This is a genomic window from Nostoc linckia z4 (assembly GCF_002608075.1).
Lineage (GTDB): Bacteria > Cyanobacteriota > Cyanobacteriia > Cyanobacteriales > Nostocaceae > Nostoc > Nostoc linckia.
This window is the reverse complement of sequence record NZ_LAHA01000068.1, coordinates 1-43,311: the sequence shown is the minus strand read 5'-3', so window position 1 is coordinate 43,311 and position 43,311 is coordinate 1. Positions and strand designations below refer to the sequence as shown.

Below are 43,311 nucleotides of genomic sequence, written 5' to 3'. Positions count from 1 at the left end.
GTCTACCAGACCTAACCCCTAGCTCTGGTAGACCTAACCGTACATCATTTGTATCATTAACATCCTCTATAACTTCTTCATCGCGGATAGGTCTGTCTGAGCTACCCGTACTATCTGGCGTGTTTGGTGGTATAGGGTTAGACCAATTACGACGGGGTGCAACACGGTAAAGGCAGGTTGTACCTGGTCGCTTTTCCTTGATAATCAAGCCGTATTCGGTGAGAACTTTTAGCGAACGCTTGACTTGTGCCTCTGACATTCGGCAGCCTTCCGCCATGTGTTTGTTGCTCTCGAATGACTCACCCCTGCCAGCGCGTCTAACAATGCGGCTGTAAATGCGGAATGAGTAGGGGTCTAACCCAAAGTCGTCTAAATCTTTGTGAATAAAGATAATGTTGAAATCATCTCTGTCATCTTGCGCTGTATATCCTGCGCTCTTGTCGGCGACATCTGCCCGCCCATTCGTTGCTCTGGTTGTCATTGTAGTGTCTCAGAAATTTTTTGTAATTTCTGGACAACTCCACTTGTTGAACCGCCGTCATATAGGATAAGATTTCTATTAGCGAAAGCGGAACAACTTAAGTCGGTGAAACTTATGGAGTTGTCCGTGTCTCAAATGAAAAGCGCCTAGTTTTCCAGACCGGGGCGCTTTTCTGTTTTTAACATTTACGCCCTACAGCTGGTGGCAAAGGCTCTCCATTGCTCCGATGCATTGCGCTGCGGTTCATCCGGTTTATTGACATACCCTCGTTACTCGTAACACTCATCTTTTGCATACTATATACTTATTATTTTTTGTATCAAATTAATCTAATATTATAGGAATAAAACACAGTGTTTTATCCTGCTGCTTCACTTACCGTAACGTTACGGTGACTTAAGCCACTGTTTTTATGCTGTTAATACCGTGGCTCATCCACTGCGCCAACAACCACTGGCTAGCAGGCTTGTCTAGTGCTGGTAGGACGCGAAAGTTAAAAACTTGCTCCCAAACTTCTTCCCCATGTTGAGAAACAAAAGCTTGCTCTAGCTCTTGAAAGTAAGCGTAGTCTTTGTTACCAATAGCTGCAAACATACTTAGTATGTCATTTACGGGTATCTGAGTAGCTGTTAATTGTGCTTCTGTCATTGTTTTTTGTCCCTAAATATACAAATATATCTCAGTAAGCCCCGCTTAGTGTCGATGATTTCGATTAAATCCTTGTCCTTCATCCTAGCGAGAGAAAAGCAAGCAAGCTCTGACGCTGCGGCTGACCAATCCCTAGTTTCTTTTTGCCAGTCCCAATCCTCCCCCGATCGTCTTTCAGGTTCGTTATCTTCGGTCATTACTCGTCTTTCCTCTAATTTTCGTACCACTCCAATAACTCACAGGGTTGGACTTTATAACAGTCACAGATTTTGTTAAGCGCTATCCCATTGGGTATTTGCTCAGGATTGTCGCACAGCGCGTACACTGTGGTTTTTGATAGTCCCGTCTCTTTCATAAATTGATAACGTGTGATTTTGAGCTTTTCTTCAATAAACCTCCTCACAGTGTTACGAACTGGCATGGCAACCTGTCTGGTATTATCAGACTTTTATTTAACACTATGCCAGTTAAGCTTGCAATTGTCGGCTAGCTTTCTATGGTCAGCTACCTTGACATTATAAGATGTCCTGTACTAATATCATAGTGCCTGGGTTATCGATGCGTCAATAACTCAGGCAAACACGATTATTTAGCTACGAACACAGGTTATCTGCATTGCGTCGGCTCTATATCTGCGGTCGCGGTAATTCTGCGTGGGAGCATCACGAGCGAGGATTCATGCATATCAATTTACAGAATTTAGAAGCGATTAACGAACTACCAAACAAGGGAGCAACAATGCTGACATCTAATCAGATTAGGCGTTTACAAGTTACAGATCGCTGGCTTAGAGAAATTCGAGCTTCGGAGGAATTTAGGCAACTGGAATACTCTCCAGACGTGACACTCGGCGATGCAATACAAGCAGTAGGCGAACTACTTGACGAACATGATCATTGTGATTACAAGCCCTCAAATTTTACTAATGACCAGTGGTATTCATATCTAGAACAAAAGCCAGTAATGCACATTCCCCGTGTGGTGACTCTGCGTGAAAAGATTAACTCATTCATACTTGATGCAGCGTCAGAAATAGCAATTCTAAGCTTGTTAACAACAGGTTTTATGGTTGTTGGTACTATCTTTTGTCACGGCATTGACCGGCTTGAAGAAAGCAGAGGCGACCAATATCAGCCCACATGGATTTACAACGCCAAAATTTTTGAAGGAAGCGCCATCGCATCTATTGCGGTCTTCCTGGGTGCAAGCTTGACAGGCGCGTGTGCGGCTGGAGACAAGAATGATGATTGATAAAGAACTTGTTGGATGCGTCACGCTGTTGACCCAGAGCAAAACTTATTGGATCGATGGAACGCTGTACAGATATTTAACAAGCAGCGATAGTATCAAACACACACAGTATTATTTCCGTCCTTTACCCCGTTAATCTAAAACTGCCGACTTAAAACTCAATCGGGACAAAGTATTACGCAAAGTCTAGGAGATTCCAAGTTTGTACAACCAGCACGGGGCAACGATGACAACCACAGCGATACAACTGGAGTTTTTTTAAGGCTTGGTAACATCTACTACGGGAGCAAAGCGCCCAAAACCAGATCGGTGAGCGTGTCAGCTAGCCTAAAAGGGCGTGTATATGCGGGATAACAGAAAAGTGTCAGTATGTCGTCAAAGCTGACAAGCCTTGTTATTACGTGGTTATAGCCTCTGCAAACGAGCCTTTGACATTTGTCTAAAGTCCAAGATCCAAGGTTATTGATAGTGCCTAGCTAATTTGGCGTATCAGGATAACTGTTTCTAGCTAATAAGGCAAGTCAAATAACCTCAAATTAAGGATAGTCAGTCAATTCTATACACACTTAAGTAATAAAACAGAGTGAATGTGGCAACAAAAAAATATGTAGCTAAGTATCGCTTCCTCAAAGAGACTTACGAACGCATCACAGGAAAAGGCATTTCAGATATCACTTGGTATCGCATAGTTGCGTCCTTAAAACAGTATTTTTCGCTCTCTATTGAATCAGCAAATGCTCAAAGCGTTGTTGAAACCTATGCAGGTATGAAGTGCAAGTGTCCAGCCTTTTCTTTTAGAACTTCTGATTTTAACGAGCGCTGGCAAGCCTTTAAACACTTCTATGATGCCCAAGAAGTTCAATACACAGGTCAACAATTCCTAGTAGCGCTGGCAGAGTATCTAAGAATCAACCTTGACGACGTACCACGCAGCACTCGGTACTACTGGTTTAGTCAAGCTGAACTATCTTTCAGTGCCCTAGATGTCTACCACAGCAAAGATTTAGCCCTTGTTGCGTTTGTTGCTGCTAAATGGGCAATTAACAAGCGATCGCAACCGATAAAATCCGCAACTATCGAAGTCCTAGCACTAGCCAAATAAGGAATAAGCATCATGCCTGACAAGTTTACTAACAATGTCCGCGCTCGTTTGTACAAACAGGGTTATCAAGGATTTACCAAGGACGATTACAAATCAGCGGCGCTAGCTGTCGAGTGCGATGACCTTGACAATCCCACCAAAGAACAATTGAGCCAAGCCGTTGACTATCTCAAAGCCAAAGTGACAAGCCAATTATCTGTAGCTGATGAACCCGTTGAAGAAAAATTTCTCACCCAAGTAGAGGCCGAAACTGAACTTGAAACAGGGAAGCTCGCGGTGGCCCCTCAAGATGTAGGCGAGATGATCGTGAATAAAGCTGCTGTTTTAGGTGTAATCCTGTCAGAGCAACAAATCAATGACATAGCCGATAGCGTTGACACCTCAGCCAGCACTTTTGACGAAATTCTAGAACAAGTAGAAACAGCACTACTCGCTTATGCTGACTTAAGAGCTAATCAAGTTGACGCAAAGATTGACCGGACGTTGAGCAGGGTACAAGAGCGAGTAGTTAATCGTCATGAGCAAAGCAGAGACAAGCTATCCCTTGGGTTAACGGGCATTAGTGCGGCTTTAGAGTCTAGCCGTAATCAAACTAAAAGCCAACTTTCAGGCATCAAGGCAAGGCTCAACGCGGCTCAATAGTGATGAATTGACACTGCTTGAGTGCTTGCTGATTCGCTCTTGTAGGATGAATTACTTCTCAAGAATTGCTGTTAGTTTGGGTGCGCTTGCTGCTGTTATTTTACCCTTGCACTACTGGGTATATCTGCCACTCGTGGAGCATTTAAGCTATCAGCAATATCTCAAACGTAAGTCAGCTATTGAGCAATATGTGAGGCGAATGGAGTATCACTGCACTCAAATTTTTACCCCATCAAAGGAATATCGCTGTGAAAAGTTCAATCAAGCTAAAGAATCTGGTAACTTCCAAATCACGCCACCTAGAGCGCCAATTAAAAAATAAATTCAATGCATCTACTAACTTAGTAGTCAGAGCGTTAACAGGTGATAAAACAGCCCTAAAGCTGATAGGACAAATGGGTAATGACGGGGCGAAAATTAGTGAATTTGCCCCACAGGTTAGAGAGCAAATGTTAGCTGCTATCAAGGGGACTGAGGACTTAAATATAGTCCTAAGCGACATCTACAAACAAGCTGGTGTAAGCGGCGAGAAGATTGAAAGAGCAGTGCAGTCAGCAATTTTAGCTGACACTCATCTAGCGAATATCTTAGAAGAAATGAAGCTTGATTTCGCTTCATCCCAGGATAAAGAAACGCTACGCCATCAACAAGCGACAGACCATATCAAGCTGAAATCATGGGTAGAGAAGCACATGATGCAAGTTGATGGCGAATATAAGATGTTGCAGACAGAATTGCAGACAGACATTAGACAACAAACAATTGACCTACAACATGATAAAGAACTGGGCAAGTATTACTTAGAAATGGGTGATAACGCTCGTGATGATTTCAAACCGAAAAAACAATATGCTGGGCGTTCGATTGTCCAAAAAATCAAAGATGCCCTAATAGGTTTCTGACAGTTTAAGCCCGACAGCCACCGCATAAAGTTACTGTCGGGCTAGTAAATATCTTGGTGTTAACATGACATACGATATTGAGTCCGACCAAGAAGAATCAGTAAGCGAAATCGCTCCTGATACCCCGTTACCAAAAGACTTGATAGAACACTTAGAGTCACGCAAGCAGCACCGTAAAGATGTTATCAATACAACTGATAAATTGACGAGATTCTTTGTTGGTTGGTCGTTAAATTCTACAGGATTCTTTATAGCTAAATATTTATTAATAACTGGCGGTGGCGTTAATCTCTGTTTAGCAATCTCGCTCTCATTTTCTATATGCAGTGTTGGCTCTTTGGCTGGGTTAACGGGCTTGAGAGTTAATTACAACAGCGATGGACTAGAGGTAGATAATATGCAAAATCTTTTTAAAACTGCTGGTGGTTTGGTGTTTGCAGGTATCACAACTTGGTTAGCAGTCAAAGACTATCAATATTTTGAGAATTTGACTAAAGAAACAGTCAGCCAAATTAACCAAGACATCCAAACTATTGAAAAACAGAATCCACAATCAGACCCTTGGTTAAGTATTGCAGTCGCGTTGGCTTTATTTATTGGTTCCATTGCAATTATTTTTAGGGGACGAGAATGAAACAAGGTGTTTTCGAGTTAACGCTGGCTGGTGTGTGTGGTGTGGCCGCAATCATCGGGCTGGCAACATCGCAAACACGACAGCCATACAACCTGACACAGATTCAATTCTGCCCAAGGTCAATTAATGGTGTAGAAAGTCAAGTAGCACTGGATAAACGTTTTTGTAATCAACCGCGTTTTGTCCTAACTGAAGAATGGCTTCGCTACGGGCTGTATGGCAGCATCATTCCCTACAAAGGAGATGCAATTCAATGGGTGCGTGATTTGCCCACAGACAACCCTAATCAGTTGCTTGGATATGGGGTTGCAGTTATGGGGCTATGGGGTATTGTGGGTTGCTTGCTCGTGCGTTGCTCCCGCCTCAAACGCACGGATTATGAATTGGGCGAACTGGAAAAGACTGGCGACTATGCAATTTGGCAGCATAATAAGCACAAACGAGAAGTTAAGCAGCATTCGACCCAGCTTTACACTGAACGCCTGAAAGATGGGCTGTCAGGACTGGATACAGAAGAACGCAAAGCACTGGGACTGACTGATGAGGAGAACGAACGCGCTAAGGCTCGAATTCAGCTAGAGGACTTTATGAAAGCCCGTGCTGTTAATCATTCCGTCATGGATAAAACCATTGCTGAGAATCTTCGAGACAAAGCCAAAGCAGATCAGGAACGCGGCAAGATTGAGGGTAAAACCAAAAGCGCGATCGCAAATGACAATCATCCTTTGACTGACCAGCGCCTCATCAGTGATTTAATCGAAGCACTCAAGAATCATGAGGATGGCTGGCTGTGGAAGGTCATCGACAATCAAAAACCCGTTTGGGTATTAGGAGAAGCTGGAAGCGGTAAATCAACTTTAGCAGCTTCGATTGTCATGCTCAGACAATATCTGTTTGATATGCCCTTGTATCAGCTAATAGACGCACACGCCGGGGAGAACCTTAGAAACGCATGGAAATATTTAAGCCCTCAGTTGATAGCTAAAACAGAATCAGAGATAGGACAAGCTTTTGATGATGCGCGTGAGCGTTGGCTAGACAGAATTAATAATCAACCTGATAAGCAACCGCAACAGTTATTAGTTGACGAATTTACTAACTATTCTGAGTCAGATATCACCAAAGAGCCTGCCAAAAAGTTTGTTAAAGCATCTCTTAGCGACCCTAGAAAGGCTGAAGAAAGATTAGTTTGTATAGCCCATTTCTTTACTAATACTGCTGTTGGTGGCAGTGATGGAACAGCCAAAGGTAGAGCTAGAGGTACTATTCAAATTGACCGCAAAACAGCTGATGGTAAAACACCTTTGAAAGTTGCAATAGTTAACGGTTTAAACAATTCTGATGGCGATGCAGAAGTAGATAAAAAGGTAAGAATTCCCCTTTGGTTGACTCCTCTTAGTATTCACAAGCATTTCAACGGCCAGCCAATTGATTTTGATAATTAATTGTTAGAGAATTATTTTTTTTAGCTGTCGAGAACTGGGAGTAGAGCGGGTGGCGCAGCGGAGTGTGGGGGGCGGGCTGCTGAGTTTTGACCACTCCACGAGTAAATTGTTGCCCGTCCCCCACACCACCCGCTCTAAGCGAAGCGTCTCCCAGTTCGTCGGCGCATCAGGAGATGATGAGGTTGAACTAATTTTGATATCACAGTTGGTATCAAAGACAGCAATCAGATAAAAAGTAACAAACGCAAGTGATGTCAAAGTTCAAAGTGCTTTATTGCAAGCGTTTTAAGTGCCAGTGTTGCTCACTCCTGTTGCCCAGTCGTGGCTATTTCAATAAAAAAGCACAATATTAGCAGTAGCTTTAACATCCTGCTGAAGTGTTGACCAATCCTGTAAAACTCGTATGTTCCAAGAAACAACTATAGTTTAGGGCAAACGCGTTCGTGTACTAGTCACAGGTATCACCCAGCACACTGTCACCCAATGCTAGCAGAAGTGGATATCGTTTTTCTGAGTAGTTAAACGCAGTTATGCGGTAAAATGTCGGCACTAGAGGTATTAAACCCTACACTGGGGTTAAACAAATAGTTAAGCTGCTTTAGCTCTGAGTGAGGGTGGTACTTCCAGGTTATCTGCTAAGTGTCTAATGTTGGTTTTTCGTTTGTGTACGCTCACACCTGTTAGAAAGAAAGTACCCTTGAAGGTACTGTCAAAACCCAACTGAGTTGCTTAGGGTTCATAGATATATTCCCAATCAATAGTCTTCGTATTTAAGGTTTGATTTTTGCGTAGATGATATAAAGCTATACACAGGTTTAGCTTTGCCATAGTTACGTCCAGTTTCTGCAAATTATGGAGTCTTAAAAACTTATGCCTCTTAAGACAGTGACCTACGGTGAGGACTTCCTTGACAAACTCAAATCCTTGCGGAACCAAGAGGTTTCGGCAAGCCAGGAAGCTCCTCTGTCCAATATAGAAAGGCGTGACCGCACAACAGACCCTCTAACGGTTTTGGCTAGGCGAGTTGAAAACATTGCAGCGAGTGGTTCTGGAGTGTCCTCCTTCGATCTGGAGCGTGTTCTTGGGCGTAACGATCTGCTGCCGATTAACTTCCTGCAAAGGGGGACGCTGGCTGCCCGCGCAGTTTGCCGGATTTGGGTCGGAGATATATTTGGCTCAAATGGAAGTTGGGGAACTGGCTTGCTCGTATCTCCCCGACTGCTAATCACAAATCATCATGTCATTGAATCTGTTGATGCGGCAATGCGAGCATCAGCCCAGTTTGGCTATGAGATGGACATTAGCGGTAGAATTCGAGAAGGAAAAGCTTTTGAGCTGACTCCTACTGAAGCATTCATCACGGACTCTGAGCTTGATTTTACCCTAGTTGCCGTTGCTGAAAAGTCGGACGACGGAGAAGCTAGCCTTGCAGATTATGGGTTTTTGCGTCTCGATCCTACCCTTCACAAGGTAGAACCATTAGAATTTGTTACCATTATCCAACACCCAGATGGTCAACCCAAGCAAATTGCTATTCGAGAAAACAAGGTTCTCAAGATTGGTGATAACCAGGATGCCCTTACAGACAATTTTCTCTGGTATGCCAGCGACACGGCTCCTGGGTCTTCCGGGTCTCCGGCTTTGAATGATAACTGGCAGGTAGTTGCCATTCATCACAAGAGTGTAGTAGAAACTCGCATCCATGAGGGAGTTGAAGAAATTCAACTGACCAACGGCGAGTGGGTATCCAAGTCAGAAGCAGAAAAGCTTAGTGAAAATCAAATTAAATGGATCGCCAATGAGGGTATACGGACAAGTAAAATTATCGCTCAAGTAAACAAAATTCAAGCTCAACAGGATGGTTCCGCCTCCCAGTTGATTCAAGCTTTCCTTGAAGATGCCAAGGGCATCCGAATATTTCCAGGTACGACTCCTCGCGAAAGCATAGTCACCTCGACAATAAGTACTCCTGAGCTATCGGGGGATCGGCTCAACTTTGAGAAGAAGACAAAGCCCTCTAAGCCTAGCACTAAACCAAGGCGCGGAAGTATTCGTCCACTGAGTTATTATGATGGTCGCAAAGGTTATGACCCTGATTTTCTTGGGGTTACAATTTCCCTACCAGAATTAACATCGACGGCCCTTGCCTTTGGTTCAGTCGCACAAGTAGAGGGGACGCAAGACAATATCCTCCGCTACACACATTTCTCAATCGTCATGTGTGAAACCCGTCGCTTAGCCTTCTACACTGCTGTCAATATTAACGGGAAGCAGTGGGTTGGACTGGAACGAAAGAACGACGAATGGTTTTTTGATCCCCGCATTCGGGAGAATCTGCAAGTAGGAAACGATTTTTACGGCAATGAACCAGGAGGGAACTTTTTTGACCGAGGTCATTTGGTTCGCAGACAAGACCCAATTTGGGGAGAAGAAAGCACAGCAAGGATAGCCAACAGCGACACGTTCCATTTCACAAATTGCTCTCCTCAGTACTTTGAGTTCAACCAATCTGAGCAGCTGTGGCAAGGGCTGGAAAACTTCATCCTCACCAACACAGATCAAGATGATCTTCTTGCAAGTGTTTTCACTGGCCCCATCTTCCAACAAACTGATGTAGTTCACCGAGGCATTCAAGTTCCCCAATTTTTTTGGAAGGTTATTTTGGTAACGGACGGAGTGGGCAAACTCTATTCCAGCGCCTACGTTGTTAGTCAGGAGAAATTTGTCAATAATATTCCCTTTGAGCGTCGGCCTGTTGGTGAATTCAATAACTTCCAGGTGTCTATCGCTAACCTAGAGACCAGAATCGGCTTAAAGTTCTCTGATGAAGTCCGTAGGGCTGATGTCTACACCGATTCTTCTAAAGCAAGGGGATTGCGCGGCTTTGCTGACATTCAACACCCTCGCCGCAAAAAGTTACCAAACTAGCATAAGTCTCGGTAGGTGGATGCCTAAGTCAGAGGGATGACTTCCTGGCTTAGGCATCTAGTATTTCTCTTCAAATTGGGGATAGATATAACTCCCGCTGACACCCTAAACAAACTAAACAGCTTAGTTATTTTCATCAGTGGCATCAAGCCCCGCCGTAATCCTTGATAGCAGCAACTGGGATATAGAACCCAGTATAGACAGTTAGGCAAGCCGCTCATCACTATATATAAGCCAAAATTATCAATCGCCTTCTGTAGAGAATTTTTCGGTGCTGGAAAGATAAGTAATACTTAACTGAGGTCAGTTATAGGGTGCTGCTTCACGAAGTGGTGGGGATTTGGGAGAATGTGTAGTGTCCAGAAAATGACGCGTAAAGAGGACAGTACACCCAAACAAATGACAACCACCCCGCCAGGACGTAAACCTAACAAGCATTACAGGTCTAGAGAATACCTTACACCAAGTGAAGTGCGATCGCTGCTCGATGCTGCACTAAATCGCCCTGCCCGTTATGCTCACCGTGACTATACACTGATGCTAATGATGTTTCGCCACGGTCTGAGGGTGGGGGAAGCTGTAGGGGCTAAGTGCGGCTTAAGGTGGGATGCAGTTATGTGGGGCGAACGTCAGATTTTCATCACCAGGGAAAAGGGTAGTGACTCTGGGGTGCATCCCTTGAGAGATGATGAATTGGTTTTGCTCAAAGAACTTAGAGAGATGTTGCCCCAGGGCAAATACATTTTCGTTTCCGAGCGCGGTGAGGTGATGTCCACTGATGCGGTACGAAAGCTGATGGGGCGGCTGGCAGTTATTGCGGGGCTTGATATCAAAGTTCACTGTCACATGATGCGCCATGCCTGCGGTTATTATCTGGTGAATCAGGGTTACAGCACTAGAGAGATTCAGGACTTTTTAGGGCATCGTGATATCAAACACACGGAGAAATACACCAAGCTGAATGCTCGACGCTTCCTTAATTTTGATTGGGGTGATTTGTGATCATAATCCAAAGTACTATCAATTAAATCAATCTGAGTAGTGTGCTTACGGATTTGTTTTAATTTTAATGTCTAATAGTACTTAAAATTAACTTATTTGCACTTTTAATACTATCGCACCTCAGTTAAGTGAGTAGTCTGGTAGTAGGGAGAGCCGTAAAAAACAGTTATTGAACGGGCTATGTTAGGCTGCTCCCTACTACTAGTAAACTTCTAATCTTGACGAACAGAAGGCTTTATTGGCGTTGTCGATGAACTCATTGGTGAAGTGGTTTTAGAGTCTTGTCCAGCACTGCAATTAGCAATCTGTGTTTGATTTTGTGTTTGAATTTGAGATTGTTTTTGTTTATTAGCAATCTCAAAGCCACACCAGAAAGATAAACCAATACTAACCATTACTGCAAATTGTTTCAATGTCTTCGAGGAAACACCAATCTTTACTTTTAACGATATGCTTTCGTCATCTGAATTGAGATTATTAGCTAATCCGGTTGAAGAGTTTGGCATTTTTTTATCCTTTTTTTCTTGTCTTTACAACCAGATTAGATTTTTCAATAAGTAAAAGCGATCCCAGTAAATGGAAGATAATTAGGTAACTAACAAGTTACCTTTTTTGCCCTTTTTGTCTCACTTGATGTGGTTAAGTTCCCTTTTCTGTCCTTTTAGGAGACAATAGAGGGTGATATTACTGACGTTTAAAGCTACATTGCATCTCATACCATGATCCGAGAGCGCAAGCCACGTGGTGTTCGTCCTACAGCACGTGGATATGAACTACTACAAAACGCTAGAGCCAATAAGCTGGATAGTAACGGTAAGCGTTTCACCTACAAACGCATTGCAGAAGAAGCTACTGTAGATGTAAAAACAGTTCAGCGATTTTTCAACAGTCAAGCTGTTGATATAGCTTCCGCAACTGCAATTATGAGCGTTTTTGATTTGAAAATATTTGATATAATTCCACCTCATGAATCTATTATTGAAAATTCGATACAAGATTCTGAAGAATCAAAACAAATTTTTTTAGATCAAATTAAAGCTAAAGAAGAAGAAATCAAATGGCTTCGAGAAAAAGGAACTTTATATGAATTGGATATAAAAAGGCTTGAAGCTGAAAAATCAGAATTAGAAATATGTGTACAACGCTTAGATGAATCCCTCAAAATATTTAAAGGAATTACCATAGAGTTTGAGGAACGTATAAAAGCCAGCCGCGAAGGAGCTACTTGGCTAAATGAGCGCCGCCAAAAAGCTTTAGCACGAGAAGCCGTTGAATACCTACTTTTGGAATATTCTGAGATAAAGCAATATGGCGAAGATTTAAATTCATCTTCTCAGCTTCAGCAGTTTGTTAAAGATATTAGAAAGTATTTATACTTAATTCATCATTGCTTATACATGGGTAGTTACAATTTACTGCACAAAGCAATGATTGAATCAAGAATACCTTTTACTCTACAACCTAGAGCTTACATAACAGCATTCCAGTTTATTAAAAATCAGAAAATTTCTTCAGAAATGCCAAGCATAGTACTCAAGGAACTAAATTTCTACCTGGACTATTTAATTAAATTAATCGAACCACTATGTTAAAAATCAATATTTTAAGTATGATGAATCATCATCTTCATCATCTAAATTGTCTAAGTTATCTAAAACAAATTGATCGTAAATGTTGTTTGTCTGTTCTAAATAAGCAATTACTGGTAGTAAAGTACGTCCAAGAAGAATTGGATCTTTTTCTACTAGGCTTTTCAATTCCTGCATTAAATGATTGTAAGGAGGGATGTGCATTAGTGTTCCTCTAAGGTTGTAATTTTTTACGTTTTCTGAAAGATGCAGCCCTGATAACAACAAGACACTAACCTGATGCGTTATGAGGTGTGATGTATTAATACCAGCTAATTACTTTTGGTTTTTTCTGTGTCTCTATCACTACCGTATCGTTCAGTAAAAAGCCTAGATTACGGTTTGCCAACTACTGATGAGTACGGTTATCCTCATCCGTCAAAAGAGACACTATGGTAATCATTTCTAGAAAGAGGTGGTTAGTTTAACCTAGCATTCTGTAGACAGGTTATAAAACAAGTATTTTTAGTCATTCCTGACGATGGGAATGAGTTGGGATGACTGGCTTTGAATAAGAGAACAACCAGCACCTTTTGGTGCGATACCATCCAACCTCAAGCCGCCCAGTCTCTACACAAAAATTCTGCTTGTTGCAGCAGCCTCACGGCCGCCTTCTCCAGCTTGTCAGCTGGATAACGCCTTGTTTGCATACTTATCACCAGTGATCGCTCTTGGGCGGGAAGCCAGAATATCATGGCATCCCTGTGATGAAGGATGAACTCATGAGAGGGCTACCCGTTCCAAGCTGCTCTATGCAGTAAGATTGCAAGCAGGACGGTATCTTTGTGTAAGGTCACTCTCTACTAACAAACGTTGAGCCTTAGTAGATCCGGGCAGATGACATACACCTACATAAACGTTTAATGAATTTCCTGCTTGGTTAATCCAGCATTGAGAGGCATGATGGTTCCAAGGGAAACCTCGCTCAGCAAAGTTCTCAGTTTCACCAAAGTAAATGATTTGATACTTATTTAATTGAGTCAGAGGATAAGGCTTGCACATTATGGCATATATGCCTGCAAGTCTAGGCGGGTTCCAAGTATTTAAACTCCACGGGCCCTCAAATTCGTAGTTACCCCAAATGATGGTCATAATAGTCTTGAATTTCTAATGACAGGGCAATCGTGTACTGCCCTTTTTTTTTATATCACTATAATGCATGATTAGCAAGCGTTATAATGCTATAAAAATAGGAAGAGAGACGCAAAACCAGGAAAAATGGGAATTTTATGACATTTCACTTAGCGTTGGTAGCTACTAAGATGTGAGCTAAAATACTCAGGATATAGCACCATAATGCTAGTAAAATTAATTAATAGGTTGAACCAATCACAAATTACAGCACCCAAATGCTGTAACTCATAGGAAGCAGCAAATGGATCAAGAATTTCTGGAGAAGCGCCTGAAGAAGCTGAACTGGACACCATACAGGCTAGCCAAGGAAATTTGTGTTTTAAGATCTGAGGGTGGTAAGGTTCCTCCCGTAACTCAATACCAAAGCGCTGTTAACAAAGCTGTGGCAGAGCCGAGAAAGTCAAAGTTGGAAACTATAGAAGAATTGGTTCAAGCTCTTGGTGGAACTTTGACAATCTCATGGGATGACGAACCAGAGGTTACAAAAATAAAGTTGCAAAGTGATATTGCACTAGCACTTCAAGAACAAGCCCGTGCTAAGAACATAACATTAGAAGAATTAGTAAACCATTTACTACAGCAGAATTCATTTGGTTTTAAGAAAGAAGAACCTTATATACCTGCAAGCAGTCTCAAGGGGTTACTTCGGTCATTAATTCCAGAATTACTCAAAGAGGCAGCAAACTCGACACTTGGAGGCCAATTAAATGATTTAAATACATCAATTCAGCAGCTTACTCAGTATTTAAATCAATTAGAAGTATCGCCAAATAAGAGACAGAAAGCTGAATGCTCATCTTCAGGAAAGGTTCACTTATCTAGTTCATTTCCTAGCTATGACTTCAAAAATTCAGCGGTCAATATTATAGAACAGCTTGAAAAAAGTCTATCAATAGATACTAAAGAACATCCTTATCTTCCAGAGATGATTTTGCAAGGAAAAGAATATGGAAATATAGGAATAGATTTAGATAACACGTTAGAAAGCATTGAAAATTCTTTCGTCGCGGCTAGTTTTAATCATCAAAAAGCTCAAGAATTAATGAAATTAGGGCTAGATTTTATAAAAACAAAAGAGTTTAAAAAAGGTATTAAAAATCTTTATGAAGCTATTAAAATTTATCCTGAATTTGCACAAGCTTATGGAACTATTGGATTAGTTAATTTATATTATTTAAAGGATTTTCAGGTAGCAATAGATAATTTTTCTCAAACTATAAAACTTGGTTATAAACAGGGGAAAGCTCATTTTTTTCGTGGTATTGCTTACTTAAATGTTGAACTTTTTCAAGAAGCAATCAAGGATTTTACTGAAGCTATACGTTTTAAATATGATGAAGAATTATGTTATTTGGAACGAGGTAAGTGTTATCTCAGAATTGAGGAATTTCAAAAAGCAATTAATGATTTTTCTAACTTTATTATTCTTAATCCAGACGAAGCCATCGGTTATTATTTCAAAGGATATACTTACTTTCTAATTGAAGAATTTTCTAAAGCTATCGAACTTTATTCTGAAGCCATTAATCAAGATGACACGGATAGTTCATTTTATACTTCTAGAGCAGCAGCATATTTTAAATTAAAAAACTTTCAAAAAGTAATTGAAGATTCTTCTAAAGCTATATCAATCGATTCAAAATCAGACATAGCTTTTAGTCTTAGAGGAATTGCGTATACCGAAACTGGAGACTTGCAGAAAGCAATCGAAGATTTTTCTCAAAATATCACTTTAGTTCCAGATTACTATGGTGCATACTTGTATCGGGGTAGAGCTTACTTAAAAAATTTTCAAATTCAAAAAGCTATCAAGGACTTTTCTGAAGCTATTAAACTTAAATCAGATAGTGAAAAGCTTTACATGATGCGAGGAGAAGCTTTTTTTGAACAAGAGAAATATCAAGAAGCTATTGAAGATTTTGATAAGGTCATTAATCTTAACCCAGAATGGAATCTTGCTTATGTAGTCTATAATTTTTTAGGGATTGCCCATGCCGAGCTTGGAAATTTTCAGCAAGCTGTTAAACACTTCTCTCAGGTTATTGATATCGACCCTGAGACTCCTGGTATTTATTACAACAGAGGATTAGTATTCTTGAATACTGAGGATTTTCGGAAGGCTGTCGAAGATTTCTCTAAAGCTATTGATTTAGATCCCAAAAATATAGAGTTTTTGCACAACCGTGGTCTTGCTTACCTTAACTTAAAAAATTTTAAAAAAGCTATTAAAGATTTCTCCAAAGCTATTAATTTTAGTCCAAAACCAAAACACCAACTATACGTTTATCGGGCTTTTGCTTATATAGAACTTGGTAATTTTCAAGAAGCTATCGAAGATTTTTCAGCGGCGCTCCAGACTAATCCAGAAGATGATACAGTACACTTCGGTAGGGGATTGGCTTTTTATTATTTAGAAAATTACATAGAGGCTATTGCAAATTTTACCCAAGCTATTGAGTTCAATCCTGATTCTGCTCAAGCTTACCATTATAGAAGTCTCTCTTACAAAAAATTAGGCAACATGATACAAGCATTTGATGATATGGAGAAAGCTTCTTCCATTAACTTAATTTCAGAAAAATTAGAATTTCAATAGTGGCAAGCTGATTCAGCTTTTTCAAACGGATGCTAAGTCAATGTGGCGTAGTTTTTTATAATGAAAAAATCATATTCCCGTAAATAGGTATTGAGCCGAGATGCGACCAAAAACCTGCAAGATGACCTGAAAAGGCTTGATTTTACGTTGTAAATAACGGCTTTTTTGACTCGAAAGTAACAAGTTATCAAAACCAGACAGAGCAAGGGTTTCCAGACCATCTTGCAGAAAATTACTCAAATCTCGGCTCCATACCGGTTTGAGCATTTATAATTGCAGGTCACAACAAGTACAAGTATTACGTAAGCTCAAATCTTTAATCTGTCATTGAGGCTTTTATTTGTAATACCTATGTTTATAGGTTGTAACACTGTCGCCAACAGTGTCCAGTCGGTGTGTAACGGGATTGTTAAATTTTATCAACTATTACTACCAAAAATCTTAATGTAGAGTTCTTTTAAACGATTCTCCCGCATTTCTGCAGATATCGATTCTTCAGGCGACCTACTCAAGGATGGATCGACACTGAAACGAGCCGCCAGCAGACGCTCATATTCGTCGATGTCTTCAGGTGCTGCTTGAGGGTTATTGCACAATGCTGCCTCTTTCTGCTCAGGTTTCAAAGGCTCCATTTGTTTGCTCCTAACGAGATATTTTAGCGAATAGGCGATCAAGCAAGAATTGTTTAGTTATGCTGTCGTGAAGACAAGTCTCCGACCCGCCTGAGGCGAGATAGTAGTTGTCCATCACAGCAGGGGCGTACAAATTAAGCAACTCACAATGATAGGACTGCCATCCTGCAGGATAACCTAGGCCTCCTCTGGATGTATCTGAAATTATGCCAGTGCCGCTGTATGTCGCAAAAAATTCAGGTATTGGGCGTCCTCTTTTGTTGTTAAATGCTTGCTCGCTGTCAACATATAGGTCGACAAGCGCACCGTTCGTATAACTTGAGAGTGCGTGCCCGAATTCATGTAACGGCGTAAGCGACCTAGCACTCGTGTGCATCGCCACCGTACCAGGTATAAGATTGTAAAATCTGTGCGATTGTGTTACCCCATCAATCGTAAAGTTGAATCCAGGTCCAGCATCATTGTCCGAAGTAAACCAAGTTGAGGCTCGGTTGTGAGAAGTGGATTGTGATATAGCGTAGACGACATCCGCCTGGAGTCCGAGATTGGAGATAAACGGAATGAAGATTTGACGGCGGGCAACAAGAAGGTTGCTCACGGAGTCCTGAGCGACCAGAGCGTTCTTATCTTCCGCATTCAGTCCAACCTGAAATACAGAAAGTATCCGAATCTTTGGACCAATCGTTGGATGATCTAGCAGATTCTCCTTTTGCGACGGCAAGCTTCCAAACAGCGAATCGCATGCGTAGCTAACACAAGTGTCGAATGCTACTTGGTCAGATGTAACGGGGTCAACCTCGAATGTGCCGGAATTCCATGGGGTTTCCAAAGCTGGATTTGCAAGGAAGAGGATAGTAAAAGGGTCGGCTTTGGTCGTGTCTCCCTCACGGATTATCCGAGTCACAGGGCTAGGTGAATCTCTATATGGTTTATCCCTAGTTGCTTCATTGTACTCAGGTGTGTTTTCAGCTGAAACCCAGCGAGAGCGTCGTTCTTCAGACCTATGTGTGGTTTCCACTTTGACACCTCCATTAAACAGGACTTTTACAATCTGCGGGAGCCGGGCATAAGCCGCCACTGCATAGCATTCCGGCGGCGGCTTAACCGAAGATACTGTTGGCAAATGTAATACATATTTGTATTTTAAAGTATTACGTAAGCTCAAACCTTCAATCTGTCGTTGCGGCTTTTAGTTGTAACACTTTTGTTTATGTGTTTGTAACACTTTCGTCAACAGTATCTTCGCTATATCTACGCCTAATTGTCTAAACTGACAACCTCGAGCATAAGGCCGTCCTGTGAGGGGATTAGCTCGGGTGCTAGTTTGTTACTGGCTACCCGATCCTCCGCACTGACTGTCTTCTTCATCGGAATATCGGGAATCGGGGCTTGAACGGGCTGGCTAGGGATAGGAGTTCTACGGGAACCCCCATTATCTGTTCGGGCGCTTATGAATTCGCCCTGTTCCTGTTCAGAGAGACTTGCACGCGTCGTGTAGGGTAAGGCATAGGGGTTTCGTCGCTGCGGAACGGCAAACCTTGTCGCTGGAGGTTGTGCGGGCGGACCGCCTGTTGGCGGGCAGAAGGGGACGATGGTGCTTAACCAAGCAACTATCTGTATTCCGGGGACAATGATCGTCGTACCGTCAAACGACGAATTGAATGTCCGCGTTGAAGAACTGTTGCTGTAGCTACCTGAGAGCGAAAAGGGACCCCAGCCGACGCTCGCACTGGCTGATGTGGACTGCGAGGCATTGTGAATATCAGTACTGCCCCATGTTGCGCTAATTTGAATATCCCTTGCAACAATAAAGCTGGTAGGTAGAAGTGAGAAGACGCCGGGGTTGTTGCTGTCATTCCCGTTTGAATAGCTGCCTGGGGAACGGCCGGCCGTGCTCCATCCACGTAGTGACAAAAGCGAGGCATCAAGCCAACGACGTCGGATCTCAACCCGACCGAAGCGGAAGGATGCCTTCAAACCTGTCGTATCCTCGCTCAAATCGTATTGCTGGGATTGATGGGAGCCGCCCCCTCCAACGCGCCAGAGACCGAAGTTTACGCCACCAGAAGCACCGTAGCTTTCAAAGCGCGAATTCTCCGTAATACGTACCCTCTGGGAATCGATGGTTACTTGGGTAAAGTTATCTGCGGCTGAAGGAGCGAACCAGTTAGCCGGAAAAGGCTCGCAGAGATGCCAAAAGATATTGGGATCAGCGAGGCTCCCCTTCCTGGTCGTCTCATAAGTTTGCCGGGCCCGCGTAAAGATAGCTGCTAAGCTCGATTGCTGATACTGACCAAGAGTCGCTACTGCATTCTCAATAACACCAGGTCGAGCTGTCTGAAGATCATTGTAAGCTTCGTCAACAGGACCTCTTAAAGTTGGAGCAAGAATCGCCCACCTCCTGGCATCATTAGGGTTTGATAAGTCATATTGGAGGTAGTTTGTTAGGTAGCTGACAAGAACATCCGTATAGCGCTTATACTTGTTTCGATAGTTGATATAGAACGGTGACGGTCCTTTGACTGTGACCGGCCGTCCCTGCTCGTCAAAGTCGGACACGTCCGCATAGAGAAGATTGAAAGCCCTTTCGTATGCTGCTTGGCCTTCTGGGTCCGGCGGCGGGGGTGCAACATTGGCGCGTACTATCTCGCCGTACAGATTGTCGATGCTGGCACCGCTGGCGAAATAAGCAGGGCTCAAAACAGGTACACTATCTACCAGAGTTGAGAAGTTCTCCGTGGGCCAGACAGAGCCTTGTGGGTTAGTTGGGGACCACGCATTAGCAAATTGCGTTTCGTCTATAGGGTTGCCTGGTATGGATAGTGACATGTAGGTATTCGCCCTCGGTAAGGCCGGCCTACCACCGCCGACCCCCGCAGGGGTCGTCGTCAATGCGTCGAACATCGCGTCATAAACTGCTTGCATCATTGTTTTTTGGTCAATAGCCATAGCTTTATCCGCCTTATTTATCTTTTTTACATAAGTTGCGATAAGTGCGGTGGTCCATCTGACAAACTACCACCCCTTCGGAATACGACACGCGGGCAATAATAACAGCCGTCATTGCGGTTCAGCCGGGATAGCTGCAAAATGGGACACGTTGTAAAATTTTGTAACGGAGATCAATCAAAACCCCTGATATACAGTTGTTTCAATACCAAACTTTACTTGACTCTTCCAGTCGAAACATTCCCAAAAATGATTGTTTATGGGCAAGCTTGAGGCACTCAAAGGGGTGAAGAGTTGATTTTATCGTGCAAAATTTTGATTGCTCCATCATCATTTATGGGCAAGTTAGTAAATCGATAAAACACGCTCTGCAATATTAATTTACAACGTGTCCTATTTTGCGGGTATCCGATACTGTTGGACAAAGTGTTACAAACACATAAACAAAAGTGTTACAACTAAAAGCCGCAACGACAGATTGAAGGTTTGAGCTTACGTAATACTTTAAAATACAAATATGTATTACATTTGCCAACAGTATCGGATACCCGGCTGAACCCCTTTTTGGTTTTGAATCTATCGTGAATACAATTACTTAAATATTCACTTTTAACTATTTACTTTAGAGAAACTTTCTGCGCTTACATCTTACTTTAGACAGGTAGCAATATTTCTCAGGTATGAACCAATACGGTTCAGTCAAGGCTAAAACTCTTTGTCAAAGTCAAATTTTTTAACGAACCGCTAAGAACGCCAAGGACGCAGAGAGAAGAAAGAGAAGGAAGAAATGCTTAACTGAACTGTAGCCTCCCTTCATGGGAGGTTCAATTTACTCACTCAGGTATCAAGCTTTTCTCAAGCGACTACGCCAAGCTCGGGAAGAAGCTAATTTGACACAGGTAGAAGTGGCTAAAAAGCTGAACCAGCCGCAATCTTTCATTTCGCGTTGTGAATCGGGCGAAAGACGAGTAGATATAGTTGAACTTACAGATTTTGCCGTGATTTACAAAAAACCTCTCGATTTTTTTGTTGATTTTCACTTTGATACTGAAAACTCCTCTGAAACTCCGTAACAAAAGTCCTGAATTCTAAGGGGCCCTTGCTCCCGTTGTCTTGGCAGATTTTTTCTAGTGTGGCAAAACTTACTAGAGAAGACGACTCTCTAGATTAGCTAAGTAAGCCTTGGGGTCTCGGCGAAATCGATACTGTTCAATTCTGGCAATGCGTGGTGTTTTTGCAATTGAGAGCGTAATTCAAGCCAAGTATGAATATCAACTTGAGCTAAATCAGATGCGGTAAAAGAATGAAGTTTAGTAGCGATGCCTTCGGCAACGGCAAAGCCGAACGCACAAGCAAGTTTGACAGAACCACGAATAACGAGGGATAAGGGGGCAACCTTACGACCAGTACAACGACGTTGATGATGACGTAGCATACCAAAAGCGTGTTCTAAGTCATTATTAGTTCTGGGAAAATCTTCAATTTGGCATTGAGCCGAGATATGACCAAAAACCTGCAAGATGACCTGAAAAGGCTTGGTTTTACGTTGTAAATAACGGCTTTTTTGACTCGAAAGTAACAAATTATCAAAACTAGACAGGACAAGGGTTTCCAGACCATCTTGCAGAAAATTACTCAAATCTCGGCTCAATACCGACTTCGCCTCACTTTATCCGCAACGCGGTCAGCCAGCACATTCATGACCGTAGGATCAACTTTTCAGCCTTGTCAGTCTGATATTTTATAAGTTACCTTAGCCTAATACACATGTTCTAGATTTAGTTGCTCTCGATATGCCTCCAGAGAAACTGCCAACTGTCTTCATGTATATGCCTGAACAATGGGACTATGTTGATCGATTTGTTAAGTGGCACGGGCCACCTTTCCCAGCAAAGCCAATGTTATCAAATGGTTTGCAAGCTATTAGTGGGCATCGTAATAAGCTTGAGACTGTTGCTAGGAGAGCTACTCAACTGTTTCCTGAACTCATAGAGGAGCGTAGCCAGCTTGACAAACAAGGTTACTCAAACATGGCTAAAGCTCATGAGTTTACGGCACTACTAGAGACTTTGGTATGTGAACTTTATGCTTGCCTTGATGGTTTACGTAGCACTATCTACGGAATTTATGAAGGTATACAAGGTATACAGAGGAAATCTCCCGAGCGACTTTTCAAGTGTGCAGCGGAGGGCAAGTACGGCAATGGTTTCCCGCCTGAAATTTGTACTCTATTAAAACTTGCTTACGAAGATTGGTTTTTAAATCTTCGGCGTATACGCACTGAGTTAACGCATGGCAGGGTAGGTACTTGCTCAGTAGAAAAAGATGGAAAAATTTCGTACATGCACGTTGGGCTTGGTACGGGAACAAAGGCATTTATTATTGATGACATTATCGAATGGATAAATACTCACATAGAACATGTCAATAGTTTGCTAAATGCAATTTGCAAGTTTTGGCTTGAGCAACTTGAGCCACGAGAAGTTGTGGAGATGTGTGGAATCCATAGAGGAAGATTTATGGGCAGAGCTATCATAGTCACTGAACCTGTAACTCAGGATTCAGGACTTTGCATCTTCCGTCATATGTACGAAGAAGAACCTGAATTAGCCTGCCCTCTACGATTCACTTGTGCAGCTTATGAAAGGGTAAGTAATAGATCTCGTGAAATTTGCGAACGCTTAACTTCAAACTCAGTAAAAACTGCCTAAAAATTTGGGTAGAGCGAACGGAGTAAAGCCGAAAACATGGATGCAGAAATTATTTACAGCAGATTAAAAAGATGAGATTCAACAGAATATGGATGCTTTGGAGGGGTTGCTCTTATGAAGACAGAAGGTAAAGAGTATGATTGACCACGATCGCCTCTTTAAAGAATTACTATCTACTTTTTTTGTTGAGTTTCTCGATTTATTTCTGCCTCAAGTAGCCAGCCAAATAGACCGCGATTCTATTCAATCTTAAGAAAATTAATGCTTTGATTGTCCGATTTTTACCTTAATTGAATTTATTAATTATTGATAACAACTATCTAATTGGGAGTAAGCAAGCGATAATTTAACTCATTTAGGTTATGCTGGCAATCAAACTAGATGCAGAGTACCAGTAATTAAATGAGTCGGGTCATCGCATTCTTCAATCAAGCAGGAGGGGTTGGTAAAACGACCCTGACCATGAACCTGGGCTATCAAGTACTTTTACGGGGTCACAAAGTTCTTCTCATTGACCTCGACCCCCAGGCTTCCCTAACTTCTTTTATGGGTCTTGACCCAGAAAAATTAGACAAAACTCCTTTTGATGCGCTTATAAATGAAGAACCACTATTCATCCAGTCAAAACAGCATGGTATGGATATAGCTCCTACTAATATCAACCTCAGCGTCGCTGAAATTCAACTTGTTAACATGGATTTTCGTGAAGTCCGGTTGAAAGAGGCTATTGAGCCAATTCGCAATGACTATGATTTTATCCTCATCGACTGCCCACCCAGTTTAGGGCTGTTAAGTTATAGCAGCCTTGTCGCTGCCAGTCACCTGCTCATTCCTATTGAAACCCACTACAAAGCTTTTCAGGGAACAAATCTACTGTTGCAAACTATAGCCCAAGTTAAAAAAAGAGGAAACCGCAACTTAAAAATAGCTGGGTTCATTCCTTCTCGCTATGCCGCTTCTAACTCCCAAGACCAACGTACCCTCAAAGCTATTTCAGAACAATTCTCAGACATTGCCCCCGTTTACGATCCAATTCCCAGGGCTACAGCTTTTGTAGATGCTTCTGAACAACAAGTACCCTTAGCTGTCTACGAACCCAAGCACCCAGTTCTCAAAGTATTAAACAAAATAGTAGAAAAAATGGAGCAATTATAATGGTTCGACCCCGCAAAACAGAGCAACCCTACAAAGCCAAGGCTGACATCAGTGTGTTGATGGGTGAGGAATTGCCCTCAACGGAGCCTTCTATGTTACCAATTGACTCTATCTCTCTACCTGAGAGTCAACCTCGTCGTTACTTCGACCCAGTTAAGACCGAGCAGCTAATTCAATCTATCAAAATTCATGGCATTTTAGAGAACTTACTTGTTCGTCCCCTCCCTAACCAAGAAAATCAGTACGAGTTGGTAGCAGGGGAAAGACGCTACCGAGCAGCTATCGCGGCTGGACTCAAGGAAGTTCCTGTTACTATTCGTGAACTCACATCTGAACAAGCATTGCAACTTGCTCTGGTAGAAAACCTGCTACGCGAAGACCTCAATCCAGTAGAAGAGACAGAAGGCATACTGCAACTGCTGGCTATCCGGCTTTCTCTGCCAATAACCGATGTCCCTAATCTACTTTACCGGATGCAACATGAAGCCAAAGGAAAAGTTGCCCAAAACGTTTTGGGCAATGAACAAGGACAGGCAATAATGGCAGTTTTTGAGGAATTAGGAAAGCTTAGTTGGGAATCTTTTGTCTCTAGTCGTCTGCCACTGCTGAAGTTGCCAGTAGAGATTTTATCAGCACTCCGAGCCGGGAGAATTGCTTACACAAAAGCTCAACTGATTGCTAGACTTAAAGACCAACAACAGAGACAATTATTGTTAGAAGAAGCGGTAGCCGCCGATTTGTCTGTTACTGAAATTCGAGAACGAGTTAAAGCACTGCAACCTCCAATAGAAAAAGAGTCGCCACAAGCCACAATTCAAACCGTTACCCGTCGCATTACTCAGTCAAAAGTTTGGGAAAATCCCAAAAAATGGAAACAAGTGCAGACACTATTGAAAAAGCTGGAAGCCTTAGTTACAGATGAAAATAATTTTGAACAGACAAATTATAAGTCAGAGTGAACGGCATCTTTAGTGAGCATTAACCTAACGAATTTGATAGTTATGTTTTGTTTTCAACTTGGAACTTAGCTCCAAGAAAAATTGCCCAAAACGTTTTGGGCAATAACCAAGGGCAGTAATAATAGCTGTTTTTAAATTGCGGAAACTTAAAAAACTAGTGTTCTAGCGAACAGCCTGCTTCTGCTAAACCTTGAATATTCGTCCTTTAACTCCTTAAGGCTGTTTTTTTTTATATATGTTATTTTGTATTGATTTAGCTAAAATCTCGGAAGAAAGTTGAATGACTTCAACCTGCCCCCCTCGAATCCTTTCTAAAAGCAAACTCTCAATGTTTCTGCGTACGCAGTGTGACAGAGAGCTTTACTTATCATTGTTTAAAGGGAATGCTGATATCCTTAAGGCATCAGGAATACCTGTACCCCTTAAGTCTAGACCTGGTGTTCAGATTATTACAACATCTGGAAGGGAATTTGAACGGGAGCAGTTTGATGAACTTATCCGGACTTTACCAGGACACGTTATATTTGAGCCTGGATATGCTGACATTGATCCAATAAAGGCACTTACTAACGCACCTGTGCCTTCACTAGTACTTCAACCTCAAATTGAGCCTGAAGTGTTTAGAGAGTTTGCCTTAAACAACCTTGGGTTAACGCTCCAAGAGCAAGATTACATTCCAAAAATGGCAGGTTTGAGACCAGATGTACTTCTTATTCAAAAAGCAAAGCCTGGAGATTACGAGATTCTTGTGAATGGTTCTCGCCATCGAGTAGAAGACGGAGAATCACGTCTGGCAATCAGTGTTATTGACCTAAAAAACGTTACAGAAGCGAATGCCAGTTATGCGGCTGAAGTTTGTCTTTACGCTTTTTTCCTTGCCAACTGGCTAGCAGGTGACACTACAGGACTTAAAGAGAAGTATTTTGTATGTGATCGTTTGTATCTATGGAAGCATCTGGAGATGCCAAGGTTTCAGCGAGCGCTTACATTAAAGGCTAGCACTTCTGCGAAGAAGCGAATTGGTGCACTTGTGGAAGATTTAGAAGAAGGCATTGTTGATTATCTCATTTACATGCCGAGTGTACGAAAGTTCTTCAAAGAAGATATACCACGCGTTGTTTCAAAGGGTGATGCTCATGGATGGAACGCTGTTAGTTACCATGTAAATTCACGTTGCAATTCATGCGATTGGCTTGGAAACACCGACTGGCTCTCAAATGACGAGTTACAGCATTACAAGAACAATCCAGATCATTATTGTTTTTATTCTGCTGATGCAGCAGATCATCTATGCAAAATGTCAGGATTGAGCAAGGGTGCTTCCCAGATTTTAATTAATGGAGGACGTACTCAAATTTCACATCTAGCCGGGATATTAGGAACAGATCCCATTCTAAAGAAGCACACTCTCCTTAAACGTGACAAATCGCAGATTGGTGAGCGAGCCACGGCATTAAGCACCGGAAACACTACTGTCGATAGGACAGCACGGATTAGCGGCATGGCAAAAGAGTTTAATGCTGAATATGACATTATCGTAAACTTTGACGCCGGATCTGGATTGCTAACTGGGATTGCCATCCGTGCTATCCTTTTTGCACCTTTTGAGCAGAAGTTCATATTTCCAGATGGTTCAGAACGTAACGAACGTTTACTCGGTGAAGAGGCTTTTGTCGTACCTAAAGATAATGAACAAGCTGAATGGGTAGTTCTACAGTCATTTATTGAGAAATTAGCTTCATGGACTACAGAAGCTCAATCCGAATTCAATAACAAAGATTGGGGTAACGTCAGGACTCAAATTTGTTTTTGGGAAATTCGGCAATATGAAGAATTATGCAATGCCTTTGGACGGCATCTTCTAAAAGTACTTAGTCTAAGAGCTAATACCCAAAAGGCATTAGCATGGATTTTTCCATCTGAAGACTTAATGGAACAAAGCGAACATTTAGTGCCTGGAATTGTATTTATTAGGGATATTGTTAATGCTGTTGTATGTTTACCAGTCAAGTTTTCTAACACACTTTTAGGAGTGGTAGAAAAGTACCACTACCCTAGACTTACTCCAAGACAAGTTGATAAGTACTATCGAGAACCACTTGGGGATGGAATTCCGCGTGAGCGTATCTTTGAAATATGGAAGTGTACTACCGGCACGGTAACAATGTATGGAAGGCCGGCAAGCATTGTTGAAGCAATTCAGAAATATGGAAGTATCCTTAAAGCTCAAGCCTGGGCACTTGGTAGCATCACTGCTCAGTTGCGTGTTGATCTGAAAACTGGTCTTAAAGGCAAAGCTCCACAGTTAAGCTTGTCAGTACTCCAGGGAGCAAGAAAGGTAGCAAAAGATTCACAGTTGTGGATTAAATGGGATCAAGTATCTGTCGCAACAGCAGAAACCAATAAGAAAGCAGAATTAATTACCAAAGGCGAATCCTTGGAAGCTTCATACAAAGCAATTGTACTTACAAAGCTTATATCCCAATTGGGGGGTAATAACAGATACGAATTTGAAGTCAGTGATGAATCCACAGAAGCCAAGTTAGAGGAAGGTGGCAGCTTCTATGTAGTAGGCATCATAAGTAATCCAGGATTCCCCCAGGAAACGGGAAGAAGTCTTGGAATATCCATAAATCTTCCTGAAATAGATTTTGCTAAGCTCAGTACGCCAATGCACAAAGTCATTGCCGTCACACTTGAAAGCTTTGATCGTGTGAACAGAAAAGCAACTATAGCGTTTCGCCCTCGAAGTAGTTGGATTGAGCCAATATTTAATGAAGTTTTTGAGGGTGATTATCTCCCAATAGATGATGAGCCACTCTATTTGCTTGAGGGGCTTCCTTATGATGATTCTGATATTACAGAAAAGATTCTTCGTGCAGTTGGTGATCCGGCTTGCGCTCAGGCGGCTCCTGAAGCTTTGGCAGCTATGGGAAAATCAGGAGCTAAAGTCTCATTAGGGACTGATCCAATTACACCGATCGCACGCGTTTTTTGGGAAGCAAATATATTAATATCACAGCCAATCCGAGATGATGCTCACACACAGGTAATTGTAGACTTTGCAGCTTCAGCAAATAAATATCCCTTGAATGCCAGCCAACAAGACGCTATTCGCGCTTGTGCAAAAAATCAACTGTCAGTTATTTGGGGCCCACCAGGTACAGGAAAAACCGATACACTGGTTGCATTACTACATGCATTAGTGTTTGAGTCTCAGTCATCACAAAAAAGTCGAAAAATTCTTATTACTGGGCCAAACTATCGTGCAGTTGAAGAACTTGTTTTTCGACTTCTCAATAACCTTAATAATGACGCGCGTTGCATTGCTGATGTCTTCATAGTTTATTCGCAGAGTCGTGAACCTAAGACCCTTCATGATAGTATAAATCCTCATCTTGATGCTAAATCCATTCGATTAAACTATAAAGAACCAGATAATGACAGTAAGGCTTTACGCGCAAGCCTTACTAACCTTGCAAAGGTTACAATTACTGCAACTACAGCTCACGTAGCACAAAAAATTTCTAAATTTATTTATTCTCAAGAGAGTGCATCTCCTATTCAAGAAATATTTGATTTTATTGTGATTGACGAAAGCTCACAAGTTCCTGTTACTCTTGCTATGCGTCCTATTTCTACGCTAAAAGAAAATGGACAGCTTATTGTAGCTGGCGATCATCTACAGATGCCACCAATTTTTAGCCTTGAGCCTCCTAAAAATGCTGAGTATTTAGTTGGAAGCATTCAAACCTATCTTTTAAAAAGATTTATGCTCCCAACACAAGAGCTTTTAGTTAATTACAGATCCAACCAGGATCTGGTCGATTATGCAAAAACTCTTGGGTATCCACCAAAGCTTCAAGCTTATAATCCGATAAAACAGATTAAACAAATTTCTGATTTAGATGCAGTAATTGCAGGACTACCAGAAAACCTGCCAAAAACAACAGCATATAAAGAATTGCTTTCTCCAACGCGAACCGTAACTGCTTTTATTCATGAAGATACAATTTCGTCCCAGGCAAACGAGCTGGAAGCTAAAATAGTTGCTGGACTTGCATATTGTTTGCGTTACACCGTTGCAAAAGAGCTTTTTGAGGGTCATGATGAGACCACATTTACGTCGTTTAGTGATGAAGAGTTCTTTAAGTTTGGAATCGGTATCGTAACACCACACAAAGCACAAAAAGCTCTGGTGATAAAAGAACTACAAAAACTTTTTCGTGAAGCAGCACCAAATCTTATATTTGAAGCGGTTGATACTGTTGAACGATTTCAAGGCGGACAACGCCAAACAGTTATAGTGTCTTTTGGGGTAGGTGATACTGATATCATTGCAGGAGAAGAGCAGTTTTTACTTCAACTTGAGCGTACAAATGTGGCTGTATCAAGAGCAATGGCTAAATGCATTATTTTAATGACAAAAGCTTTAGTGTATCACTTACCGACCGATCAGAAAGCTGCTAAGACTGCAATAGGAATTAAATCTTACATTGAAGAATTCTGTAATAATTATGCTAGCGTAACGATTGAAAATAATAACGATGTACGCAGTGCTGAAGTACGCTGGCACTAAATGCGAACTGCATAAAACTCACCAAACCTTCTGGAGTAATGTCTCTTCCCTTTTTTCCTAAGCCGGGAATCTAATCTGATGCAGCTTCTAAGTAGGGGTAGATATAGGGGGCGGGATAAGTGCGATCGCACCAGCAGTTAATGGCTCCATGTACTACCTCTTCAAGCAGTGTTGTCTGTATTAATACCACATTATTTAGATTACAGATTCCATAATCGAGGTAGTTAATGACAATCATTTGAAGAGCCACAGGGGGCAAGCCCCCTGTGCAGTCGCGGCTAACCTAGTTCACTACACCTGAATTGGCAGTCAGTTGAAGTTAATACATCTTTTCCATCATTTGTAAAAATTCCTGAACTACTAGTTCTGGTTCTTGCTGACATCTTTTAGCATCGAATCGCTCAACTACTCGGATTCCATGATTACGGAAATAGCGTTCCCGTTCTTGTTCTTCAACTCGCCGTTCTGAGGTATGAAAAGGGCCATCCACTTCCAGAATCCCAGCCTTACCCTGATAAAAAATTAAAAAGTCAGGTTCTAAATTACGTTTTCCGTTGGGAGTGTTAAGCCTACCTTTGCAATTGGGAAAGAAAGCGACATCCGGATATTGCTCAAGTGCTTTTGCAATTTCCACCTCAGGATTTGAGCGGAAGCGTAAACCTGACCACTGATGATTCGGCTCATTTGAACTGAACACAGCCTTTTGATTAGTAGCTGTGTCAACAGGTTTAAGTCGAGGTTGTGTCGCTGAGGTGATTGAGGAAATCACTTCTTTATCAACTTTTTTCCCCGCTTTGAGAATTTCCACTAATTGCACTATGATGCGTTCTTTTTTACGTGGCAGTATCTCTACAAGTTGTGATAAGGAAATAATCAACTGCGTACCAAACCATTCAGTTTTTATCCCCAATTCCCGCGAACGCTTATAAACAAGCAGACATTTATATGCAGTAGCAGATGAATATTCCCACTCAGAAGTATTGAGCCATTTTGTAAATTGGCCATAGCCTAAATGTTTTCGAATTTCCCATAGCAGCCGCCCACTGTGATAGTAACCAAGTATGGCCGAATATAAGTTGACTTTAATCTCATCTACAAGACCACGTACCACCAAGGCTGTTTGAGTACTTGTGTACTCAAATTGCAGCAGATTTTTTTCTAGAGATTGACTGTATTGCATAAATACTGGTGAGGAGAATATTAGACAATTAGACAAATCTGCGGTTTTTGCATATTGTAGCAGCTACTGTAGCCTCCGTTCATGGGAGGTTCAATTTACTCACTCAGGTATCAATCAAGCTTTTCTCAAGCGACTACGCCAAGCTCGGGAAGAAGCTAATTTGACACAGGTAGAAGTGGCTAAAAAGCTGAACCAGCCGCAATCTTTCATTTCACGTTGTGAATCGGGCGAAAGAAGAGTAGATATAGTTGAACTTACAGATTTTGCTGTGATTTACAAAAAACCTCTCGATTTTTTTGTTGATTTTCACTTTGATACTGAAAACACCTCTGAAGCTCCGTAACAAAAGTCTTGAATTCTAAGAGACCCTTGCAAAAATTAATTTGAAAAAAAATAGCCAACATCACAGTACTTTAAAAAATACATTTCTACTACGCAAACAGCTTTTAAAGACTCAAATCTTTCTCCTGTCGATGCTGTTGTTTTTGAAGGTGCAGAAGTTTAGAAGCCATAACCGATAGCAACTATAATTATTGGTTTCATTTAATGAGGATTTTATGTGCCTTGACAGTTCACCGAACAATATTATCAATAACATGACTGAGGAAGAAATTCGTGAGTGGGCAGAGTCGACGTTCCAGAGACCAAAAGCCTTACAAGAGTTGCCGCTTATCTTAACTCCTATATATCTATTTAAAACTCCAGAAGAACTGCGTCGACGATCATCTGTTGTTAAGCCAAGCTTGGATGCATGGATGCTCGATGCTAAAAAAGAAGATGAGCTACTGCGGATTGAAAGACGTTTTATTCCCTTTGTTGAAATTTACATTCCAGATACGCCTAAAGGAAAGGAATTTTTTAGCATTGCTAAAGCGATTGGTGAAATCCCAATGCAAGCACAAGTCAAACCTAAAAACGAGAATCAAGGCTACTGGTTGAAAACTAACCATTACTTTTATCAAGCTAGAGGCATTCTATTTGCTCATAAACTTTTGGGTGTAATTCCTAATCCCCTAAGAAAGCGCGGACTCTTCTCGAAATATCTACCAGAAACTAGCATCCGCAATCTGGATCAGATCGCCAACGTTGACTTAGCAGAGTATCATCTCATCAAGGAGGGAGAAGATTATATTCGACAAAGGGTTGATACAGCCAATATCGTCTCTCCATCTAACAAGAATCCATTTGAGTTGTTTCTCTCAATTAAAAAACAAGCTTTCCTCGACAGTTGGAATTTAGGGCCTGCTTCTCTAGAACCAGTTTCTCCAGAAACGAAGTGGTTGTCTATCGAGGAACAAGAGGATTTCTTGAGGAAACGCATTCGTTTATTAGAACAAAACCCTTGGATGGAGCCAACCAAAAAGCAGAAAAACAAGCAAGAGCAGATAACGTATAAACAAGAGGAGCAGGAATACCTGAAGTTTCTTAAAAACTATCAGTGCTACGGTGATTTCATTTTGGCATTGCGACCACTACATTGGGAACTTGAAAAGCCTTGGGAGCAATATATAAAAACATTAAAACTAGCCAAAACAGCTTATATTGACGATTTATATTGGCAGGCAGGACAACCCTACAAAGCACAAGAAATCTCAGTGGGCGAACAACCTCATCAAACGCGCAGAACAAGAAAACGGCAACGTGTTAAAGGAGCTGTAGACATATTAGGCTACATACATTGGCAGTGGGCTTAATATTTCTTAACCGATTCCGACAAACTTCTTCGTGCTTATTACTTTCATGTATTTTTCAATCAGGCTGATTAACAGCCTGATTTTTTATTGCTTTCCTGCCACTTAGATTGCTTAACTAGCAATTTCAACAGCAGGTTGTGGTAGCCAATTACTAAATATGTAAACCAGATTTGGATTGGCTGATTGTTTTATTACTCCTGATTTGGGGCTTTACAGTTACCTATTGTTTTTTAACGATGGAACTGTAAACAATTTAATTCACACTGGAGCTATTGCCTTATGACTAATATCCGTCACCCTAATTTCAAGAAAGTTAAAGCCAACAAAGACTCTAGAAAAGAGCATCAGAGAAAGCCTATTCGTAAGGGCTTAAAATCAAGGCGCGGACAACCAGAACATTATTCAGAAATCAAAAAATGTGTCTCAATTGGTATTACTCCAACTGCTTTAGCTGGATTAGATGAGCTAAGCCAACAACGGGCAATTTCTCGCAGTGAAATGATTGAACGTATTGGACGCGGAACAATCAAATTAGTAGATATTGATAGCTCTAGCTAATACATAAAAGCTAATTTGCTTACTGACTTGAAAAAACTGTCAATTTTAACCCCCACTCATTCATCAATAAACTAATGACCAACCATGTTCAGGATTTATTTAAGACCAGTTATTTATTTAGTTTCATCAACTTATTTATTGAGATTGATTGATGAAAAACTACCCATCATCTTTGAGTAGCAAGATGTTCAGGTCTTATTGAAGATTTGGCTTCTCCCCAAAAGGGTTGGAGATGAATCCGTACTAGTAACACCAATGATTAATAAATCTGTCAAAAATTCAATTGTTCTGTATTGCCTAATCTATCACATCTTAAGTCTTATAGAAGACTTAATAAATCGTTTGATTGAAAAACATCTCCCGGAAGTTATTTATTATGTCTAATAATCCTCAGAATTTATGGTCAGCTTATCAACTTTATTGTGCTGGTTTACCACCCATTTATTCTTCTCAACAATTGCAGAGAATCCTCAATGAAACCAATTCTGCTATCTTCAGATATTTGCTAACTGAATTTGGTTTTCAACGCCAGTATCCACAAAACAAGATGACTCTGGCAGAAACGCAGGCTGCTAAAGCTTACATGGAATCATTGCCTATACGTTTATTGCCTCAGGTAAGAACAGCAATTCAGAAAGCTTTTGACAAATTGAACGTGTCTGCGGCTAGTCGTAATACTTATGGCGCCAGAATTAATCAGTGGATAACTTGGGCGGAACTTGAAAGTTGGTGGCCGGGTAACTTGCGGCAAAGAGAAAAGTTTCGCGCTCAGTGTTGTCCACCCAGGGTGAACAAGTATGGGGATATGTCCAATACGCCTTTGATGCCGGGTAAGGGTAAATCACTGCGTTATCGCCTGCAACCAAAGCAAACTCCACCGCAATTGCAAGCCGAATTGAATCGATTCTATCAATTCATGATCCTTGCTAATTGGCAGGGACGAGTGATTGAAGGGGTGAAAGAATCAACGGCTCAGGGACACTTGAAGAATGTCACACTGTTTCTGGGTTGGTTTTCCAAATACCGCTCTCACTATGCTCTTATGGAGAAGAATGAACTGTCGCTGTCATTAATTTTTCCTTTGGTGACAGAGGAAGAGGTAGAACAGTTGACTCCCAAACAACAGCAAAAGCTGTGGAAGACTCACAAGGCTTACTTAGAAACGTGGATTTGCGATTATTTCAATTTCTTACAGTCTGTGATGCATTCCACGAGTCCGAGAACTCGTCATCTCAAGCTGTTATCGATTCTGATCCTCGGTAAGTTCATCTACCGTGATTTGGTGGAGGATAAGTCAGATTATGACAACATTCCCTTATTTAAGCTGGTGAATAATCTTTTAAAGCGAGAAGCTGATGCGGCGAAGGAATGGTCTCGCAATCGCCATTATGTTGCTGACCAATCGCAAAAATGGCCTGATGTGCCATTCGGGAAATCTGCACTCTCTGTGGTGCAGTCAACTGTAGTTGAGCCGTTGCGATTGTACTGCCGACCTCGCAACAATCAGGGCAATTTTCGTTCGCCACAGCAGATAGCTATTAGTCATCAGGAGTTTTTAGCTTGGGTTGATTTGGGGTTAAGTCCGGCTCGTCGCCAACAAGAGCCGAGGAATTTGAAGGTGGCACTGTGTTGTCCGGTGACGCGACCGGCTGATGTGCCGGCTAATGGTTTGTATCATCCTTTACCACCTCCGGCGGTGCGGGATAAACGTGCTGATGGCACGCTGGAGGATAACTATATCTACAAAACTTATACTTATGAGGGTAAGTACTACCAGGATGGGGTGTGGGTCAAGGATATCCAAGATTATAAGACTCGCAAGTTTCATGGTCACAAGTCATTCCAAATTCCCAATCACCAGTTTGGGGATGGTAGTTGTGTTTATGAGTATATTGAACGCTATCTCTATGGTTGGTGGCTGCCTGGTAATTATAAAAATTCCCAAACTTATAGTTGGTGGGAAAAAGGGTTACAAGGAGTCCGGGGACGTTGGGTGACGGCGGGGCGAGCTGAGTTTACCCCGCTAGATACTTGTTGTCTGCTCCCAAATTCTAAGTCGCAGATGTGGTCTTGGGGATATTTCTTTATTGTGCCTGATGTGGGCAAATGTTATACGGATAGCACGTTTGCTAACTTTTTTGCCTATCAGGCACATTCGCTGATTGGCAAGAGAGTAACGCCGCATACGATGCGCTATATTTGGGCGACTTGGGGTTTCCAAGTGGGGCTGTCGGATGCACAGTTACGGTCTTTGGCTGATGCAATGGGTTCTACGGTGGAGACGCTGCGTTCGATGTATGAACGCTGTACTCCGTCCGAGAAGCGGCGGTTAATTAAGGAGGCGATTGATGAGTTATTGTTTGCTGATGCTGGTAATGATGATGAGGTAGTGATGACGAATGTGGCTGATTTACAAGGGATTTTTCAGTCTATTCAGTGTTTGAGTGACCAGCAGCGTGCTGAGTTGATCAAAATGCTTAAGTCGTCATAGTCCTGACTTAGGGGTTAAGCAAAAATAAATTGAACAAACATGAGTTGGGGTATCTGTCTTGGCAACACTATAAATCGTGGGGTATCGAAGGTTTGTTCAATTTATGAAGAGCGAGGATGCTTAGGCTGTAGCTCACCCGAAGCGGGCGCAAGTTAATAGACTTGTCTCAAGCATAAGAGAGCAAATTTCTACCTCTGCTCATTTCTCATTGCAGAGGTAGAAGCACGCTTAATTGCAGATTCAACGAAATTCTAACAACGTGAAATCAATCATCTTCGCCGTTTATTCCACGAAATAGCCCTTATGTCGTTCTAAAGATTTTAATAAAACAACAACAACAATGATGCTCAATACCCAGTTTTGGCATCGCTGTTTAAAGATAAGGACGACTTGTTTAATGACGTAATTAAAGTAAGCCACTAGTTCTAGATTGGTGAGGGATACTGTACCAGATAGCGACAAACTTTCACTGTAAAGTGTTAGGTGATGCTTCTGCTGCCCTTTAAACAGATACAGGCATCGTCAAAACCGAGAACTTCTTGGTATCGTTGTGAAAAACATAAACAAGGTAAAAGCTTTATCAGGCTTATGTTTTGAGCGTTGTGAACGATATAATAGCCCTTTCGTGTAATTAAGCTTGAACTATGAGCCTAAAGAATAAGCTAAATAAAGATTTTCTTCATTAATTGCGGAATTTAGAACAAAAACCATGTGTTAATAATAAAATATGATGCCGCTTAAGAGGTGTAGATGGAGCCATTAACTGTTGGTGCGATCGCTGTTGGTAATATAGTTGCTACTAAAGTTTTAGAAAAAACAACCGAAAAGGGAACAGAAATTTTATTGGAAAAAGTTGGTAAGTTTTTAGTTACCTTGAAAAAACACTCTCCTGATACTGTAGTTGCTATTGAGAAAGCGCCATCTCAACCACTAGATTATGGCAAAGCTGTAGTAGAAGTAGAATCTGCTGCTAAGGCTAATCCTGAAGTGGCTACTGCTGCACAAGAATTGGCAACAGCAGCAGAAACTAATCCACCACCAAACTTGGCGGAAATCTTGAGAGAGATAAAAGAAGCTGTAGAGAAATCTCAGAAATCATATCCTTCCAGTTTTACTCAAAATTTGGAAAAAGCAATTAATGCGGCTCAAACACAAACCATTGACCAAAGAGGCAGTACTTTTAATATTTGACCGAAGTCGCCCGAAGGGGAACGGGTAAAGTCAACTCCCCAACAAGCACCACCTTTACCACCTAATTTTGTAGAACGTCCCTTACCCCATGAAGCAGTAAAAGCAGTTTTGCTGGGGCAAGAAACAAAGAGTCAAGGAACTTTAGTTGTTAGTGCCATTTATGGATTAGGTGGAATTGGTAAATCAACATTAGCTGCGGCTATAGCCCATGATCGGGATGTTAAAGCTTGTTTTACAGATGGGGTTTTGTGGGCAACTTTAGGTAAAGAACCCGATTTGTTGCCATTATTAAGTAGTTGGATTCTGGCTTTAGGAGATAATAACTATAAACCCATTCAATCAGATGATGCGAAAAGACACTTGCAGACATTACTTAATGATAAAAAAGTCTTGCTGGTGGTAGATGACGCTTGGAATCCAGAACACGTTGAATATTTTCAGGTTGGTGGTGCTGGTTGTCGTGTACTTGTAACCACACGAGAGGCTGTAATCCTGGGGGCAAGTCGCTATGATTTGGATGTGATGACAAAGAGCGAATCGCTAAAGCTTCTAGAAAGTCAACCACAGCCGAGACAATTTACCCCAGCAGAAAAACAGCAGGCGGAACTTTTAGCAGAAACAGTTGGTTATTTACCCTTAGCGTTAGAATTAGCAGCAGCGCAGATCGCAGATGGAATAACGTGGTCAGAATTATTAGAAGATTTAAGAGCAGAAATAGCTCGTTTAGATACACTTGACTTATTTGTAGACTGTAGTAGTGAAGAAAAGCGCAAAAAGTATTCTCTAGTAGCTTCTTTTAATCTCAGTTTGAATTCTTTAACTCCAGAATTATTACAACAATTTGCTTGGTTTGGAGTTTTACCAGAAGATGTAGCTATTACCCATGCAATGGCGGCAACGCTTTGGGGTGTTAATTCTAGACAAGCTTTGACAATATTACGTCAATTACGGTCTAAAGCATTACTGCAAACGGGAACAATTCAGTTTGACGAAAAACCAACTTACAGGCTACATGACTTAATGCACGATGTAGCTGTTGGATTACTTAGAGGAGAGAAATTCCCTAATGAACCAGGAAAACTACCAGGACTGGGATTCAGTTTACCCGCTGCTCATTCGGCATTATTAGACCGTTATCAAGAAAAAACTCAATCAGGGCAATGGCATACATTACCTGCTGATGGTTATATTCATGCTCATTTAACTTGGCATTTCCAACAAGCAAACCAACTTTTGCAGATACATCAACTTTTACAAGAGGAAACCCCAGCAGGAGCTAATGGTTGGTATGAGGCGTGCGCGAGCTTGGGACAAACCACCAACTTTGTAACTGATGTTGCTCGTGCTTGGGAACTGACGAATGCAGCGTGGAATGAGTCTGATACAGAGAATCGGATCAAAATTTTAGGGCTGCAATGTCGTTACGCCCTGATGCAAGCCTCTGTTAAAAGCATAACAGAAAGTATTCCAGCCACTCTATTGGTGGCATTGGTGCAAAAAAAGGTATGGAGTGACACTAAGGGTTTGGATTATGCTCAACAAAATCCAGAGACTTTAGCAACACTAGTACGTTCCTTAGAATCCTTACCACAAGGCTATGGGGAAAAAATTCGTGAGATAGTTAAAACAACTGCTGATAAATTTCATAAGGCTCTTCTTCTATGTGCGTTAGCACATCATCAAGAAAACTTACAACAAGAGGCACTAATAGCAATCCGGTCTATTGGAAATGTGTACTATACATATATAGCATGGGGTACACTACCATCCAAATTACCAGATGAGATAAAAAAAGAAGCTTGGGAGTGGGTAAAACAAAATAGTCCTAATAATAAGACTGATTTTCAATTCCATACTTTGAGAAAGTATAGTAATAAAGCTGATTTTCAATTCCATACTTTGAGAAAGTTAGGAACTAAATGGGAAGAGTTTCTACCACGTACTCTCAAAGAAACATCAGCAATAGAGACTGAGGATAAAGAAAAAGAGGAACATTGGAAAAGCAAGTCTATATATCAGGTACTTATACTATTATCTAAAGATAAAGAGAAAAATAAACATTTGCTCATAGAATTTAAGGATAAAGCTAAAGAGATTAAAAAGGTACATTACCCAATTTATGTTCTGGTTGCATTAGCTTCAGATTTACCTGACACAGAACTTCCCCAAATTTTGGAAGAGGTAAGAACAAATGCTGATGAAAAGTACCGAGCCAGAGCGTTGGCTTGGATTGCTTATTATCTAAACAATAATCCATTAGCACCTGAATATCTGCTACCAATACGAAATAGTCTGCTTAACAATAACTTGCTTAAAGCTCTAAGTATACTAGCTCCTGAACTACTAGCTCCTGACAAATTTAGAAACGATTTACAAAATTATTTATTAGAAGTTCTCCAGAATTGCCAAGCAGTAGAGTTATATGAGATGCTAGATATGGTCTTAGCAAAATTAATTCCCCTTTTGCTAAAGCATTTAAAAATAGAAAATATTTATAAAAACATACTAAAAATTGAAATAAAAGAACATCAATATCCGATTTTCGATGTGCTGTTTCGAGAAGCATCCAAAGAGCAGCTCGAGAAAATTTTAGACGCAAGGAAAAGAATCAAATATCAGGATGATCAAAATGACCAGGATGATCAGGATGTTCAAACCTTAACGCTATGCAAGTTTTTACAACACGATTTCAAAAAGCCACCAAACCTTATCCAAAATATTTTTGAGGCGACTAAATCAATTAAGTGTGAGAATGATAAAGCAGAAGCACTTGTAATATTATCTCCATATTTGGCGCAAGTAGGTCTAATACAAGAGGCATGGGATGAAGCGGAAACGATTCCGAAGGAGAACTGGTTGCAAATCTGGGTTAAAAGTAGTCTTTTTCCATATTTGCGTGAAGAGCAGAAACAGAATGTTATCAATGAAATAAAAAATAGTAACTTAGATAATAACGATAACAATTTTATCTGTCATGATTTGATCAGAATTGAACTGCTTTACACCTCTATTTTTCCTAGAGAAAAGCGATTAGAAGAAGTGAAGAAAATTAAACTCGAATTCTGTTACCCACTTGCTATAAAGAGACTGCTACCTGACCTATCTTCAGATCAACAAGTATTAGAAGTTCTAGAAATAGTAGAAAGCTGTATTACAGACGATACAGACGATATAGAGAAAGCTAAAAGCTTGGGAATTATATCTCCAAAATTATCTACAGAATGTCTAAAAAAGAAAGCACTGAATATAGCAAGAGAGCAAATTAATGACAAGAATAAGAATTTGGCCTTCTGCGGACTTTATCCGTATTTAAATACTGAAGAAAAATGGAAAGTGGATCGTAATTTAAATATTGATGACAAAGGGGAGGTAGATGATGACTTAAACAAAAATCAGAATAATGACTGGAAAGACAAGATCATCGCTATATCTCAACATCTAGAACCTGATAAACTCTATAACCTTTGGAAAAAAGGACTCCACATTTTAGCCACCAACAACCGCAACCGACTTCTTTTAAACCTTGGTGATTTGAGTCCTGTCATTTTTCAGCTAGGTGGTGATAAAGCAATCATCCAAGTCTTAGAAACTATCGAGGAAGTAGAAAAACAGTTTGGAGAACAAGCGTGAAAATAATGTACCAGATATTTAATAGTAAGCCCCCTGGCTAAGATATTGTTGAATGAAAATAAAAGGAGCAAATATTACAGAACCTTCCAATGTAATAGGACACAATTTATTTCAAGGCATAGTTCAGAAGTCAGATAGAATAAAACTAGCCTGTTACTCACAGCAGAGGAAACTACTGTAAATTGAATTGCATAGAGAGGAAAATAAAATGTATATATATTTAGAAGAGTTAGATAGTAAAGATCCCTATAATAATTGTTCTAAGTATAGCTGCTCTATGCACGAACCTATCATCCTCGTATGCGATCACGTTCACTACGGACCTAATCATTCTTACGATGTTGAAGTTGATGTTCTTTATCCAGTCAAGAAGTTGTTTTATAAACAGCCAAACGCACTAACTAGGGGGGGGAATAGTCAATATACATTAAGACCACTACCCCCGGATAAGTACAGAGTTTTAATATTGAACCCCGGACAAGGTAGAGAATCGTGTTTCTATATTACGGTAAGACTGTAAGTATACTTGGCATAGAGCCGAGATCCCGATACTGTTGGCGAATGTAATACATGTTTGTATTTTAAAATATTACGCAAGCTCAAACCTCGAATCTATGGTTGCGGCTTTTAGTTGTAACACTTTTGTTTATGAGTTTGTAACACTTTCGCCAACAGTATCTTCGCCAGATCTTCCCCGATATGAGTGTTGCTTAGTTTCTCTGGCCATGCTTTTTAATCTCAGACATTTTAGGCTGACTACGATCGCGGAACCCAAATCAATGCTCTCAATTATTTTCTTGCTTCTCATGCGAAATTTGGGTTGTTCGTATTCTCAATAACTCAGCATTTACACGACTCGTAACGTTGGCGGACTAGGCGGGCTGTCGTTGCGACCTCGTGCAAGGTTCTTAAATAAGGTGAATTGCCCATCAAACAATAATCTCACCGTACCAGTCGCACCGCCTCGGTGCTTAACTATACTGACCTCTGCTACCCCTCTGTCAACGGACTGCTGGTCGTAGAGTTCGTCCCGGTAAAGGGTAATAACAATATCGCTGTCCTCCTCAATTCGCCCTGAGTCGCGCAAATCTGCAAGTGTGGGGCGTTTGTTCGTTCTTCCTTCTACAGCCCTATTAAGCTGACACAGAAGCGCAATTGGGACGCTGCATTCACGCGCTAGCTGCTTAAGGGCGCGGGTAACTTTACCAATAGAAAAAGCTAGGTTGCTGCTGCTGGTATCGATGCCGTCAATCAAGCCCAGGTAATCAATACCAACCATCCCTAACTGACCATGCTTGGCGATGAGGCGCTTAACTTTGGCGCGGACAGCAGTAACAGTTAAGTATGGGTCGTCATCAATAAAAATGGGTAGTTCAGCCAAACGCCCCACGCTTCTAGAAAGAGACTCCCATTGATTGCCGCTAACTTTGCCTGATTGTAAAAAACTGCTTTCGATGCCAGCATCCTGAGCCAGGAAGCGATCGCCCCACTCCTCCTTGTCCATTTCCATCGAGAAAATTACCGAAGGGTAGCCAGAGTGCGCCATATTCATGGCTACATTGCCCAGGAAGGATGATTTACCGCAACTAGGGCGGGCAGCTATAGTAATGAGTTTGCCGCGTTTAAAGCCGCCGTTGAGTAGGGTATCAAGGTCGTAGAATCCAGTAGGGAAGCCGCGCTTGCTACTATCCTCTGTTGCTTGGCTGCGTTCCTCAATCCTGGAATATGCATCAATCATGATTTCATCCAGTGCTGTGGGTTCGGTTTCGCCGAACGCATCGCCAGTTACATCCATGACCTTTGACTCGGCGCGTTGTAGCACCTCTGGCAGTTCGGCTTGGGTTTCATAGCCCAGATGCACAATTTCATTACCAGCCTTAATTAACTGGCGGCGGCGGTACTTATCCATAACCAAGCCAGCCAAAGCGTCAATATTGACCGCAGAGACAGTTCTATCAACTAAACTTGCCAGCTTATTTCTGCCACCGATACGAGTGAGCAAGTCATTATCAGAAAGCCAATTGGTAACAGCCAGCAGGTCAGTTGGCTTACCCTTGGCAGCCAGCGCAGCCGCGGCTTGGTAAATGTCTTTGTGGGTGCTGATATAGAACGCATCAGCTACTAACTTGTCGCTCACTCGCAAAAAAGCTTCTGGGTCTAACAAAATGCCGCCAAGTATCGCCTCTTCAGCTTCTATATTCTGTGGTGGTAGGCGATCGCCTGTTGCGGAAAAGTCCAATTCTTCAGTCATTGTCAACAATCTCCATTAAGTCCGATGTTTTGCGGAAATATTACGCGACATCTTCCAGCCATTCGGGATGGTTGCCTTGCACCCATTGCAACCAGGCAGCGTTTTGGGCGGTGAAATTGTCCAAAAATACAGCACCGGAAACGCAGGCCGATTTGTACTGGCGGACTAACATCTCATGACGATCGCTTTCCCATACGGTAAAGGACGCAACTTGGGCAGAGACGCGATCGCGTGAGGTGATGAAGTCGTCCCAGGCTAAATCAGCGTCCTGTGGGTACTTGTTGCACCAGTTAGCGGCGTGTCGGGCGGTCTGGATACTAGGCGCGGTTTCTGAAAGCCACTTCATGAATTCGCGGCGTAACTTCGGTTCGGGGCATTGCCAGCTTTGAGAATCATTATCACGCGGCGCGGAACCTTGGCCCTCATAATTGGTTTGTTCGTTAGTTGGAGAGTCTTTCTGGTTGTTAACAAGGAAGCGACTATCTAGGGTTGCTTGGATTTCGGGAGAGGCTTGGCTTTCTTCTTCCAATTTTTTCACCACCGACCGCTCTAAGTCTTTATTGGATTTACTTCTATTGGATTTACTTAGTAGGTCTGGTAGACCTAACCTGTTAGGTCTACCAGACCTAACCCCTAGCTCTGGTAGACCTAACCGTACATCATTTGTATCATTAACATCCTCTATAACTTCTTCATCGCGGATAGGTCTGTCTGAGCTACCCGTACTATCTGGCGTGTTTGGTGGTATAGGGTTAGACCAATTACGACGGGGTGCAACACGGTAAAGGCAGGTTGTACCTGGTCGCTTTTCCTTGATAATCAAGCCGTATTCGGTGTGGTCGAGCGCCTTGGCCATTTCGCCGAGGATGTGCGCGCGGCCTTCCTTCGCTTGATCGAGCGCGGTGCGCATGATCTCTTCGGTGATGCCGGCGATCTTG

General features: G+C 41.6%; 36 protein-coding genes and 1 pseudogene. 21 read left to right on the top strand and 16 right to left on the bottom strand.

Annotated features, from left to right (window positions below; genetic code table 11):
* From VF06_RS33130 to VF06_RS33115, 3 genes are all read right to left on the bottom strand, one after another.
* On the bottom strand, window positions 1-481 hold a 481-nt coding region (locus VF06_RS33130; protein WP_218964544.1), incomplete at its 3' end, for a hypothetical protein.
* A gap of 396 nt (window positions 482-877) precedes the next feature.
* Window positions 878-1,129, bottom strand: a complete 252-nt coding sequence (locus VF06_RS33125; RefSeq protein ID WP_099070345.1) for a hypothetical protein — start codon at window positions 1,127-1,129, stop codon at window positions 878-880.
* Window positions 1,130-1,340: 211 nt separating this feature from the next.
* The gene (locus tag VF06_RS33115) at window positions 1,341-1,550 is read right to left on the bottom strand and encodes a helix-turn-helix domain-containing protein (protein ID WP_099070343.1); all 210 of its coding nucleotides are present in this window, start codon (window positions 1,548-1,550) and stop codon (window positions 1,341-1,343) included.
* A 257-nt stretch (window positions 1,551-1,807) separates the two neighbouring features.
* On the opposite strand from VF06_RS33115, the gene VF06_RS33110 reads away from it, so the two are divergent.
* The 6 genes from VF06_RS33110 (at window position 1,808) to VF06_RS33075 (ending at window position 7,105) form a co-directional block, all read left to right on the top strand.
* Complete coding sequence (locus VF06_RS33110) at window positions 1,808-2,380, top strand: hypothetical protein (RefSeq protein ID WP_099070342.1); 573 nt, start codon at window positions 1,808-1,810, stop codon at window positions 2,378-2,380.
* 589 nt (window positions 2,381-2,969) lie between these two features.
* On the top strand, window positions 2,970-3,482 hold the full coding sequence (locus VF06_RS33100) for a hypothetical protein (protein WP_143861810.1): 513 nt from the start codon (window positions 2,970-2,972) through the stop codon (window positions 3,480-3,482).
* A 12-nt stretch (window positions 3,483-3,494) separates the two neighbouring features.
* Complete coding sequence (locus VF06_RS33095; RefSeq protein ID WP_099070340.1) at window positions 3,495-4,124, top strand: hypothetical protein; 630 nt, start codon at window positions 3,495-3,497, stop codon at window positions 4,122-4,124.
* A 248-nt stretch (window positions 4,125-4,372) separates the two neighbouring features.
* The gene (locus VF06_RS33085) at window positions 4,373-5,026 is read left to right on the top strand and encodes a hypothetical protein (RefSeq protein WP_099073059.1); all 654 of its coding nucleotides are present in this window, start codon (window positions 4,373-4,375) and stop codon (window positions 5,024-5,026) included.
* 64 nt (window positions 5,027-5,090) lie between these two features.
* The gene (locus tag VF06_RS33080) at window positions 5,091-5,660 is read left to right on the top strand and encodes a hypothetical protein (RefSeq protein WP_099070337.1); all 570 of its coding nucleotides are present in this window, start codon (window positions 5,091-5,093) and stop codon (window positions 5,658-5,660) included.
* Window positions 5,657-7,105, top strand: a complete 1,449-nt coding sequence (locus VF06_RS33075) for a hypothetical protein (RefSeq protein WP_099070336.1) — start codon at window positions 5,657-5,659, stop codon at window positions 7,103-7,105. The genes VF06_RS33080 and VF06_RS33075 overlap by 4 nt, the downstream gene beginning before the upstream one ends.
* A gap of 3 nt (window positions 7,106-7,108) precedes the next feature.
* On the opposite strand, the gene VF06_RS39820 is transcribed toward VF06_RS33075, so the two are convergent.
* A complete protein-coding gene (locus tag VF06_RS39820; RefSeq protein ID WP_143861809.1) occupies window positions 7,109-7,363 on the bottom strand; it encodes a hypothetical protein in 255 nt (84 codons plus the stop codon).
* 612 nt (window positions 7,364-7,975) lie between these two features.
* On the opposite strand from VF06_RS39820, the gene VF06_RS33070 reads away from it, so the two are divergent.
* Complete coding sequence (locus tag VF06_RS33070) at window positions 7,976-10,033, top strand: DNA/RNA non-specific endonuclease (protein WP_099070335.1); 2,058 nt, start codon at window positions 7,976-7,978, stop codon at window positions 10,031-10,033.
* Window positions 10,034-10,399: 366 nt separating this feature from the next.
* Window positions 10,400-11,035: a tyrosine-type recombinase/integrase gene (locus tag VF06_RS33065; protein ID WP_244918200.1), complete on the top strand. Its 636-nt coding sequence runs from the start codon at window positions 10,400-10,402 to the stop codon at window positions 11,033-11,035.
* A gap of 212 nt (window positions 11,036-11,247) precedes the next feature.
* On the opposite strand, the gene VF06_RS33060 is transcribed toward VF06_RS33065, so the two are convergent.
* Window positions 11,248-11,541 (bottom strand): hypothetical protein, encoded by a 294-nt coding sequence (locus VF06_RS33060; protein ID WP_099070334.1) that lies wholly within the window; start codon window positions 11,539-11,541, stop codon window positions 11,248-11,250.
* 213 nt (window positions 11,542-11,754) lie between these two features.
* Here VF06_RS33060 and VF06_RS33055 point away from each other — a divergent pair, with 213 nt between their 5' ends.
* A complete protein-coding gene (locus VF06_RS33055) occupies window positions 11,755-12,627 on the top strand; it encodes a bilin-binding protein (RefSeq protein ID WP_099070333.1) in 873 nt (290 codons plus the stop codon).
* A 3-nt stretch (window positions 12,628-12,630) separates the two neighbouring features.
* On the opposite strand, the gene VF06_RS33050 is transcribed toward VF06_RS33055, so the two are convergent.
* Both VF06_RS33050 and VF06_RS33045 read right to left on the bottom strand, forming a co-directional pair.
* A complete protein-coding gene (locus VF06_RS33050) occupies window positions 12,631-12,828 on the bottom strand; it encodes a hypothetical protein (RefSeq protein WP_099070332.1) in 198 nt (65 codons plus the stop codon).
* Window positions 12,829-13,413: 585 nt separating this feature from the next.
* Window positions 13,414-13,755: a hypothetical protein gene (locus tag VF06_RS33045; protein ID WP_099070331.1), complete on the bottom strand. Its 342-nt coding sequence runs from the start codon at window positions 13,753-13,755 to the stop codon at window positions 13,414-13,416.
* A gap of 283 nt (window positions 13,756-14,038) precedes the next feature.
* Between VF06_RS33045 and VF06_RS33040 the strand changes: the two genes are divergently transcribed.
* On the top strand, window positions 14,039-16,393 hold the full coding sequence (locus tag VF06_RS33040) for a tetratricopeptide repeat protein (RefSeq protein ID WP_099073060.1): 2,355 nt from the start codon (window positions 14,039-14,041) through the stop codon (window positions 16,391-16,393).
* A 69-nt stretch (window positions 16,394-16,462) separates the two neighbouring features.
* Here VF06_RS33040 and VF06_RS33035 read toward each other — a convergent pair whose 3' ends face one another.
* From VF06_RS33035 to VF06_RS33020, 4 genes are all read right to left on the bottom strand, one after another.
* Window positions 16,463-16,660, bottom strand: coding sequence for a hypothetical protein (locus VF06_RS33035; protein WP_099070363.1), 198 nt, complete (start codon window positions 16,658-16,660; stop codon window positions 16,463-16,465).
* Between the two features lie 152 nt (window positions 16,661-16,812).
* Window positions 16,813-17,025, bottom strand: coding sequence for a hypothetical protein (locus tag VF06_RS33030; protein ID WP_099070362.1), 213 nt, complete (start codon window positions 17,023-17,025; stop codon window positions 16,813-16,815).
* Between the two features lie 10 nt (window positions 17,026-17,035).
* A complete protein-coding gene (locus tag VF06_RS33025) occupies window positions 17,036-18,190 on the bottom strand; it encodes a hypothetical protein (protein ID WP_143861813.1) in 1,155 nt (384 codons plus the stop codon).
* A gap of 92 nt (window positions 18,191-18,282) precedes the next feature.
* On the bottom strand, window positions 18,283-19,974 hold the full coding sequence (locus VF06_RS33020) for a hypothetical protein (protein ID WP_099070360.1): 1,692 nt from the start codon (window positions 19,972-19,974) through the stop codon (window positions 18,283-18,285).
* 815 nt (window positions 19,975-20,789) lie between these two features.
* Here VF06_RS33020 and VF06_RS33015 point away from each other — a divergent pair.
* The gene (locus VF06_RS33015) at window positions 20,790-21,047 is read left to right on the top strand and encodes a helix-turn-helix domain-containing protein (RefSeq protein WP_099070359.1); all 258 of its coding nucleotides are present in this window, start codon (window positions 20,790-20,792) and stop codon (window positions 21,045-21,047) included.
* Window positions 21,048-21,119: 72 nt separating this feature from the next.
* Here VF06_RS33015 and VF06_RS33010 read toward each other — a convergent pair.
* A pseudogene (locus VF06_RS33010) lies at window positions 21,120-21,457 on the bottom strand (ISNCY family transposase); the annotation flags it as partial.
* Between the two features lie 346 nt (window positions 21,458-21,803).
* Here VF06_RS33010 and VF06_RS33005 point away from each other — a divergent pair.
* The 4 genes from VF06_RS33005 to VF06_RS32990 all read left to right on the top strand — a co-directional run bounded on the left by VF06_RS33005 (window position 21,804) and on the right by VF06_RS32990 (window position 29,378).
* Window positions 21,804-22,685: a hypothetical protein gene (locus tag VF06_RS33005; RefSeq protein ID WP_143861812.1), complete on the top strand. Its 882-nt coding sequence runs from the start codon at window positions 21,804-21,806 to the stop codon at window positions 22,683-22,685.
* Window positions 22,686-23,087: 402 nt separating this feature from the next.
* Window positions 23,088-23,840: a ParA family protein gene (locus VF06_RS33000; protein ID WP_099070357.1), complete on the top strand. Its 753-nt coding sequence runs from the start codon at window positions 23,088-23,090 to the stop codon at window positions 23,838-23,840.
* Complete coding sequence (locus VF06_RS32995) at window positions 23,840-24,799, top strand: ParB/RepB/Spo0J family partition protein (RefSeq protein ID WP_099070356.1); 960 nt, start codon at window positions 23,840-23,842, stop codon at window positions 24,797-24,799. The genes VF06_RS33000 and VF06_RS32995 overlap by 1 nt, the downstream gene beginning before the upstream one ends.
* Before the next feature lie 280 nt (window positions 24,800-25,079).
* Window positions 25,080-29,378: an AAA domain-containing protein gene (locus VF06_RS32990; RefSeq protein ID WP_099070355.1), complete on the top strand. Its 4,299-nt coding sequence runs from the start codon at window positions 25,080-25,082 to the stop codon at window positions 29,376-29,378.
* 70 nt (window positions 29,379-29,448) lie between these two features.
* Here VF06_RS32990 and VF06_RS39815 read toward each other — a convergent pair whose 3' ends face one another.
* Both VF06_RS39815 and VF06_RS43120 read right to left on the bottom strand, forming a co-directional pair.
* Window positions 29,449-29,628 (bottom strand): hypothetical protein, encoded by a 180-nt coding sequence (locus tag VF06_RS39815; protein WP_143861811.1) that lies wholly within the window; start codon window positions 29,626-29,628, stop codon window positions 29,449-29,451.
* Between the two features lie 69 nt (window positions 29,629-29,697).
* The gene (locus VF06_RS43120) at window positions 29,698-30,558 is read right to left on the bottom strand and encodes a hypothetical protein (protein ID WP_099070354.1); all 861 of its coding nucleotides are present in this window, start codon (window positions 30,556-30,558) and stop codon (window positions 29,698-29,700) included.
* Here VF06_RS43120 and VF06_RS32980 point away from each other — a divergent pair.
* From VF06_RS32980 to VF06_RS32955, 6 genes are all read left to right on the top strand, one after another.
* Entirely contained in the window at window positions 30,548-30,901 is a 354-nt protein-coding gene (locus VF06_RS32980) for a helix-turn-helix domain-containing protein (protein WP_306474314.1), read from the top strand. The genes VF06_RS43120 and VF06_RS32980 overlap by 11 nt on opposite strands.
* 253 nt (window positions 30,902-31,154) lie before the next feature.
* The gene (locus tag VF06_RS32975; RefSeq protein WP_244918201.1) at window positions 31,155-32,252 is read left to right on the top strand and encodes a hypothetical protein; all 1,098 of its coding nucleotides are present in this window, start codon (window positions 31,155-31,157) and stop codon (window positions 32,250-32,252) included.
* Between the two features lie 279 nt (window positions 32,253-32,531).
* On the top strand, window positions 32,532-32,810 hold the full coding sequence (locus VF06_RS32970) for a hypothetical protein (protein ID WP_099070351.1): 279 nt from the start codon (window positions 32,532-32,534) through the stop codon (window positions 32,808-32,810).
* A 376-nt stretch (window positions 32,811-33,186) separates the two neighbouring features.
* Window positions 33,187-35,301, top strand: a complete 2,115-nt coding sequence (locus tag VF06_RS32965; RefSeq protein WP_099070350.1) for a hypothetical protein — start codon at window positions 33,187-33,189, stop codon at window positions 35,299-35,301.
* A 750-nt stretch (window positions 35,302-36,051) separates the two neighbouring features.
* Entirely contained in the window at window positions 36,052-36,492 is a 441-nt protein-coding gene (locus tag VF06_RS32960) for a hypothetical protein (RefSeq protein WP_099070349.1), read from the top strand.
* 108 nt (window positions 36,493-36,600) lie between these two features.
* Window positions 36,601-40,122: an NB-ARC domain-containing protein gene (locus VF06_RS32955; protein ID WP_099070348.1), complete on the top strand. Its 3,522-nt coding sequence runs from the start codon at window positions 36,601-36,603 to the stop codon at window positions 40,120-40,122.
* A gap of 847 nt (window positions 40,123-40,969) precedes the next feature.
* Here the strand turns inward: VF06_RS32955 and dnaB are convergent.
* Both dnaB and VF06_RS32945 read right to left on the bottom strand, forming a co-directional pair.
* The gene (gene dnaB, locus VF06_RS32950; RefSeq protein WP_099070347.1) at window positions 40,970-42,373 is read right to left on the bottom strand and encodes a replicative DNA helicase; all 1,404 of its coding nucleotides are present in this window, start codon (window positions 42,371-42,373) and stop codon (window positions 40,970-40,972) included.
* Window positions 42,374-42,413: 40 nt separating this feature from the next.
* Window positions 42,414-43,229 (bottom strand): hypothetical protein, encoded by an 816-nt coding sequence (locus tag VF06_RS32945; protein ID WP_218964543.1) that lies wholly within the window; start codon window positions 43,227-43,229, stop codon window positions 42,414-42,416.
* Window positions 43,230-43,311 lie beyond the last annotated feature (82 nt).

Coding starts and splice junctions, on each gene's coding strand:
- VF06_RS33125 (WP_099070345.1), bottom strand. CDS start 1,129: ATGACAGAAGCACAATTAACAGCTACTCAGATACCCGTAAATGACATA.
- VF06_RS33115 (WP_099070343.1), bottom strand. CDS start 1,550: ATGCCAGTTCGTAACACTGTGAGGAGGTTTATTGAAGAAAAGCTCAAA.
- VF06_RS33110 (WP_099070342.1), top strand. CDS start 1,808: ATGCATATCAATTTACAGAATTTAGAAGCGATTAACGAACTACCAAAC.
- VF06_RS33095 (WP_099070340.1), top strand. CDS start 3,495: ATGCCTGACAAGTTTACTAACAATGTCCGCGCTCGTTTGTACAAACAG.
- VF06_RS33080 (WP_099070337.1), top strand. CDS start 5,091: ATGACATACGATATTGAGTCCGACCAAGAAGAATCAGTAAGCGAAATC.
- VF06_RS33075 (WP_099070336.1), top strand. CDS start 5,657: ATGAAACAAGGTGTTTTCGAGTTAACGCTGGCTGGTGTGTGTGGTGTG.
- VF06_RS33070 (WP_099070335.1), top strand. CDS start 7,976: ATGCCTCTTAAGACAGTGACCTACGGTGAGGACTTCCTTGACAAACTC.
- VF06_RS33065 (WP_244918200.1), top strand. CDS start 10,400: ATGACGCGTAAAGAGGACAGTACACCCAAACAAATGACAACCACCCCG.
- VF06_RS33060 (WP_099070334.1), bottom strand. CDS start 11,541: ATGCCAAACTCTTCAACCGGATTAGCTAATAATCTCAATTCAGATGAC.
- VF06_RS33055 (WP_099070333.1), top strand. CDS start 11,755: ATGATCCGAGAGCGCAAGCCACGTGGTGTTCGTCCTACAGCACGTGGA.
- VF06_RS33050 (WP_099070332.1), bottom strand. CDS start 12,828: ATGCACATCCCTCCTTACAATCATTTAATGCAGGAATTGAAAAGCCTA.
- VF06_RS33045 (WP_099070331.1), bottom strand. CDS start 13,755: ATGACCATCATTTGGGGTAACTACGAATTTGAGGGCCCGTGGAGTTTA.
- VF06_RS33040 (WP_099073060.1), top strand. CDS start 14,039: ATGGATCAAGAATTTCTGGAGAAGCGCCTGAAGAAGCTGAACTGGACA.
- VF06_RS33035 (WP_099070363.1), bottom strand. CDS start 16,660: ATGCTCAAACCGGTATGGAGCCGAGATTTGAGTAATTTTCTGCAAGAT.
- VF06_RS33030 (WP_099070362.1), bottom strand. CDS start 17,025: ATGGAGCCTTTGAAACCTGAGCAGAAAGAGGCAGCATTGTGCAATAAC.
- VF06_RS33020 (WP_099070360.1), bottom strand. CDS start 19,974: ATGGCTATTGACCAAAAAACAATGATGCAAGCAGTTTATGACGCGATG.
- VF06_RS33015 (WP_099070359.1), top strand. CDS start 20,790: ATGGGAGGTTCAATTTACTCACTCAGGTATCAAGCTTTTCTCAAGCGA.
- VF06_RS33005 (WP_143861812.1), top strand. CDS start 21,804: ATGCCTGAACAATGGGACTATGTTGATCGATTTGTTAAGTGGCACGGG.
- VF06_RS33000 (WP_099070357.1), top strand. CDS start 23,088: ATGAGTCGGGTCATCGCATTCTTCAATCAAGCAGGAGGGGTTGGTAAA.
- VF06_RS32995 (WP_099070356.1), top strand. CDS start 23,840: ATGGTTCGACCCCGCAAAACAGAGCAACCCTACAAAGCCAAGGCTGAC.
- VF06_RS32990 (WP_099070355.1), top strand. CDS start 25,080: ATGACTTCAACCTGCCCCCCTCGAATCCTTTCTAAAAGCAAACTCTCA.
- VF06_RS43120 (WP_099070354.1), bottom strand. CDS start 30,558: ATGCAATACAGTCAATCTCTAGAAAAAAATCTGCTGCAATTTGAGTAC.
- VF06_RS32975 (WP_244918201.1), top strand. CDS start 31,155: ATGACTGAGGAAGAAATTCGTGAGTGGGCAGAGTCGACGTTCCAGAGA.
- VF06_RS32970 (WP_099070351.1), top strand. CDS start 32,532: ATGACTAATATCCGTCACCCTAATTTCAAGAAAGTTAAAGCCAACAAA.
- VF06_RS32965 (WP_099070350.1), top strand. CDS start 33,187: ATGTCTAATAATCCTCAGAATTTATGGTCAGCTTATCAACTTTATTGT.
- VF06_RS32960 (WP_099070349.1), top strand. CDS start 36,052: ATGGAGCCATTAACTGTTGGTGCGATCGCTGTTGGTAATATAGTTGCT.
- dnaB (WP_099070347.1), bottom strand. CDS start 42,373: ATGACTGAAGAATTGGACTTTTCCGCAACAGGCGATCGCCTACCACCA.
- VF06_RS32945 (WP_218964543.1), bottom strand. CDS start 43,229: ATGGCCAAGGCGCTCGACCACACCGAATACGGCTTGATTATCAAGGAA.